Raw genomic sequence first — 57,671 nt, forward strand, 5'->3', positions numbered from 1 at the left:
CCTTTAAGCTGCTTTACCAACCTGTGAATGCCATATTGGGGATCAACTTCTATCAGCAGATGCACATGATCCGGCATAATTTCCAGTTCAATGACCTCAGATTGACGCTCAGAAGCAACTTGATGTATAAGATCTTTGAGCCGTTCAGCAACGGCTCCTGTCAATACTTGTCTTCTATATTTTGGACACCATATTACATGGTATTTACAGGAGTATACGACATTATTATTGTTTTTATATTTCATACCTGATTTATATATCAAGAAGCTGTATATTTCAATACAAATCAATTCAAAACCGTCGCCTTATATCCCCATGGCTAAAGCCAGGGGCTTTACGGCGACTTTTGGTAATCATATTCAGAAAATTTTGGTGGATTCATAATCTTTAAAACCTAAATGGAACCGGTAAAAACATCAACTGCGTAACTCCTACAATTAAAAAAAATTAATATAAAATTCAAAAAATGACCAAATGCCACACCGTTCAGAATATAAAAAACAGGATAACCTTCCCCCAAAAAAATTTCAGGTGACTTGATAATAACTTTTGATGCATAGTATTTTCAAAGTGATTCTGTTTTTAAACTCAAATGTTATATGGGGTGATCATGTCATGTCTTTCGGAATTTAAAGTTGTTGCTATTATAGATAAAACTGAAGATTTCATCACTGAAAATCTGTCAGAACAAAAACCTTCTTTTCTGAAAAATTTTTTTAATAAAATAAAAAGAAAAATTTATAATTATTTTCTTGGTGGTATTTTATGAGCAGAAAAATTCCCTATGCCGTGGCAAGCTATGAGAAAATCGTTCAGGAAAATTACCATTTTGTGGACAAGACCCGCTTTATCCACGAGCTGGAAAGATACGAGGTTCCGGTTTTTCTCAGGCCCCGGCGTTTCGGTAAAAGCCTCTGGTGTTCCATTCTGGAATGCTATTACGATATCAACGCCAAAGATCAGTTCGAAACCCTTTTCGGGCATACGGACATTGGCCGCACCCCTTCTCCCCTTAAAAACAGCCACCTTGTTCTGCGCTTTGATTTTTCAAAGATCAAGGTCAGTAACCGTCTGGAAGAAATCGAAATTTCCTTTAAGGAAGAATGCCTGAACAGTTTCGGGCTTTTTCTGAATCAATACAAGATTTTTTTACCGGATTTTATCCAGCCGGAAAGCCGTGACGCCAGCACCATGCTGGCCCGAATTCTGCAAACTGTCCGCATGAATAATGCCCCACCGGTTCACATCATCATTGATGAATACGACAACTTCACCAACCAGCTCCTTACCACCCGTCAGGACAGGCTGTACAATGCCCTGACCACGGGGGATTCCTTCCTGCGCTCCTTTTATAAGGTGATCAAGGCCGGTGTGGGAGAAGGCTCTGTGGCGCGGGTTTTCATCACAGGTGTATTGCCCGTGACCATGGATGATCTCACCAGCGATTTTAATATCGGGCAGGTTATTACCCTCAAAGAGCATGTTCTGGAGATGCTTGGTTTCACGCAGGATGAGGTGGAAAGCTATGTGGATGCCATTTTTCAAGAGCAGGCTTTTCCCGAAAGCCTGAAAGCCCGTGTGCTGGAAGATCTGAAAACCCACTACAACGGCTACCGCCTCCTGCCCGATGCGGAAAATCCCCTTTACAACTCCACCATCTGCAATTTTTACCTCAATGATCTTGTGCTGGGGAAGGGGAAAATCCCCGTTGAAACCATGGACGATAACCTTCGGGTCAGCGTGGACTGGCTGCGACGACTGGCAGGGGGCGATCATCCGGCAAGGGAGCTTCTGGAGCATCTCATGCTGGAAGGCACCATGAGGGCAGACCTTTCCATGCTGAGGAGCCGGTTCAGCATGAACCGTTTCTTTTCTCCGGAGTTTCTGCCCATCAGCCTCTATTATCTGGGCATGGTGACCTTTAAGGCGGAATTTCGGATGGGATTCCCCAACCTAAGCACCAAGCGGATTTTTGCGGAATACTTCAACGAGCTTGAAAAAATTGATGTATCCAGCGGATACGCCGAAATCTTCGAGGCCTTTCTGGAGAATGGGGATATGGCCGAACTCTTTGCCGGATACTGGAAAACCTATGTAGGCCAGATACCTGCCCAGGCCTTTGACAAGGCCAATGAGAATTTTTTCCGCACCACCTTTTTTGAGCTTTGCGCCCGTTTTCTGACTCGTCATCTTTTCATTGCCATAGAAGTGAAACGACCTTCGGGCCGCAGTGATTTTGAGGCCATAGGCAGACCCGGAAGCCGCTTTGACGGAAAAGCCCATGTGCTGGAATTCAAGCACCTTTCCCGCCAGAAAGCAGCGGAACTGAACTTTGAAAAGATGGAAGGCCCAAGGCCGGATGAAATGGAACAGGTGGGCCGCTATGCCCGTGATCTCAAAGCCCAGTGGCCGGAACTCACGGTATTCTCCCATGTGGTGTATACTGTGGCAGGATCGGGGTTCAGGTTTTTCAGTCTGTAAATGCCACAATGGGGATTCCCTGCATCACACCGGGCAGTTTGAAAGGCAACACAAAATGCACAAGAATGCCTTGAATCCCCTGTCTTTTTTTGCCCCTCCCCCCCATATCCTCATCTGTCACATTTTCTGCGTATCCTGACTTAGCGAAGCTTTCCGGCCATAGAAAACACATTATTGCAGATCAGGGCAAGGCATAGGAAAAAGCAAAAAAAAAATTATAACATCCGCGCTGTCTTATGCAAAAGGCTCTGCCACATATCTTTGATATTTGCAAAAACGCAATTTTTTCTGTATTCTCATTGGCATCCAACAATTTTTAACTTAACATACCGTCAAGATTTTTCTTTAAAGCTCCATATGTTTCCCATTCAAAACAAGCCAGATTCCATCCAGATCAACGGGGTACCGCCATGACGAAAATACCCGAAGAACCAGAAAATGAGGACCGCCATCCCCCACCTGAAACGCAAACATCGAAAGCCCATCCCTTGATGGACATTGATGAGGGCCATATGGATCAGCGCTATAAAAATGCTGCCCGCCGTATCCCAAAGGTAAATCCTGAAGATGTGAAAAACCTCTCCCAGGAAGAAGTGCTGCGACTGCTTCAGGAAGTGCTAATATATCAGACAGAACTTGAGATGCAGAACGAAGAACTCCTTGCCGCTCAGGAAGAAATAGAAAAAAACCGACAACGCTACTTCAGCCTTTACGATCTTGCCCCGGTAGGCTACTGCACCCTCACTGGCAAGGGCCTCATTTCCGAAGCCAACATCACCCTCTGCCAGATGCTGGGTGTCAGCAGGACTGCGCTGCTGCAAAAACCACTGATCCGTTTTCTTCCGGAAAAAGACTATCCCGTCTTTTATCATATGCTGAAAAAAATGCAGGGGGGACAGAGTCATCAGGAATGCGAGCTTCGCATGGCAAGGCCTGATGGCTCATGGTTTCAGGCAAGGATGGAAAGCAGCCATGCACCTGAAAATAAGGAAAAAGACAGTCTCCGCATTACCATCAGTGATATTTCCGAATCCAGGGAGCTTGAATTCAGAATCCGGGAAAGGGAGGAAATTTTCCGCAGCAGCTTTGAAGAGAGCTCTGCCATCAAGCTGCACATAGACCCGAAAACAGGCAGTATCATCAATGCCAACAGAGCAGCCGCCGACTTTTACGGCTGGTCCCGAAGCACCCTGCAGACAATGCGTATTCAGGATATCACCTTACTGGATCAACCCTTTGCCCGTGATGGCCTGAACCAGGCAAAGAATCAGCCAAAGGCAAGGCTTTTTTTTCGTCACCGCCTCAACGACGGCTCCATCCGGGACATGGAGATTTTCAGCAGCCCCATTACCGTCAATGGTAAAGAAATCATCCACACCATTCTCCATGACATCACGGATCAGAAAGAGGCGGAAGAGAAACTCCGCCGGAGCGAGGAACTCTACAGAAATCTTTTTGAAACCATGGGTCAGGGTGTTGTATATCAGGATGCCTCCGGCTACATCACCAGTTGCAATCCTGCTGCCATGGATATCCTGGGTCTCAGCCTCGAACAGATGCAGGGCCGCAGCTCCCTTGACCCCCGCTGGTGCGCCACAAAGGAAGACGGATCGGATTTTCCCGGAGAAGAACATCCCGCCATGATTGCCCTGAAAACGGGAAAGCCGATACGCAGTGTGCTCATGGGTGTCTTTCATCCGAAAAAAAATGAGAAAAGATGGATTCTCATTGATGCAATTCCCAAATTTCATGAAAACAATACTAAGCCCTATGGTGCCTTCACAACTTTCACGGACATAACGGAAAATATCCGGTCAAAGGAAAAAATCGAAGAATATGCGAAACAGATGGCTGAAAAAAACAGAGAGCTGGACGAAGCCCTGAACAGGGCGGAACAGGCCACCCGTGCAAAGGGGGAATTTCTGGCAAACATGAGCCATGAAATCCGAACCCCCATAAACGGAGTCATGGGAATGACAGATCTGCTTCTGGATACGGAACTCAGCCCTGAACAGCGGCGTTTTGCCGACACCATTAAGAGCAGCAGCCGGATCCTCCTCTACCTGATCAATGATATTCTGGATTTTTCCAAAATCGAAGCCGGAGAACTCCGCATACATCCCCTTGCCTTTAACTTCCACCAGCAGATGAGAGATTTTGCAGCAACCATGGAAATACAGGCCCGTCAGAAAGGCCTTGAATTCAGCTGTCACATGGATGAAAACATTCCCGAAAAACTCCATGGTGATCCTGACAGACTGCGCCAGATCCTCAACAACCTTACGGGCAATGCCCTCAAGTTCACAGAGGAGGGTTCCGTTGACATCAGGGTAAGTCTTCTTAATAATTCAGCTTGCAGTAATTTCTGCAAAAAAAACGATCCATGCTGTGAAGGGAACACGGAGGTCTGCCTGCTTTTTTCAATCTCTGATACTGGTATCGGTATCCCCGAAGACAGAGCCCATCTTCTTTTTAAAAGATTCTCCCAGATGGACACAGCCACCAACCGGCGCTTCGGCGGCACCGGCCTCGGCCTTGCCATCTCAAGCCAGCTCGTTGGTCTTCTTGGCGGGAAAATCGATGTCAATACCAAAAGGCAAAAAGGCACGGAATTCTGGTTTACCATCAATTTTTCAAAGCTGGTTCCGGATGCTGCAACAGGCATGGTTCAACAGGAAAATGATAATCAGATACTGGCAGGGCTTCCCCGTTTTTCAGGCCATATTCTCCTTGCGGAAGACAATCTCACCAATCAGGCCGTGGCTGTGGGGATTCTTAAAAAAATGGGCCTTTATGTTGATGTAGCAAACAACGGGCTTGAAACTCTGCATCTTTTGCAGCACACAGCCTATGACCTGATCATCATGGATGTAAACATGCCGGATATGGATGGCATAGAAGCCACCATTAAAATACGCCAGATGGAAACGGGAGGCTCACTGGGAAGAGCCGGAAAAAGCCATACCCGGATTCCCATTATAGCCATGACCGCAGCCGCCATGGAAAAGGACAGAAAACGCTGCTTGGAAGCAGGTATGAACGATTACCTCAGCAAACCCTTCAATCCTTATGAACTGGCCGTCATCCTAGAGAAATGGCTGGACCTTCAGGCTTCTTCCCGACAAGGGGCAGTGCGAATACTGAGGGATGAACAAACAATCCTTCCGGCCTTTAACAGGGAAGAGCTCCTTGGCAGGGCAATGGACGATGAAGAACTGGTAAAAAAGATACTGAAGGCGGTGCAGGAAAATCTTCCCATAAGAATAAAGCGCATCAGAGAAGCCCTTATGGCTGGAGATTATCCGGCCATCCTTACGGAAGCCCATGCCCTCCATGGCATGGCCCTGAATGCCTCCTGTCCGGGTATTGCAAAGATTGCCAGCAGAATGGAAAACGGTGCTGACAATCATCTTAACCTTAAAGAACTGAAAAAAATGATGACCCGTCTGGATGATGAAGTCAGACGCTTTAAGGAGACAATCCATGCGCCCTGAAAATACTATGGAAAAACCAGATATGGATGAAGCTCTTGCCCCGAAAATTCTCATTGTGGATGATGAGGAAGTAAACCGGGTGATCCTTGAAATTCTTTTGAGCAAAAAGAATTTCATCACCCTTTCCGCCGCATCCGGTGAAGAGTGCATACAGAAGGCTGAAAGAGAAGCTCCCGACCTCATTCTTCTGGATATCATGATGCCTTTTATGGACGGCTTTAAAACCTGCGAAAAACTTAAAGCCAATCCCAGCACAAGGGATATCCCCGTTATTTTCCTTTCCACACTTACGGACAGCAAAAATAAAGCCATGGGTATTGAAATCGGCGGGGTGGATTATCTGAACAAACCCTTTGACGGAGCTGAGCTTATGGCAAGGCTCCGCCTTCACCTGACCCTGCGCAGCCAGAAAAAACAGCTCCGGCGCCATGCAGAAATTCTGGAAGAAACCGTAACAAAAAGGACCCTTGAACTGAGCCGGGCGGAAAGGGCTTTACACCATAGCTACGAGCAACAGAACATTCTTAATCATCTGCTCCAGCTTTCCCTTAAAGAGCAATCCCTTGAAGAAATTCTACAGCAATGCCTTGAAAGTATACTTAAGATATCCTGGCTGAGGCTCCAGCAGCGGGGCTGTATTTTTATGTCTGATTTGAAAAATGGCACCCTCCAGCGGGTGGCCCACAACCCCTGTTCCGATGCCATCCGGGCGACCTTTTCCGAAAAAAGGGGCGTGGGAATCTCCCTCTGCCCCCAGAAGGCATGCATTGCAGATATCCACACAGCCAACCCCTTCCCACAAAACCTGATGCAGCACAGCATGCATATTTTTGCTCCCATCTGGTCAAGATCCCAGCCCCTGGCCCTGCTCTGTCTGCACCTTGAAAATTCTGAACCCCTTTCCAAAAACAAAAAAATCTTTCTTGCATCCATTGCCAGCACCCTTATGCAGATTATTCTGCACAGACAGGCAGAACAGCAGGCCCGCCACAATCTGATGCACGACCCCCTCACGGGACTACCCAACCGAACCTTTCTCATCCAAAGGCTCAAAACAGAAAGCCTTGCAGCAAAGGACACTCCGGATTCATGCTTTGCCCTTGCCCTGCTGAGCCTGGACCACTTCAGAAACTTCAACGAAAGCTTTGGTTTCGGGCTGGGTGACAGCCTTATCCACGCCACGGCGGAAAGACTTCTGGAGGAAAAAGGGACGGAAGAAAATGGGCTGGGATATGAAGTATGGCACCTTGGAGCAGACACCTTCGCCCTTTTGTTCACAAGGCTTAAAAACCGGGAAAGCGTAATCCGAAGCACAGAAAAAATACTGGACAGGATACGACAGCCTGTTTCCATCAAAGGCCACCTCCTCCATGTGACAGCCAGTGCTGGCATTGCCTTTTCAGATTTTTCCTATAAAAAAAGCTCCGAAATTCTGCGGGATGCGGATACAGCCATTCATCAGGCAAGGATTCTGGGCAGGGACAGACTGTTGGTCTTTACGCCAAAAATGCATGAAAAAGCCAGAGGTGCCATGGAAACCCTGATGGATCTGCGTCAGGCCATGGAAAAGGATGAGCTAATACTTTTCTATCAGCCCATCATCCAGATTCCCGACGAAAAAATTACAGGCGTTGAAGCCCTGATCCGCTGGAAACATCCCCACAGGGGTATGGTAAGCCCTGCTGAATTCATCCCCATTGCCGAAGAAACAGGACTGATTCTGTCCATGGGAAAATGGATACTGAAAAAAGCCTGTACGGATATAAAGGCATTGAATGACCTTCATCCGAAAAAACCCATTACCTTAAGTGTCAATCTCTCTTCAAAAGAATTTGCCAATACAGAACTTTTTGAACAGATCCGCCAGACCCTGGCAGAAACCGGTTTTCAGCCCGAACTTCTGAAGCTTGAAATAACGGAAAGTGTGGTCATGGGCAATGCCGAAGCAGCTGTCATAACCCTTAATAAACTAAAGGAAATTAAAGTCCGTATCTCCATTGACGACTTTGGCACGGGCTATTCCTCCCTTTCCTACCTGCACCGTTTCCCGGCAGACAGTCTCAAAATCGACCGTTCCTTTATCCGGCGCATGCATCTGGGGGGAGAAAATCTGGAAATTGTCCGCACCATTGTAACCTTAGGCAAAGCACTGAAAATGGAAATCACCGCCGAAGGCGTGGAAACCGCCGAAGAGCTTGCCATGGTGCAGGAACTGGACTGCCCCTGCGTGCAGGGATATTATTTTGCCAGACCCATGCCCCTGAAAGAGCTGAATACTTCACACTTTTTTCATCCCTTGATATCAGGATAGTTATTGAAAGAAGCACTCGGGAATGATGATTTTACTAAAAAAAGTTTTTCCGGGTACAAATCCATGAAAAAACTTATCCGTCCTTCACCGGGAGAAGTCTAATGAATTTTAAAAATAAAAATCCCGAAAAAAACCATATCGAGCCGCAGATTACAGAACTGAAAAAGGAAATAGACCTTCTCAGGGAAGAGCTGGAATACCGGAAAAGGAAAATGGAAGACATGTGTCAGGACAAAGCCCACCTCATTGCCCTGATCGAACATGCACCGGATATAATCATGCGCTTTGATGAAAACTGCCGGCATCTGTTTGTCAACCGGGCCATTGAAAAGGTGGTTCCCATGGCTGCAGCGGATTACATCGGCAAAAGCCACAGGGAACTTGGCTTTCCCGAAAAAACCTGTTCTTTCTGGGAATACAACTTAAAAAAAATCTTTCTTACGGGTGAGCTGCAGGAAAGGGAAACCCCCTATGCGGGTATCCACGGCACAAGGATTTTCAACTGGCGTCTCATTCCAGAATATGAACATTCCGGCAAAATCAGCAGTATTCTCTGCATGGCAAGGGATGTTACGGAGCAACGCCTTGCAGAACAAAGCTATGCAAGGCTTTTTGACACCATGCCCTATGGCTTTGCCCTCCATGAAATGGTTTATGATGAGAAAGGAAAGGCCCTTGATTATCGTTTTTTAAGCGTCAATCCGGCCTTTGAAAACCTGACTGGCCTGAAAGCTGATGATATTCTTGGCAGGCGCGTGCTGGATGTACTACCCGATACCGAAAAAGAATGGATAGACCGCTACGCTAAAGTTGCTGCCGGAGCACCGCCCATATACTTTGAATCCTTTTCAAAGGCCTTAAATAAATATTTTGAGGTCACAGCATACGGCTCCGGAAAAAAACGCTTTGCCACCCTTTTCCATGATGTTACAGAGCGAAAGAATACTGAAAAGGAGCGGGAAAAACTTAAAAGCCTGCTGGCCCAGTCCGATAAGCTCAATGCCGTGGGCCGCCTTGCAGGAGGTGTGGCCCATGACTTCAATAACAAGCTCAGTGTAATAACAGGATACACGGAATTTGCCCTGGACAGAACAGATCCTTCCGATGAAATCTATGCTGATCTGGAAGAAATCATCAAAGCTACCCGAAGTGCCACGGAACTGACCCGACAGCTCCTTACCTTTGCACGCAGGGAAAAGGCCAACCCGCCTAAAATCATTGATGTCAACGATGTCATCACATCCATGCTGAACATGCTCAGGAGGCTTATAGGTGAAAACATTGAGCTTCTATGGCAACCGGAAAAAGATATATGGGCTTTACACATGGACCCTTCCCAGCTGGATCAGATTCTGATTAACCTCTGCGTCAATGCAAGGGACGCCATAGGAAAAAAGAATGGCCGCATAACCATTGAAACCAGTAATACAAACCTGCAATATCCCTCAGAAGCAGCAGAATCCGATATCTTCCCCGGAGACTATGTCAGTATAAACATAACGGACAACGGCTGCGGTATGGGCAAAGAAACCATGGAACAGATCTTTGAACCCTTTTTCACCACAAAAAAAGATGGGGAAGGAACTGGTCTGGGCCTTGCTACGGTTTATGGTATTGTGCGACAGAATCAGGGCATCATAAGGGTTTACAGTGAAGTAGACATGGGAACAGCTTTCGGTATTTTTCTTCCAAGTTACAAAAACCATGAACCAGAACCGGAATTAATACCCACTGCCCAAACCGAAGAAAGGGGAATGGAAACCCTGCTTCTGGTGGAAGACGATCCGGGTCTTCTGGCCCTGAATCAGACCATGCTGGAACGCCTTGGATATCAGGTACTGCCTGCCGCACTACCCGAAGAAGCCCTGAACATTGCCGATTCCTTTGAAGGAGAAATAGCCATGATGCTCACGGATGTGGTCATGCCGGGAATGAACGGTCCTGAACTCTCAAAAATACTTACGGAACGCTTCCCAAAAATAAAAAGCCTTTTCATGTCCGGTTATTCCCAGAACATGATCCTTCAGCAGGGCTTTGCCAACGGGAATATCGGTCATTTTATCCAGAAGCCCTTTTCTTTTAAGGATCTAAGCCTTAAAGTCAGACAGATTCTGGATACAGAAAGGTCTTTGGATGAATAAAAAAATAATTAACACGGATTTCCATCCTGTTTTTGCCAAGGAAGCCATGCTGAACCGCTTTATGAATGATGCGGAGATAGCCTGCAGCGTAGCAGTAGTTTTTCTTACGGATATGCCAAGGCAGATTTCCCTGCTTCAAAGGGCAGTGGAAACCAAAGACCTTGAAACGGCCACAAGACTTGCCCACAGCATGAAGGGGGCTGCCATGAATGTGGGCGGATTGGGTTTCGCAAAACTTGCAGCGACAATGGAAAAAGATGGCCGGGAAAAAAGAATCACTGCCATGGAAGAAAGGCTGACGCAGATGAAAAATGATTTCCATGACCTCAAAAAAAACCTGATAGAAACCTTTAATATTAAGGATATTCCATGAAGATACAGGACCGCTGCATCCTTGTGGCTGAAGATGACCTTACCTCCCGCACGGCTCTGCAGCTCACCCTTCAGAAATGGGGATATGTCCCCCTTATTGCCGAAGACGGAGAAGCCGCCTGGGAGATTCTACAGGGCAAAGAAGCTCCCCGTCTGCTTATTCTGGACTGGATGATGCCAAAGCTCCATGGTATTGATCTTCTGCGCCGCATACGTTCCATGAAACAGGAATCCTCTTTTTACATTATCATGCTGACCACAAGGGACAGCACCGAAGATATAATAGAGGGTCTGGATGCAGGAGCCGATGATTACCTCACCAAGCCCTTCAACCCCGGAGAACTACGGGCACGGGTCAATGTGGGCTTCAGGGTACTGGATCTCCAGGAAAGTCTGGAAAAAAGAATTCTGGAATTACAAAAGGCCGTTGAACACATTCAGACCCTGCAGGATATTCTTCCCATCTGCTCCTTTTGCAAAAAAATACGCAACGACACAGGCTACTGGGATCAGGTGGAATCCTATATCGCAAAACACTCAAAAACCCGGTTCAGCCACGGCATATGCCCGGACTGCCTTCAGCAGCATTACCCTGAGTTTTCCGATGAGGTGCTGAAAAAATAAAAAAGGCCTGTTCATGAAAAAAATTCGCATCCTGGATATCAATCTTGGCAACCTTAAATTTAAGGAAACAGAACTCTCTTTCGAGGAAAGCCTTATGGCTCTGGGCGGCATGGGCCTGAACGCCCGTATCCTAACCAGAGAACTTTCCCCGGAAACAGACCCCCTTGGTCCGGACAATATCCTGATCTTTTCTCCGGGACTTCTTGCGGGTTCCGGCTTTCCAACGGCCTCCCGCACGGAAGCCTCCGCCCTTTCCCCGGCCACCTCAGGCTTTGGCACCTCCAATTCAGGGCTTTTTTTCGGTGGGGATCTGAAAAGAACAGGCTATGACAGTCTTATCTTCCGGAGCCGGGCCGAAAGCCCCGTCTACCTCAGCCTGATGGATGGCAAAGTTCTTCTACTGCCAGCCTCTGAAATATGGGGAAAAGATGCCTGGGAAAGCATTGACTGGCTGGATGCCCGTTACCCTGAATCTTCCATCGCCCTCATCGGCCCTGCCGGAGAAAAGGGTGTCCGTTTTGCATCCATACAGAACCGCCGCCACGATGCCTGGGGCCGAACCGGGCTTGGTGCTGTCATGGGTTCCAAAAACCTCAAAGCCATTGTCATCCAAAGCCGGGAGAAAATCAGGGCTGCCGAGACGGAAAATTTCAGAGAAATCCGCAGAAAAGCCACCCGGATCATCAAGGCTTCCCGCTATTATGAACCCTTTAAAAAATCCGGAACCCTGGGGGCTTCCCCTGTGTACGGAAAATTTGACGCCCTGCCCACAAAGAATTTTTCAGGAGAAGGCATAGCCAGCTGGCCTTCAGACTATGGACACAAACTGCACCAAAAGCATGTCACAGGACGCATGGCCTGTGAAAGCTGCTGGATTGCCTGCGGCCACATGGTTTCCATAGCCGGAGGAAACTATGCAGGCCAGAAGCTTAAAGCCCTTGAGATCAGCCCCACCATCACCTTCTGTGCCCAGGCCGGCCTTTCTGTCGAAGACAGTTTCAGGGCCACGGAAATCTGTCAGCGATACGGCATGGACATGCTAAGCGCAGGTGCCACAGCGGCCATGGCTTTTCAGCTCTTTGAAGAAGGAAAAATCCATACCAGTGATACGGGTTTTCCCCTGATTTGGGGGGACGGGGATGCCTTCTGCCGCCTCCTTGAAGACATGGCCCTGAAACGGGGACTGGGCAGTCTGCTGGCAGAGGGTACGGCAAGGGCTGCGGAAAAACTGGGGCATCCCGAAGCAGCCGTACACATAAGGGGCCTTGAAATGCCCATGATAGACCCCAGGGGCCGCTGGTCCAGCTACAGCTTCGGTATGCTGACCAATATCCGCGGCGGCGATCACCTGCGCTGCCGAAATCCCTTTGAAAATTTGCGGGAAAACCTGAAAAGCGAAGATCTCTTCTGGGAAGCTTTCAGGCTGCCCGAAGAAGAATACCTCAAAGCGGACATTTTCCCTGAATCATTGAAAAAAAAGATTTTTGACTTAGAAAAAAGCAGGGTCTTCCTTCCACTTATGGCCCTATGGTCCGAAGACCTCATAACCCTTTTCAATACCTTTGGTATCTGTATCCGGCCTCCCATCCTCAATACCATAGGTCCCACCCTTTTATCCGAAACATGCAGATCTTTTACAGGAACTAAAATTTCTCCCGAGGAACTCATGGAATCGGCCGCCACAAGCTGGAACCTGATCCGGTCCTTCAACCTTGCCTGCGGTGAAAAACCCGGTGCCGCCAACTTTCCAAAACGGTTTTTTTTGCCAGCCCATGGAAAAAAAGAACTTAGCGAAGAAAAGCTTAAAGAGGTCCTGAAGGCCTATTATACCGCAAGAGGCTGGGATGATGAGGGCAGACCTGAGGTGAAATGATAAAACACTTTCAGCTTGTTTGTCCAAGGCCAGATATGGTATAGGTAAAAAATATACATAAAGACCTAAAGACCACAATATAAAATGACCGCACACAAAAAACTTTCTGCATCCTTTTCTTCTTATTGATTCTCATAAACCCTGTTTCTTACTGAACGTCCCGTTAGCTGGCTTACAGGGTGGCCCATATACCACATGCAGATTCCATTCCGGAGAATTACAATGTCCATATTTTCAGCCCATCCAAAGATTATGATAGTGGATGATACCCCAGCCAACCTCAATCTTCTTCAGGAGATCCTTCAGGAAGAAGACTATCATATCATGGCCTTTCCAAGGGGCTCCATGGCACTGGCCGCTGCTGCTAAAAACCCTCCGGACATGATACTTCTGGACATCCGCATGCCGGAAATGGACGGCTTTGAAGTCTGTCGCCGCCTTAAGGAAATACCCTCACTGAAGGATGTTCCCGTTATTTTCATCAGTGCCCTCAGTGACACCCAAGACAAGCTGAAAGCCTTTTCCACAGGGGGAGTGGATTATGTCACCAAACCCTTTCAGCCCGAAGAAATCCATGCCCGCATCAAAACCCACCTGCACCTTCAGAAACTTTTACGCGAAAGTGAGAAGAGACAGGAGGTGCTCATAGGAGAACTGCCAGATATTGTCATACGCTTTGACGAAAACGCCCGCCATCTTTTCACCTCGAAAAACATCCATGAACTCTACGGACGGAGTGCGAAAGAATACAGGGGCAAATCCCACAGGGAACTGCTTTTTCCGGAAGACATCTGCGATTTCTGGGAGGACGCCGTAAAAACAGTATTTAATACAACTAAAACACTGGAAATGGAAAAAACCTTTACGGGTAAAGGAAAGCCTGCCATCCACAACCTGAGGCTGATTCCCGAATATAACATTTACGGCAAAACACAGTCAGTCCTTGCCATAAGCAGGGACATAACTCTCTGGAAAATAGCGGAAAAAACTCTGCTTCAGGCCAAAGAGGCCGCAGAAGCGGCAAACCTTGTCAAGTCTGAATTTCTGGCCAATATGAGCCATGAACTAAGAACACCCTTAAACGGCATTCTCGGAGTCATGAACCTGCTACAGGGCACAAACCTTGAACAGGACGATGCGGAAATTCTAAAGCTTGGCATAAATTCAGCACAGAGGCTGACCAATCTCCTCACTGATATCATGGACTTTTCAACCTTGGATGCAAAGAGAGTAAGGCCCTCAAAGGAAAGTTTTGATCCGTTACAGGTTTTCAAAACCCTCGAAGGACTTTTCAGCCTTACGGCCATGGAGAAAAAAATCCAACTGGAAATACAAACAGATCCAGCCACACCTTCCTTTCTGGTGGGAGACGGTCCCCGCCTCCGCCAGATTCTCTTCCATCTTATGGGCAATGCCTTTAAGTTCACAAAATCCGGAACCATCCGGCTGGAAGTGCTTCACCTGTCTCCTTTAAAAAATGAGAAAATCCATCTTCTGTTTATCCTTTCCGATACAGGCATAGGCATCAACCAGGATCTTCTGGAACAGATCTGGGAACCTTTCAGACAGGCGGATGGTTCTTCCACACGGAGCTATGAAGGGGCAGGACTGGGCCTTGCCCTTATCCGAAGGCTTGTTCTGATGCTGAACGGCACCCTGTGTATGGACAGTATTCCCGGAAAGGGTACGGAAATTTTTATGCTTCTGCCCTTTGACCGCAGTCACTAAAAAAGCCTGAAATCACGACACGGGCACAAAGAGCATTTGCGGAGGGATGTATGAAAAAAATCCCATGGTTTGCATTTATTCTGGCATTCTGCTTTTTTACCGGCAGCCTTAAAGCACAAACCCCTTCCCTCATAATTGGTATAGATGCGGATATGAGTGCAGCATCGTCCATGGCGGGACAAAGCATTTACAGGGGTGCCATGCTGGCCGTATCGGAAATCAATGAGGAGGGCGGGTTGCTGGGAAAGCCCCTTCGCCTTGATGTTCTGGACCACAGGGGAAATCCGGCCCGCAGCATCAACAATATAACTAAATTCTCCGAAACTTCAGGTCTGCTGGCAGTGATCGGTGGTAAACACACCCCTGTAATTCAGGAAGTTTTGCCCCTTATCCACAGGGAAAAAATTATTTTTCTCATTCCATGGGCAGCAGGTACCCATCTGGTGGATAACGGATATGAACCCAATTATGTATTCCGTGTTTCTGTCCGTGATGAATACGCAGCCAAATTTCTTGTCAGCAACCTGCTTCAGGCCGGGTACAAAAAACCGGGAATTCTGTTGGAAAGAACAGCCTGGGGAAAATCCAACGAAGCCTCCATCCTGAAAACCCTGTCTGGAAAAGACATCCATCCGGCAGGTATATACTGGTTTCACTGGGGCGTTTCCGACTTGGAAAACCAGCTGCGTCACCTGCAAAAAAAGGGGGCAGACAGCCTGATTCTCGTATCCCAGCCCAGAGAAGGAAAAACCCTTCTTCTATCTATGGCAGAGCTGCCTGAAAACCAGCGTCCCCCCATCCTTTCCCACTGGGGAATTGCAAGTGCGGATTTTCCCGGCATGACCGGTGATCTGATTTTGGAATCTGAACTTTTTTTTCTCCAGACCTTCTCCTTTCTAGACCCGCCTTTCCCTGACCGGGCTGACCACCTTTTCCGTTCATACAAAAAAGCATTCCCGGAAATTCAAAAACCCGAAGATATACCCGCACCCGCAGGCCTTGCCCATAGCTATGACCTTGTGCATCTACTGGCAAAGGCCGTGACAAAAGCAGGAACTGACGAAAGGGAAAAGATCCGGGATGCGCTGGAAAACCTCGAATTCCATGAAGGCATCATGAAAAATTACAGTCCTCCATTTACTCCAAAACGCCACGATGCCCTTGGACCGGAAGATTTCCGCATTGCCTGCTTTACCGAAAAAGGCAGCATCATTCCCTGCACCATGACCAAAAAGCCCTGATCTTTATCCGGCGTATTTTATAACCATCCTTTGCCAATTTAACAGGAGGACAGCCTTGAAAACCTGCCAAAAACTCGGGCCCAGTCCCGGCTTTGCTTATTATATCCTCTGGCGGGTCATTCCCCCTACCCTCATCATCATGATCCTTGTCAGCCTGACAGGGCTCTGGATGGCAAGATCTGCCATCCTTTCTTCGGTGCATACCCGCCTTGAGGCAACGGCAGATACCCAGCAGATGCAGATAGAAGACAGAATCCACTCCCTGAAAAACCAGCTCATCCATCTGGCAGCCAATGACCTCATCATCAACGGCCTGATCCACAACATAGACAGGGAAATCTATCTGCCCCTCTTCTTTCAGTCCCTGAGCCTTACCGGTTCTTCATCGGAACGCATCGCACTGCTGGATTTCATGGGAGAAGAAATCATAGCCAGCCAGCCCCGGACCTCTGTCCTGCCTGCCCCATCCATGATTCAGGAACTTGAAGGCAAAAAACCCCTTCTCCAACTCTCTTCCGAAGGCCTGTATATGGCCGCTCCCATACTGGTGCATGGGTTTCAGGAAGGGACCCTTACCCTCTTCCTGCCCCTTGATGACATCCCAAGACTCAAGGAAATGGACAGATCCGATATGGATATGGCCTTTTTAAACGGAGACAGTGAAGTCATCATAGCCAATGCCAGCTATCGCCAGCGTTTTGGCCTTCATATACCCCAGGATACCGGAGACTGGATTTCCATGAGGCGTGAGATTGAAGGCCTTCCCGGAGTCACCCTTGTTCTGGGAATGGATTCCGCCATTGTTCTCAGTCCCGTTAAAAAAATGGCCTTTTATATGATGCTCACCACAGGAGTAGCCATTCTCGCCCTGATTATCTCCGTGATCACAGGGGCCCGTGTTGCCGTCCAAAGTGTAAAAATGCTGAGCAGAGCAATAAGAAGTGTTGTCAGCCACAAGGATCTGAACCACCGCATCCGTCTGGATCTCCCGCTGGAACTGCAGGAGCTTGCCCATGCCTTCAATCAGACCCTGGAAACCCTGCAGCAAACCACCGCATCCAAGGAAGCTCTGGAGCAGAGCAGGGAACGCTTTTATCTTGCCGTCAAAGGCTCCAATGACGGAATCTGGGACTGGGACTTAAAAAAAGACACCCTGTTTCTTTCCCAGAGATGGAAAGAACAACTGGGATACAAAGACGAAGAACTGAATAATCATATTCAGACCTTCAGAGACCTTCTCCACCCCGAAGACAGTGAATGGGTCCTTGAACGTACGGAACTGTTCATAACAGGCGTTATTTTGCACCATGAACTGGAATTCCGCATGCTGCATAAAAACGGCTCCCACCGCTGGATTCTTGCCAGAGGCGCGGCCCTGCGGGATGAGTCGGGTATACCATACAGACTGGCCGGCTCCCATACGGATGTCACCCTGCGCAAAGAAACGGAAATCAGCCTCACCGAATCCAGAGATTCCCTGAAAGAAAGCAACCAGTCCCAGGAAGAAGCCCTTGCCATTGCCGAAGAAATGGCCCAGAAAGCCCGGCAGGCCAACATTGCCAAAAGCCGTTTCCTTGCCAACATGAGTCATGAAATCCGCACACCCATGAATGCCATTCTGGGATTTTCCCATGTTCTGGCACGGGATGCCATGCTCTCCCCACGCCAGATGGAACATGTTAATACCATCATCAGGAGCGGCAGGCACCTGCTCCAGCTCATCAACGATATTCTTGACATGTCCAAAATCGAAGCAGGTCAAAGCTCACTGACACCATCGGACTTTTCTCCTGATGATCTCATCAGTGATCTCGAAATTATTTTCCGAAATCGTGCCGTGGAAAAGGGGCTGCAGTTTCTCCTTGAAAAAAGCACAGACCTTCCCGCCTACCTCCATGGTGATGAAACCAAACTGCGTCAGATTCTTGTTAATCTTCTGGGCAACGCAGTAAAATTTACACAAACAGGCGGGGTGACCCTTAGGGTTCGTGCGGACCAAAGTCCTGAAAAATCAGAAGAAGAACTCTTTCTTCTGATTTTTGAAGTGGCAGATTCAGGTCCGGGGATTCCTGAAAATGAAAAAGACCATATTTTTGAAGCATTTCAGCAGGCAGGGGAAGGTATCAGGTTCGGTGGTACAGGGCTTGGCCTTGCCATCAGCCGTAATTTTGCTGAAATAATGGGCGGCAGACTTACCTTCACCAGCCAGCATTGCCATGGCAGCTGCTTTCGTCTTGAGATTCCCATGCCTGCCAAAGAACACCCTGCCCCTGTAAAAAGCCCTGCCCTGTCGCCGGTAATGCGCCTTTCACCGGGCAGTAACCCCGTGCGCATTCTTGTGGCAGATGATGCAAAGGACAACCGAACCCTGATCAATGCCCTGCTCCAGCCCATGGGCTTTGATATCCGTGAAGCTAAAAACGGTATGCAGGCCATTGATATTTTTGAATCATGGTCACCCCATGCCATACTCATGGACATGCGCATGCCCGTCATGGACGGCTATGAAGCCACACGCCGTATAAAAACATCGGGAAAACCCTCTTTTATAATAGCCCTGACAGCCACAGCCTTTGAAGATGAACGAAAAACCGTTATGGATTCTGGGGTGGATGCCTACCTCAGAAAACCATTCCAACCCCATGAACTTTTTAATATACTGGCCATTAATCTCGAGCTTGAGTATACTTTTCAAAAAGAACATCCGATAGAATCCGAAGAATCTCTGCCCATTTCAAAGGGTCTGCCGCCCTGCCACAGCGTCCTTTCTCAGGATGAACAGAAACATATGCATGAGGCCGTCACAGAGGGAGACATAAAAAACATTTATGAAATAATTGAAAAAATCAAACAGAAAAATTCTGCTGCCGCAGAAAAACTACACAAAATGGCCAATAATTATGATTATGAAAAAATACTGGCATGGCTGATGGAACAATAAGGAGAAAAACCCAATGATCGTTAAACTCTGCAGGGAAGGAAAATCCCTTACAGCTGAAAAAACAGCCAAAACCATGGCTTCCGATCCAAGGGTAAAGGCCCTTCTCATACTTGCCTGCGATGCCAACGGATGGAAAAAGGAAGAGGTAGACCCCTGGCTAAAGGATCTTGGAAAACCTGTTTTCGGCGGAATTTTTCCCCAGATCATTGCAGAGGGCAAAAACCTTGAAACAGGAACCCTTGTCATTGGGCTTTCCCACCCGGTACAGCCCTTTGTACTAAAGGGCATCAGCCGGCCCGGAACAGAGCTTGAAAGGGAACTGGAAGCCCTCCTGAAAGGAAGAGACTTTTCAGACAGCACCATCTTTGTCTTTGTGGACGGCATGGCCCGCCGCATTGGTGAACTCATTGAAGGGCTGTTCAACACCCTGGGCCTGACACCCAGCTACATTGGCGGCGGTGCAGGCTCCCTGAATTTCACCCGTAAACCCTGTATCATAAGCCCGGAAGGCCTGCTCACGGATGCCGTGATTCTGGCCCATTCAAAGGTTGCAAGCGGTATAGGCGTGGCCCACGGGTGGCATGCCATATCCGAAGCCATCAAGGTGACAGAGGCCTCCCAGAACCGAATTCTCTCATTGAACTGGCAGCCCGCCCTTCAGGTATACCGGAGTATCATTGAAAAATATGAAGATGTATCCTTTGATAAGAGGGATTTTTTTGATATTGCAAAGGCCTATCCTCTGGGCATTGCCCGCATGGATGCGGAAATGGTGGTACGGGACCCCATACTAACGGAATATGATGCCCTCATATGCGTGGGGGAAGTTCCGGAGGGCAGCTACATTCATATCCTGAACGGTAACATGGATTCCCTCATTAGTGGTGCCCTTGAAGCAAGAAAGACAGCCATGGAAAATTACAGGGGCCGGGAGAAAAATCCCGTCCTTTTTTTCATGGACTGCATCTCACGGGTTCTTTTCATGGGTTCTGATTTTAAAAATGAAATTGCAGCCGTAGAGCAGAACTCCTTTACCTTCGGAGCCTTAAGTCTTGGAGAAATTGCCAACACTGGGGAGGCTTTTCTGGAGTTCTACAACAAAACCGCAGTGGCAGGTTTTCTCGGAGACGCCTATGAACCTTGACATGTACAAGGACGCCTTGCTGGAAATTGCCTTTTCCATCAGTGGTGAATTCAATTTAAAAAAAATGCTGCAAAACACCCTGCCCATTTTTCTGCGTAAACTCAACTGCACACTGGCTGCGGTAATACAAAAAAACAACGGCAATCTTCATACCGAATATATTCTTCCCAAAACCATGGCAGAGCATACTGATTACCTTGGCCCCATGGAAGAACTCAGCCTTGCTCTGGAGACGGATGCCGGACTTTCATGGTATCCCATGGATCATGGCAGCTATCATTATTATGCCTTTCCTCTGGAAGACTTCGGTTTTCTTCTTCTGGCCAGAGCCAGACCCTTTAACATCTATTTTCTAAAAGAAATGTCCCCCCTGACCCGTATGCTGACCAGAACCTGCCTTGCCTGCACAGCCCTTGAAAAAAGAAAAGTGAGTGAAGCCCAGCTTCTGGCACAAAAGGCCCACTTTGAATCTATTTTCACCAACACCAACGATGCCATGGTCTACTTTGACACAGAGCACAGACTCTTCAATGTAAATGAGCGTTTCACGCAGATGTTCGGCTATACCCTTGATGAAGTTTGGGGCAGAAACGTCAATACCATTGTAGACCCCCTGAAAAGAGAAAAAGAATATGGTTCTCCAAGAATCCTTGCCGGAGAAACCATAGAAATGGAAGCCATACGATATGCAAAAAACGGCAATGGCATTGAGGTTCTCCTCAAGGGTGGCCCTGTTCTTATCAATGGTGTCATTGCCGGGGGATATGCAATTTACTCAGATATCTCCGAAAGAAAAAAAAATGAGCGAAAGCTTCTGGAATCCAATCTGCTGTTGGAAAAATCCATTGACAGAGCTAATAAGCTTGCCAGACAGGCGGAAATGGCCAACATTGCCAAAAGTGCCTTTCTTGCCAACATGAGCCACGAAATCAGGACTCCCATGAACGCCATCATGGGTCTTACGGAACTCTGCATGGCAGAGCCACTGACGGAAAAACAGCAGGACTATCTTTTAAAAGTCTCCCAGGCCAGCCGCTCCCTGCTGGGCATCATCAATGACATACTGGATTTTTCAAAAATTGAGGCCGGCAAACTCAGTATGGAAAAGATCCCCTTTATTGTCGATGATGTGCTGCATCAGAGCTGGAATATGGTGGCACACAGGGCAAGGCAGAAAAAACTGGAACTTATCTGTTACAGAGATCCTGCCATACCGGAACAGCTTCTGGGAGACCCCTTACGGCTGGGGCAGGTACTGACCAACCTTGTGGGCAATGCCATCAAGTTCACCGAATCCGGCAGTGTGATGGTGACCGTGACCCTGATCCGTCAGGAAAAAAAATCCTTTATCCTTGAATTCTGCGTCAAAGATACGGGAATGGGCATCAGTGATGATGAGAAAAAACAACTTTTCCAGCCCTTCTCCCAGGCAGACAACTCCACCACCCGAAAATTTGGCGGCACGGGTCTTGGGCTGACCATTTCAAGGCAACTGGTGGAACTCATGGGCGGAGAAATCCGCCTGGAAAGCACACCCCAAAAAGGTTCTTCCTTTATTTTCACATGCAGCCTGCAGGCAGATCATCACATAAGGGAAACCGGCCATAAGCTACCGGAAGAAATAATGGGCATGCGTGTGCTGGTGCTGGGAGGTCACAGGGATACAGGAAAAATTCTTAAAAGCTACCTTCAGGCCTTTTTCCTTGAAACCCGATATACTGAGAATACAGAAGAGGCAAAAAAACTGCTGGAGGATGCCATACCCTCCTATGATATCGTGTTCTGGGATAACAATACATTCGTTCCTTCAGAGACTGAAACCATAAAACAGATACTTAAAAAATCAGAAAACCGGAAAAAGCCTGCCATAATAATTGTTTCCGATGAAGATGATGACCATGCTGCCAGCCCAAAGGACAGGGAATACGCCGCAGCATGGCTTGCCAAACCCTTCACTCCTTCCCTTGTAATGAAGGCCCTTTTGAAAAGTCTCAAAAAACCTAAAATCAGATCCCCCGTAAAACAGAGGCAGCAGCTCAGCAACGGAAGATCCCTTAAACCCCTGCATGGCAAACGCATTCTTCTGGTGGAAGACCATGAAATCAACCGGCTTGTGGCAACAGAACTGATGAAGCAGGTGGGTATAGAAACGGAGACGGCCTTTAACGGAAAGGAGGCCATTCGTATACTTGATCTGAATCCTTATGATTACTACGACTGTGTTCTCATGGATATTCAGATGCCTGTAATGGACGGTTACAAAACAGCCCGTGAGATCCGTAAAAATCCCATTTTCAAGGATTTACCGATACTGGCCATGACGGCCAATGCCATGGACGAAGACAGGAAAAAAGCCATCGAAAACGGTATGCAGGGCCATGTTGCCAAACCCATCATACCTGAAGAGCTTTTTGCAAAGCTTTTGGAATTCTGCCGGAACAAAGCAGTTTCAGGGATTGAATCTGCCCGTAAATGGAGCCATGAACCCGGCCTTACCCCGGAAGAAGAAGCAGACAAAAACTATTTCAATTTCATAAAATCATCTGAGTATACTGAAGATCAGAAAATAAAGGAGCAGAACCAGGAAAAAATCTGCCCGGAACCGCCCCCCATGGAAATGGAATCAAATCCTGAATTTATTCAACAGATCAAAAATCTCAATGACCTGCTTCTCCAGTATGACGGCAGGGCAGAAGAACATATAAACTCTCTTCTTGCCACCCGGCTGCATCCTTCAAGTACGGAGCTTTTGAATCTCATAAAGAAAAGAATCTGGACCTACGATTTCGAAGGGGCCGTCTGCCTGATGAAACCTTATATACATAACCTTGAAGAAGAATAAATCAGTCAGCCTGTCTTGAAAAAACTGCCAGATAAAGCAGCTCACCCACAGACCGGGTCTCCTGAAGTGTAAAACCAAAGGGCCTGACCATTTCCGTCAGCTCTTCGGGGGAAAGACGTATTTCCTCGGGAGGGCCGGGCGGGCCTGATACCTTCTCAAATTCCACAACGGCCAGCCTGCCACCGGGTTTAAGGGTGCGGGCAAGGGCCTCCAGCATACCTTCTGCATTGCCCTCCACGGCGAGATCATGCAGTACAGTTGCGGCCAGACAGAGGTCCACACTTTCAGGAGCCAGAGTCGTTCCCTGGGAAAGATCCGCCACAAGGGCCTGAATATTGGTCAAACCGGCATCCTCAATCCGTTTTCTTAAATCAAAAACACCCTTTTCCCACAAATCAACGGCATAAATGCGACTGTGAAGGCCTGTCCAGCGGGCCAGAGCAAGGGTATAATTACCTGAACCACATGCCGCATCCAGAATTACAAGCCCCTCAAGGGGTCCAAGGGCATCCTTCAAACGCTGCCTGTCCAGCAGTGAAAAGCTGGATTTACCCGCAGCGATGGGTTCTTCATTCATGGTCATCTCCTTTGATCCCTAATCCCAGGGGCCTCTTCTCTGTGTATTCACCACAATGATGCGACCGTCTTCAAAACGAAAACCCGTCAGTGCCACATTTATAAGAGAAATCACAAGGGAGGCAAAAAAGGCGGTCCAGAAGCCGGACACATCAAAGCCCCGCACCAGAGCCGCCGTGATCTGTAAAAGAAAGGCATTGATGACAAAGGCAAAAAAACCAAGAGACAAAAGGGTGACCGGCAGGGTGAGCAGCAGCAACAGGGGCCGGATAAAAGCATTGAGAATCCCAAGTATGGCTGCTGCGGCAATGGCAGTACCCACACTGGCCACTTCAATTCCCTGAAAGAGCATCCCCGCCACCAGTATGGAAACCGTCAGAATCAGCCAGCGTACTGCAATGTGTTCCATGATTTATGCCTTTATCTTAATTACTTATAATTCATATGAGTCAAATCTGCATTGATGATCTTCAGCAGTGCCTTGTCGTGGGTCAGTACCTGAGAACCTGACACCAATGAACTGGCAGCTATAATTGCATCCGGCAGCTTTATTCGATAACTGGAGCGTAGACGGATAGTCTCATCTTCGATCAGGGGTGTCAGCGGAATATACACAAGGCAGGAAAGTTTCTGGCTGATCAATCTCCGTTCTGACACGGATATACCTGGAAAGCCAAGTAATTCCATACGGGTAATTGCGCTGTAACCACAGCGCTGTGATTCAATCCTGCATAAATCTGCCAGGGCCATTGTATCAGGGTTTGCCTTGAGCAATCCAAGTATAAAATTCGTATCCAGCAACCAGTCAATTCCATTCAAGACGCAAACCCTCCTGAATCGCAAGCGGATCTCCTGCAAAACAGGAAGAACCTTCCAACCCTCCGGCAAGATCGACCAGCCGGACATTGGCAGCGGATATTTCAAGTGAGTTTTTTTGCTGTAAAAATTCTGCAAAATCAAGCAGCTCTGCCAGTGCTGATGGCGGTAAAGTGCGTCCAAATTCATAAAGGCGTTCAACCATTGACATAGCCTTATTCCTCCGCTGAGTGTATATAAAATTCTTTAAAACGACCGCTGCCATAGAAATAAATAGTTGTTCTGTACTTATTCTGGTTAAAACTCAGATATTTTTCTCTGGCCCAGACTATCTGGATCTTGTTTTTCAAGGTGGTATCCGTGACGGCATCTTTATATTCAAGCCTTCGTTTTTGAGATGCCAGAGGCACATGCTAATGATCTGATTCAGATTGTAAGCAGTAATCTTTGGAAATTCAAGAAATGAAGGTTAAGGAATCTGAAAAACACCAGGATACCATTTGTGAAGTTCAAAAAAATATATTGACAACTTCCATACCCCTAACCACAAACTCCTTAGATATCGAACTTTTTTTTACGCAACTCCATAATTTTCAGCTTCCTTCTGCGGCGGAACTCATGGCGCTGGGCCGCCAGTACAAAACGGTGGAGGGCTTCTTCCTCCTTTTCCATTATATCGGGAAAGGAACAATGGCACTGCCCACTTGCGGTTCGCCCCAGCACCTCCGCCATGGGCATCAGATCCAGAGGTATTTCAGGTGCATGGCTCATCAGATGGATAATAAACCGGTCCCCCGGCCTTAAGTCAGGATGGTTAAAGCTGCACCCGCCTGCACTGATATCCTCTGCCAGACGATTCTCAGCCTCTCCTCCCACCCGGACATAAACCCTGACATTCTCTTTGGCCGTATAGCGGAAGCTTCGCCTTCTGTCCTTCAGGGTTTTCTCCAGCCAGACAAAAAAACTATCCTTTTTTTTCGAGAACAAACTCCACCCTCCTGTTAATAGCACGGTTCTCCGGAGAATTATTCGGCCTTAAGGGTAAAAGGGAACCATATCCCGTTGCGGTTAGCCGGAAGGGAGAAACTCCCTTGTCTATAAGATATTTCAACACCGTTGTAGCCCTGAATGCGGACAGCTCCCAGTTGGATGGAAAACGTAAGGTGGAAATGGGCACATCATCGGTATGCCCTCTGATATTGATATTATATTCGGGATAGGCTTTAAAGATATGCACAATCTGTTCAAGAATGGGATCTGCCTGAGCTGTCAGCTGTTCACTGCCGGACTCAAAAAGAATGGTTCCCCGGATACGCACGATAATTTTATTATTGAGGATCTGTACAGTTATGTGATCCCCCACATTCCGTTCAGCAATGAAGGCGTTGATATCCTCCACCATGGCTTCTTCTCTGGAGCGATGACCGAAAATCTCCTCCACGGTCAGCTCCTTCCGGCTCAGCTCCGGTACTTCCATAACTTCAATGACACCAAGGGTGGTCATATCCTGCCCAAGGCTTATACGTATGGACTCAAAGGCCTGCTTGAACCGTTCCATATTCAGGCTGGATATGGAGTAGAGAAGAACAAAAAAAACCAGAAGGAGGGTCACAAGATCGGCATAGGTAACAATCCAGCCCGGTCCGTCATCTTCATTGAGAAAGTCATCTTTTCCACGGCTGTCTCTCATGCTGCCCCCTGCCGCACATCCATTTTTTCCAGTGGGAGACGATCCCTTAAGGGGATAAAGGAAGAAAGCGCCTCATAAATCATCATGGGGTTACTGCCTTTCATGACGGCAATGGAACCTTCCAGCATGATTTCCAGCTGCATGACTTCGGAAATTGTCCTTGTTTTGAGCTTTCCTGCAATGGGCAGAAAAATCATGGTGGACAGAAGAGAACCATAGAAGGTGGTCAGAAGGGCCACAGCCATGGCCGGTCCTATGGAAGAAGGGTCCGCCAGTTGGGACAGCATCTGTACAAGACCTATGAGGGTACCCAGCATTCCGAAGGCAGGAGCATATGCCCCCATTTTTTTAAAGACATCCTGCACTGCAAAATGACGCATTTTCAATGAATCGATTTCCGTCCTCAAAGCTGCCCGTACTTCCTCTTCCAGAGAACCATCGGCAATGAGTCCGCAGGCTTTTTTTAAAAAATCCGAATCAGGTTCAAGATTGGCCAGCTCCAGCAGACCCTTTTTGCGCCCTACATTACATATACGGATCATGGTTTCAACGGCTGCGTTGGGATCTTCACGGTCCTTTGTAAAGGCAAAGGCAGCTGCACGGAAAGCGGCGGACACTTCACGGAAAGTAAAGGTCAGAAGGGTTGCGGCCATGGTCCCTCCCAGAACTATCATCATGCCGGGGACATTGACAAAGCTGCGGATGTCTCCAGCAAGAAAAATGGCACTGATAATCAGGGAAATACCAGAAACAATACCGATCAGGGATGCAAAGTCCATGGAGATTCCTTATGGGTGTCCGGGAAAATGTGGGAGGAAAAATTTCTGACCTTTAAACTCAAAAAAGGTCTTGAAAATAAAAAAAGATCATCTGGCTGTCTTTTATATTCTGGGTAGCACAGGCCCCTTATAAGGTCAATAAAGACCCGGAACTTCGACCACAACTCTGCCGGACACCCTATAAAAATGATCACTAATCTCCGGCCTTCAAATATTCATCAACTCACACCATAAGACACTTACTTTAAAGAAAGGCTTTCAATCATTATAAGAAGATACAAAAAATTGAAGCCTGCGGAAAAAATTTTCAACTTTTCCGGTGCCATGAAGATTGACTTGACCGGGTGGAGCTGCTAATTTTACCATTTATGGAACTAGGGAAAATTGTCGAATATATCGACCAACAAAAAATAATCACCGCCGTTGTCACAGAAAATAAAAAACAAAGACTCCGGCTTCTCACTGAAACCAACCGGGAAGTCAATTTATCGGCCAACCGCCTATCCCATATATCCGAAAGTCAACTGGACCTTGGCACCCCAAGGGATCATCAGGTCCGTACACTCAAGGAAACCGCAGAACGACGCAGACATATGTCCGCTTCCATGGATCTTCATGAGCTATGGGAAGTCATCCATGAGGAAGCTGACTGGCAGGATACCGAAACCATTGCCTCCCTATGCTTTTCCGATGGCAGTGATGCCGATGCCCAGTCCGCTGTCATCAGGACCATGTTTACGGACCGGCTGTATTTTAAATTCGGTACCAACCGTTTTTTCCCCCACAGCCCTGAACAGGTGGAGCAGCTCAAAAAGCAGCAGCAGGAAACGGAACGCCGCAGACGCATCATCGAAGACGGCATTTCATGGCTGAAAAAAAATCTGGACACCCCTGCACCAGAACTCCCCGATGAACTCCGCCCCGTTGCCGCACTTCTGCAGGACTACATTATCTTCGGAGATGAAGCACCGGGCATGGAAACCACCCGTCAGATCCTTTCAGGCATCGGTGGTGACCCCGGAGAAAAATTGTTCACACTTTTTGTACGCCTGGGACTCTGGGAGCAGAATGAAAACCTGCTTTTGAAAAAGTTCGATGTCCCAACGGAGTTCGATGCAAAAACCATGGATGCTGTTTCCCTTCTAAGGGAAAAACCCGTGGACTTTTCCAGTGATCCCAGACGCCGGGATCTCACAGGCCTGCGCCTGATGACCATAGACGGACCCTCCACCCTGGACTATGATGATGCCATCAGCATAGAAGCTTCCGGAGATTACCACATTGTGGGCGTTCATATCATTGATGTGGCCCACTTTGTAACACAGGGAAGCCCTCTGGATGCCTGTGCCCTGGAAAGGGGCAGCTCCATTTACCTCCCCGATGCACGCTTTTCCATGCTGCCCCCGGCCATGTCCGAAGATCTATGCAGCCTCAAAGGCGGAGAACTCAGACCTGCCATCAGTGTTCTCATGCGCATTGCAGACTATGCGCGGGTGGTGGACTATGAAGTTGTACCCAGCATTATCTGCGTTAAGGAACAGCTGACCTACAGCGACGCCAACCGCATGATAGAAGAAGATACGGACATTGCAAACCTTGACCGTATTGCCAGAAATTTCAGAACCCAGAGAATCATGGCCGGTGCCGTCCAGATTTCCCTGCCGGAAGTCAATATCCGTGTGGATGAAGAAAGCGGAGAAATTCTGATCTCCAAAATAGACAGGGAAAGCTCCAGCCGTATGCTGGTGGCGGAAATGATGATCATGGGCAACGCCATGATGGCGGATTTTCTGAAAAAAAATGAAATGCCTGCGGTCTTCCGCTCCCAGCCTGAGCCTAAAAACCGGCTCTACAAAGGAGATGAAGGAAGCCTTTTCCAAAACCTCATGCAACGCAGACACTTAAACCGGGTGGTCCTCACCCCCGTACCCGAACCCCATTCCGGTATCGGCTTTCCCTGTTATGTCACCGCAACTTCCCCCATACGTAAATACTGGGATCTTTCCACCCAACGCCAGTTGAAAGCGATTCTGGGCATGGAAAAAGCCGCTGGCAGGGATGAGATACAGAACATTTTTGCACGCCTTGAGCAACCCATGGCCGCCGTAGGACGGGTACAGTTTTTCAGAAAAAGATACTGGCTCTTCAAATACCTTGAAGGCCGCATCGGCCAGCGGGAAAAGGCCATGGTTCTGGAAGAACGCCGCAACCAGTATCAGGTACTGCTGATTGACTACATGCTGGAATGGATGCTGCCCGTATCACCAGGTATTCAGCTGAAACCGGAGAGCGAAATAGAGGTGGTGATTCAGCAGGCCAGCGCCAGACGGGATCAGCTTTCTCTGTATCTGGCCTGAAAATCTCTGTACACAAGGTAAAAACATGCTGAAAACGGAAAACTGGCGGCATCAGGCAACGGCCTTCCTTGCCCGGTGCCGGGCACAGATGTGGGGCAGACACAAGGAAAGACCCCTAGAATGGCTTTTCAGAGCAGGTTTTTCCGTCTCCTTTGCCCAGGATCATTTTTTGGGCTGGAATTTCCGGTCCATGTACCGCAACGCCGCCCTCTGGCTGGGTCCGGAGCGGGAGGATGAAAAATATTTTCTGCCCGAAGGCCTGCTGCTTCCATGGATTCAGAATGAAATCCTTCTCCGCCTCTCCATCCTTGATCCCGAAGGGCATATCCACATCCTTGAGGGCAGCAGTACGGAAGCCATCACCGCAGGCGAAGGCCTGCGTCTGATCATAACAATCAATGACGGGGATGCCTTCCGTCTGATGCAGGAAAATGAAAAGGGAACGGCCATCATGGCTGCTCCCTTTCTGTTTTCCACCAGACTCCCCGACCTTGATGCCTTTGGCAGGATTCGCCTTATTGCTCCGCCTGTCCCTGAAACCATGCAGCTTCTGGAAAATCTCAGGAAAGAGGGCCGCATGGCAGAGGTTTTCCATATTCCGGAAAAAGGCCTTGTGGCTGGCCTTCTCTGCAGCGACCTGAGTCCAGCAGATATCACTGCCATGGCCCGCTTTTAAAAAAAGGCAGCAGATCCTGAGGGAGGCAGAAATTCAATTTCCACCCTCCGGTTACTACGCCTGCCTTCAGGTGTTTCATTGGAGGCTACGGGCCGTGTATCCCCATACCCTGCAGCTTCCAGCCTGTAGGCTTCTATGCCCCCCTGCTGTACAAGATAGTTTCTGACACTTGCCGCCCTTTTTCTGCTTAAATTCATATTGTAGGCCGCCTGTCCAGTGGAATCCGTATGGCCTCCTATCCTGAACCGGGTACCGGCAAGGCGGGTATCCCTGAGGGCTGCGGCAAGACGATCCAGCTCCATCCTTGAAGCAGGAGTAAGTTTGTCGGAATTTATCGCAAAAAGAATTTCAAAACTTAAACGTCCTGCTTTGTTTCCTGCCTTAGTCATGGCCACCAGCAGACCCGTAAGGGCCTCCACGGAATGACCTGTACCAGTAAGGGGAGCACCCACCAGCACCCTTTCTTCCTCAAGGGATTCTTTCTTTTTTTCCCTCTGTACAAAGTGGATTTCCCGCACCTGATCCATGGGCAGATAATCCCTCTGCCACCGGCCTTCATAGGCCACATATTTTTCGATGCTCAGTTCACTGGAAGGAAACTCATCCCCCACATGACGTATCAAAGCTGCCCTTTCCACTTCAAAGGGCTCTCCCTTTCTGGGCGTGATCCGCATGGAGAGAACGCCATAGGGAGGACCGGGAATACTTACAAATTCCACCTCGGAAAAGATCCGTCTGGCCTCTTCCACAGGGACAAAAAAGCGTTCTCCGTTTCTGGTAAAACGAAAAGCTGCAATGTTCAGATCCCTGAGACGCCGGGAGGCATCATGGAAGACCATGCCCTCATCTGTATATTCCGTTACGGTATCAAAAACCAGAGACCGGATACGGTTGCCATCCCGAAGAACAACAATGGTGTTCAAAGCTTCTGCAAACACCATACTGCCCCAGAAAAAGGCCAGACACCCTGCTGCCAGTAACAGAAAATATTTTTTTCTCATCAGATTCCTCCGCTCGCAGACCATGAAGGCCTCTCTGTTAAAAGGCTTTTTACCCTTTATCGGCAAAGGAGGCTGAACATTTAATCAAAGGCCACCTTTTTTTATATTGTTTTTTAAGGATACTCTGCAAAATAATGATCCACCAGAGCAGCGGCCAGCCCTGTATAATCCGCCGGAGTGAGACTGCGCATCCCATCCTTTGCCTGCTGGGGCACCTTTTCCAAAGAATCAATCAGGCGGGTAAAATCTTCAAGACCCGTTTTTCTGCCCCTTGTCAGCTCTTTAAGCTTCTCATAGGGATTATCCTCACCATACACCCGCATCACAGTCTGAATCGGCTCCGCCAGCAGCTCAGGATTGGCAGCCAGATCCTCCGCCAGCCGCTTCTCATCCAGAGCCACCTTACCCAGACCTTTCAAGGTATTTCTGCAACCTATGGACATATAGCCGAAAAGCGCTCCCATATTTCTCAGTACCGTGGAATCAGTCAGATCCCGCTGGAAACGACTCTGGAGAAGCTTGAAGGCCATGTGTTCCATCAGGGCCACGGCCAGCCCAAGATTGCCTTCTCCGTTCTCAAAATCAATGGGATTTACCTTGTGGGGCATGGTGGATGAGCCCACTTCCCCTTCCTGCAGGCGCTGACGGAAATACCCAAGGCTGATATAGCCCCACATGTCACGGTCCAGATCCATAAGAACACCGGCCATGCGCACCATACCATGGAGAGTCTGGGCAATGCTGTGATTGGGATTTATCTGGGTGGAATACATGATGGGTGTTACCCCGAGATAATCGGACAGAAAGATTTTAGAGGCAGCAATCCAGTCCACTTCAGGAAAAGCCACCATATGGGCATTGAAGTTGCCCGTGGCCCCGTTCATCTTGGCTCCGATGGATACCAAGGCAAGGCTTTCCATTTCCTGACGGAGACGCCAGGCAAAATTCACCATCTCTTTTCCCATGGTGGTGGGTGTGGCGGGCTGACCATGGGTACGACTCATCATGGCAGCACTTCGTCCACTTCTGGCAAGGGATTCCAGGGATTCCAGCACTTCCTGTACCCTTGCCATGATAAAATCCCTGCCCTTCTGAAGCATCAGAGCATAGGCCGTGTTGTTAATGTCATCGGAAGTACAGGCAAAGTGGGTCCATTCCCGGACCTTCTCCAGACCCAGAGCATCCAGCTTTTCCTTGATGTAATATTCCACTGCCTTGACATCGTGATTGGTGGTCTTTTCTATGGCCTTCACCTTCAGGGCCTCTTCAGGCCCGAAGTCTGACGCTATGGCATCAATACGGTCAAGATCCTCAGCCGAAATATCCACCACCTTCAGATGCTCCACAAGAAAACGAAGCCAGCGCAGCTCCACAATCAGCCTGTGGCGGATCAAGCCGTATTCTGAAAAAATATCCCGAAGATCCTCAGTAAGTCTCCGATAGCGGCCATCCAGCACACTCAAAGCACAAATCTGTTCCATTTTCATTCCTTATCCGTTTTTTTTAAAAAAACCAGCATACATATCCGGCAGCCGGCACAGGTTTTCCACACTTAAAAAATATCCGACAGCAAAAGAACCTCTGCAATGGTCATCCGCTCAGGCACGCCTTCCATGCCACTTTCCTTGACAAACATACCCTGTACAGCCACAAGCATACGATTCAAAGGCTCCAGTGCTATGGACATGGGCAGGGCTTTTTCAAGGCCACCAGAGAAATTTAAGGGACAGCAATCAAGGAAAGCCTCCTCCTCTTCCTGAATCAGCAGAGGATAACCATGGGTCCGACAGATGATTGGCCTTGCTTCATACAGTCCGCAGAGGCCATCGTTCAAAAGGGGGCAAGGGTCTTCCGGACCTGCCTTTTCAGCCCGCATGCGGATTGAAGCCTTCTCATCCTCACCAAGGGCAGCCATTGCTTTTGCCATGGCAAAGGCCTCCACGGCAAAGACAGAAATATGCCTGCAGCAGGCATCACAGCCTTTGCTGCAGACCATATGAGACCCTGCCTGCATACGGATTTCTTCGAGTCTCTCATCCACACGCTTTACCAAGGCCCTGTAGTTCACAAACAGATCTTCCGGCAAAAGCTCCTCCCACCCAGTTAAATCAGGCCAAAATCTACGACACCACAGCAATTACACGCTGCATAAAAAGCAAAACAGGTTGACAATAGCACAGCAATGGGGCAGCGTGAACAGTATCCTTAATTTTGATTAAAAGTCCCGGCTTTCACTGGGAGAAGCCTTTTAAAAAAATCAGACATCGGTACATTTTCCCCCATTTCATGGAAAAACTTTTTTAAATACCGGTCAGATTCTTACCATATCCACCCGACTTCAACCACAACAAGCCATAAAACCTTACATTACCAAGGAATAGATTCATGTTTGCCCCTGCTCCCTGCTATCATTCAGACGTGCTCATAGTTGGCGGAGGCATCGCCGGACTGGTCACGGCACTTAAACTTCTGGACAGCAATCTTTCCCTGATCATTCTGGACAGGGACAGGAAAGATAAACTGGGAGGACTTGCAAAGGAATCCTTCGGCGGAATCTGTGCTGTGGGTACACCCCTTCAAAAACGCATGGGGATTCCCGACACACCGGAAATAGCATGGGAAGACTGGAAACGGGTGGCCCGTTTCCGCAGGGAAGACAAATGGCCCAAAGCCTGGGCCAAACGCTACGTAGAACATTCTGAAAAAGACATTTATACCTTCCTTACAGAGCTGGGTATACGCTTTCTACCCGTAGTCAACTGGCCGGAACGGGGCATGCTGCAAACGGCAAATTCCCTGCCCAGATGGCACATTGCCTGGGGAACAGGGCACCGCATCATTGAGTGTCTTCTCAAAGCCATACATGACCACCCCAATCGAAACAAACTGAGCTTCCGTTTTGGCCACTGCGTGAAAAATATCACCATACAACAGGGCAAAGTCTGCGGATGCACAGGTACCATGGAAGGCACAGGCCGCCCCTTTGAAGCCCATGCGGACAGGGTCGTACTCAGTGCCGGCGGCATCTGCGGAGGCAATCTTTCCCGTGTGCGCAGGCACTGGCCCGGCCATCTGGACAAAATCCCCTCCAGACTTCTCAACGGCAGCCACCGCTTTGCAGACGGCCTTATCCACGATGCAGCAGCAGCCATAGGCGGAAAAGTGGATCATCCGGATCGCCAGTGGCACTATGCCGCAGGCATCCCCTATCCTAAAAGTCTCATCGAAAATCAGGGGTTAAGCCTTGTTCCGCCAAGGTCTGCTCTATGGCTCAATGCAAAGGGCGAGCGCATCGGTCCCCTGCCCCTGATGGGATACACGGATACTGGCTACATCGTAGAGCGTCTTTGCCGGGAGGAAGAACCCTTTTCATGGCTGCTTTTGAACCGGAAAATTGCCCTGAGAGAAATGGCCGTATCCGGTTGTGACTACATGACAGCCTTCCGCCACAGAAAATTTTTAAAGATGATCCGGGAGCTTCTTTTCGGTAACAGGGAGCTTACCGACCGCCTGATCCGGGAATCCGATGATATTCTTACAGCAGCCACCCTCATGGAACTTGGCCGGAAAATGCAGGAAAAGACGCCGGAAGTACCCCTCAACATGAAAGCCATGGAAAAAGCGGTCAGGGCCTATGACCGTCAGATTGAATGGGGTCCCTCCTTTTTTACCGATGATCAGCTCAGGCGCATCGCCATCACCCGCAAATACCGGGGAGACCGGCTGCGCACCTGCAAATTTCAGCAGATTCTCGATCCTTCCGCAGGCCCCCTCATGGCCATCCGCACCTTTATCCTCACCAGAAAATCCCTTGGCGGCATACGGACAGACCTGAAAAGCCGGGTACTCAACGGACAGGACAGCCCCATCCCCGGCCTCTTTGCCGCAGGTGAAACCGCAGGCTTTGGCGGCGGCAACATGCACGGGAAAGGGGCACTGGAAGGCACCTTTCTGGGCGGTGCCATCCTGACGGCTCACCATGCGGCGGGAAGTATCTGCAAAGGCGAATAAACTGTAATTATTCAGCACAGTTTATTCTGAACTGCCAATACTGTAATAATTGCAGCAGCTTCGTACTGTTGCAAGGCTCCGTGGCTATTTGCAAGTGACATTGCAATCGTTTCGGATCAGAGCTTTGAAGGCCTGTGCGAAAGAAGCGGCAAACTGTCTGAGCCGCCACAAAGGCAGCGTGCTTAAGCCTGCCATGGTAATCAAAAAGCTTATCCTGCCTGTGGCGGGGAGTTTTTGCCGCTTCCGCACAGGCCAAGAAGCTCCCGAATAAGATTGCGTCACGGGCAAATAGCCTGGGGCCTGTGCAGCTGTCTTGCATGTATGGTACCTGGAAAACTGTGCTGAACAGTTACAATAAACGTTTTTAAAAAAAAATCCCTCTCAGATATCCAGCCTCCCCGCAAGATTCAGACGTTCATCCAAAACTGCCCTCAGGTCTGCCATACCCCCCAGCTGATTCTCCAGCTCACGGATCTTTTTATCTGTCATGGCATGGACTTCTTCATGGAGACGGGCACGCAGGGTTTCGGTTGCTTCTCTGGCGGCTCTGGTAACGGCTCCCCGCACCACCGCATCCAGACTGGATGAGAGTTTTATTTCAGGTTTTTCCAGTGTTCCGCCAAGGTCTCCCTGCACAGTAATGCGATTTATATCCCTAAGGCCCGATGCCACAGCAGCCCTTACCCTGTCTCCGGAATCCGGCATCTCAAAACTCACTCCGGTAAGATCAAGCGCCATCTTTCCCTTCAGAGCGCCGCGGCTGCTGATGAGATCCACAGAAAAATCACCCTTTTCAGCATTCAGGGCAAGATCACCACTGCCCATGGTTTCAGGGTGCCACCCGCTGACACCAGCCTTTAGATGATCGGTGGGCGCTTTGGGATTCACACGGTCAAAAACAAGCTGAAGGTCAAAGCTTTCAATATCTGAAAGACTGTCTCCTTTGAAACGGATTTCCATGGGACTTCCCACCAAAGGCTGCTGGGCCGTTGCATTGCGAAGAGTTCCCTTAAGATTTCCGACTGGAACTTCAAGGGAAAGACTGGCTCTTCGTATAAGAAAATCCGGCCGTACCGGGATTTCTGCAAACAGAATGTCCACGCCTTCACTGCGCAGAACTTTTTCAGGCTCTGGTTTCTTTTCCCTTTCACGAACCCTGTCCAGCAAAGGTTCCACCCTGCGGTAAAGCCCAAGCCCTTTACGTAGGCGATTTTCCCATTCAGGACCAAGGAGGATACCCGTAATATTGCTCAGTCCTTCATCGGAAATCCCATACCTCTCCATTAGATTATTAACATCCTCTGAGGCCATGCTGCCAAGGGAAGCCATACGTCTGCGAAGATCAGCAATGCTCTCTTCCATTTCCCGTCGCGTATTCCGCAGGGCAAGAATATCTTTGTCCACACTGGACTTGATCTCCCTAAGCTCCCTTGCCCCGGTAAGTACACCACTAAGTCCGCTACCCCTTTTCAGGTTTTCTATGCGCGTTCTGTAGGCTCTAAAATCATCGGCATCGGGGAGATTTTTAAGTCTTTCATCAAACCTTTCATATTCCTGCCTCAGGGCCTTTTCCAGATTTTCCGCCTCTTCCAGAGATCCCAGGGAAGCCCTCTCAAGAATGATTTGCACATCGGGAATTTCCATGGAGGGCATGGGGATACGCTCCCTCAAGGATGAAGCGGATTCCTCCCCCGTCTCTTTTCTTCCCTTATCTTTTTTATCCTTTTCAGGCAAAGCACCGGAAACCCTGCGGGGCGTTCCCAGACGGATACCCTCCACAGTCATTTCCGTCACATCTATCTTACGAAGCATCAGTGCCTTTGTATCCATCCTCATGCTGATATTTGCAATTTCCACGGCATTTGTCATGGGAGCATCCGGATCCGTAATCTCAATGCCGGAAAGCCTTAGCCCCAGCGGAAAAAGACCGGGTCTGGCACCGGCCACATCCACCTTTGCCCCCACCATCCCCGTACCTGCCACTTCAATGGCCTTGGCGATGAAGGGACCGGATAAAAACATGAAACCCGCCACAAGAAGAGCAGTTATCACAATAAAAGCCGCAAGACCCGGCCAGCGAATCCACTTTGTCATTATTTTTCCCCCTTTTTCAGCCAAGCGACTTATAGGCCATGAAGATTTTTGTTCCTTTAATAATCTGGGCAATACGGGTCTTCTGAATCCAGTCCATAAACTGGCTGCGGTATTTTTTGATAAGGAACTGGAGCATAAAAAACAGAGGAATGAAAAGAAGAAGGGAGATCACAAAGCTTCCCATGAAAACCGTATTGTTAAAACGGATCAGGCGCAGCACAGGCATGTTGTAAAGGCTGGTCCAGAACCCTTCGATGCCCGGATGGGAAAGCAGCCAGAAGCCTGCTCCATGGAAAAGGGGATCCAGAAGAAAGGCCAGCGCCGTAAAAAGCCCCCAGCCCAGAAAAAAAGCCGAGAGGTTCACCTTGAGCACCAGCACCAGAAACAGGAGGCAGAGGGTGAGGAGGCCAAAGAAGGGCGTAAACCCGGCCACCATGGAAAAACACAGGGCAAGACTGATCTGACCCGGTGACGCTTCCGAGTTCAGGATCTTTAAAAAAGAAGCAAGGGGTTTGATCATGGCATCCTTTCCTTTCAAACGGGTAAACAGAAGAGAATCAGACCGCACAGGGATTCTTCCATAAACATGAAAATCAGGACCGCATCCATACATCCCTCTGGGGAAAGGGAATTTCAATTTCATGACGGTTCAGGGACTTATAAATTTCCATATACAGCTCATGGGAGACAAGGCCCCTTTGTTCCGGCTTTTCTATCCAGCATAGCAGCTCAAAATCCAGACTGGAATCCCCAAAGCCCCGAAGACGCACACGGGGCTCAGGGTCTCTGCACACGGAAAGATTCCCCTTTGCCACCTCCCCCAGCACAGCAGTCACCTGATCCACATCGGAACCATAGGCAACACCTACCTTGATACGAATACGGTATTTAACCCATCTGCCGCCGGACTCGTTTACAATCTTTGAATTGGCCATGAGGGAGTTGGGAATAATAACTTCCACATCATCTCTGGTCAGAAGACGGGTGGACCGGATTCCCACCTTGGTGACCTCTCCCCTTTCCTTGCCGTCCAGAACCACATAATCACCCATCTTGTAAGGTGCATCGGCGATAATGAAAAAACCGGCAAAGAGGTTGGCAAGGGTATCTCTGGCGGCAAAACCCACGGCAATACCTATAACACCGGCAGAAGCCAGCCATGCCGTGGCATCAATATTCCAGACCTGAAGCAGGGCATAGGTGCCAATGGCTATGATGATGACCGTCATCACAAGATCAAAAAGTGGCAGAGTGCGCTCTTCCACAATGGCAAAGCGGTCCCGCACCCTGCCCAGCATTTCCAGAAAAATATGACTGGCCTTCAGTGCCGTACGGATCAGCTGCAGAATCAGAATACTTACAAGTATTCTGATGGTAAGAGAAGTGGCATAATCACCCAGAGGCAGGGTGTGCAGAGCTGTGACCAGACTGATGTAGGAAACAAGCAGTGCCGCAACCCCGGCCCCCATACGCACAAGCTGCCCCATGGATTCAGAATCCGCACGCTCCGTAATTTTAAGGCCCCAGAAAAGGATAAAGGTCCGCACAAGAAATGCCAGACTAAAACCAAGACTAAGGATAACAAGCCCCAGAAGAAAGGGATAGGTGGCCAGAAGATCCCAGCTGCCTTCCAGCCATGGGGGCAGCCATAAGGGTGTATCAATGGAAGCATCAGCTATGCCGTTCATCTATAGTATCCTTTCATTCCTGTAATTGCTCAGCACCATCTTCGCTGGCTAAGAATCATAACAGTCAGGCAGATGCACAGGCACCCAAGCTGTTTGCCAGTGACGCAATCTTATTCGGAAGCTTTTTGCCCTGTGCGGAACCGGCAAAAACTCGCCGCCACAGGCAGGATAAGCTTTTTTATTACCATAGCAGGCTTGGACACGCTGCCTTTGTGTCGGCTCAGACAGTTTGCCGCTTCTTATTAGCACTCCGGCACTCAAGCTTGAAAAAGTTTATTGTTTTTTCACAGCAGTCTCTGGGTTTTTGGCTTGAGTGCCGGACAAAACTTTGATCCGAAACGATTGCAACGTCACCTGCAAACAGCCAGGGTGCCTTGCAATAGAGCTGAGCCCATCAAACTACATCGTTGGAATTTCAGAATAAATTGTACTGCACAATTACTCTTTTTTTATCATTCAGGCTGTACACAGCCCGGTCCCTGAATCCTGCTCCTGCCGCCGGGACCGGGAATCACCTGTATGCGGCTGGCCATGCGTTCACGGATACTGGAAACATGGGAAATAATACCAATCAGCCGCCCCTCCTTATGAAGGGAAGAGAGGGTTTCCAGGGCCATATCCAGAGCTTCTTCGTCCAGGGTTCCGAAACCCTCATCCAGAAAAAGGGAATCCACCCGCATATTTCTGCTGGACATCCCGGACAGTCCCAGAGCAAGGGCCAGACTGACAATGAACCTTTCACCACCGGAGAGATTTTTTGTGGACCGGATCTCTCCTGCCTGATAGCTGTCCACCACACAAAGCTCCAGAGGTGCTTCCACCTTCCTTGTGAGAAGATAACGGTCCGTCATTTTTCCAAGCTGCCGGTTGGCATAGCCCAGCATGTATTCAAAGGTAAGGCCCTGGGCGAAGTTACGGAATTTTTTACCGTCTGCGGAACCGATGAGAAGATGCAGATCACTCCAGCGGCTGCAGATTTTCTTCTGTAGCTCTTCGGCATCCTTTTCCCTCTGGAAGACCTCCTTCTGTTTTGCATGGTCTGCCAGACGCTGACCTATGGCACCGATTTCCTGCTGGAGCCGGGTAAGGTCCTCTTCCATACTGGCGATAGCTTCCTGAAGTTCCGGAGCCGGGGTATCCGTAAGGGCTTTTTTGCGCTCCGTTTCCAGAAGTTCAGTTTTTTCCCTCCTGCGTAAAAGAAGCTCCGTTTCTTCCTTCTTAAGCTTTTCCAGCTCCTGCATCAGACTTTTGCGTTCTTTTTCATCAAGGGATGCTCCCTGATAATCCTTTTCATCCTGAAAACCCGCATCCGGAAGGCCTGCTGCAAAATTTTCTTCCGCCTCTGCAAGGGGAACGGCCCTTAGCCTGCGGGACTCCTCCAGATCCAAAAGCCTCTGCCGAAGCCGGTCCAGCTGCTGAAAAGCCTCCTGCAGGGCCTTATCCTTTTCAACTTTAAGCTTTTCTGCCTTATCAATATTTTTTAAAATCAAGGACTCTTCAAGATCCGGATTCCGGTCGCCAAATAGATCCGAGCGACTTTTGGAAAGGGTTTCCATCTCTTTCTGCAAAGAGGCAATATTTTTCGAAGCCTCCTGCTTTTCTCCATCAAGTCTTCCAAGCTCTGTAACATGGTGGGCAAGCTGAACTTCAAGGGTCTGTATCTCAGCCATGAGGGTCTGCCTGCTTTTTTCCTGAGCCATCCACTCCCTTTTACGGAAAGTAAGCTCCTGGCGCAGCCCTTCGAGGGATGCCACATCCAGAGAAGAAACTCCATAAACTGAGACTACCTTTAAAAGGGCATCAAAATTTTCACTGTACCGGGTCTTTATCTCCTGAAGCTCCGCCTGCAGACGTTTGGCTTCAGATAATGCGACTTCCTTAAGATACATGGCCTCACGCAGATTATCACGGCAATCTGCAAGGGTCTTTTGAAATTTTTCAACATCTTTTTTATCTTTAAAAATTTCTTTTTCAAGGGTCTCTGCAGCACCAACCCTTTCCTGAACGGCCTGCTGAAGCGCCCTGTTTTCTTCCCCAAGAAAGGGCAGAACATTTTCCAGTTTTTCAAAAGAATCCTTCCATGCAAGATCTTCCATGGCCCTTTGGATTTTTTGCTCCGTAAGCTCCTGATCCCCAAGGTTTTTTCTTTTTTTCAAAACAAGCTGTTCTTTATCCTTGCGAAGCTCAGCTTCCTTCACACCAAGAGCCATCAGATTTTTTTCTAAAGCCTTCAGATCTTTACGCAGTTTTTTCAGCTCCTCTTCCGCTGCATCGGGCAGGGGAATGTTTTCTTTGGCATAGGGATGCTCCACTGAACCGCAAAGGGGACAGGGCTTACCGTCCTCAAGCCTTGTACGGGCTTCCTCCAGATCCTGAATTCTTCGCAGAAGAAGTACTTGGGTTTCCAGCAGACCAGCTTCCCGCTCTAAAACGACTTTTTCAGCCTCTGCCTTTTCCATGGAAAGGACAAGTTCCTTTTCAGCCTTAAAAAGCCCTTCCTCCTGCTGATTTAAATTGAGAGATTCCTTTTTCAATCCGGCGACCTCAGCAAAAGACTGACCCAAGGCATCAAAAAACGACTGCTTTTCCTTAAGCTCCCAGATCTGATTCCGCCATTCCCCAAGCTCTTTTCCCTGAAGAAGCTTTTCAAGGCCTGCCTGTTTTTCGTCGAGAACTGCCTGCAATGCCAGCGCTTTCCCTTCGGCTTTTTCCAGATCCTTATTTTTTTTCACATGGTTTTTTTCCGCAAGATCAGCTTCTTTCTCCGCCTGATCCACAGCCTTCAAATTATAAAGGGACTTTCCATGTATATCCTGCAGGGCATCCATCCGGGCCTCAATACCCGTAAGGTCGGTGATAAGGGAAGCATCCGCTGCCTGCAACTTAAGATAAGTCTCTGCCTTATCCAAAAGCCCGGCTGCCTTGAGCCGCTTTTTTTCATCCTTTTCCTGCTCCCTGCGACAGCCTGCGATCTTTTTTTCCAGCTCTTCCAGAGCCCTAAGCGCTGTTTTGAAGGGGACTTTTTTTTCTTCAATCCGAAAGTCCAGCTCACGGACCCTGCGAAAAACAGGCTGCTGTTCAGTGAATACTGCCCGGATCGCTACAAGGGCCTGTTCCGCCTCTGCCAGCATCTTTTCCGCATCCTGGCAGGAAGTTTCAAGTAAAGGGAGTTCCTTTAGCCATTGCGCCTGACTCTCCACATCCCTTTGTTCCTGTTTTCTAAGGGATGTGAGAGCCGCATACATTCCGGAAAGCTCCAGTGCCAGCATAGCCCGCTTCAGCTTCTCCGCATCCGGCTGAAAAGCCTGCTGCCGGACTTCGAGGGCTTCTTTTTCCTTTGCGATGCTTATCAGCTCTTTCTCAAGATCAAAAAGGCCTTTCAGCCATGCAAAAGCTTCTGTTTTAAGCCTGAATGCCCCTTTCAGATCCTTTTCCAAAAGAAAGTTTTCTTTCAGCTTTTCCTCTTGTTCCTGCTCTTCTTCCCGGCTCATCAGCACCAGATTTTTTAAACCGGCGGAAAGTTCTTCAAGCTTTTTTTTCTCCAGAGACAGACGCTCATGCACACGCATGGAAATCTCACCGTAAATCCCGGTTCCAGTAATCTGCTCCAGAATTCTGGAACGATCATCGGAGTCGGCTTCCAGAAAGGCGGCAAAGGCACCCTGAGCCAACATCATGGATCGGGTAAAACGTTTAAAGTCCATGCCCGAGACCTCTTCCACCCGGAGAGGAACCTCACTCAGACCCGTAATCACAGAATCGGGCTGATTTTCATTCACAAACTCATGCCTTGCATTCTGAAGTGCTCCTTCATACTTTCTGCGGGCACGGTGCTGACTCCAGTGACAGCGAAAAGTCCCTGCTCCGGTTTCAAAACGAACTTCGGCAGAACAGGTGCCGGTCTGACGGCTCATGATCTCATTGGTGCTTTTATTCACTTTTTCAAGGCGGGGAGTACAGCCGTAAAGGGCCAGACAGATGGCATCCAGAATGGTACTTTTCCCGGCACCTGTCGGGCCGGTAATGGCAAAAATACCGTCTGCCACAAAGGATGGATGGCTAAAATCTATGGACCAGCGGCCCGTCAGGGAATTGAGATTTTCAAAGGAAACCGAAAGAATTTTCATTATACGGTTCTCCCCTCTTCCGTCAGATCAAAAACAATCTCTGCAAAACTCTGCTGCAGGTCCACCCGCTGATCCTCAGGAATCCCATGGGCCTCAAGGCAGCGGTCAAAAACCTCCTTCACATTGAGATCAAAAAGGGTTTCATCCACCTCTCCCTTCTCCAGAATACGATCTGCAATCTGCCTGTTTTTCACACATAAAATGGTCATGGCAGAACCCTTCACCGCTTCATCCAGAGCCTGTCTGAGATCTCCCATGACATCTTTACCCGTATATAAAATCTCAAGCCAGGCATCGGAAGCATCAAGGGAGAGTTCTGCAATGCGGCCTGAAATTTCATCCCAGTTACCCTGAATTCTTTCAAGCTTCTGAAAAACAGGCACAGGAATCAAAGACAGGGCGGGGCCAGAATCTCCAAAGGTGACAAGGCTTACACTTTTTTCCCTGCGGGTTTCCCCAAAACCCATGGCCAGAGGCGAGCCGCTGTAGCGCACAAAATCCGATCCTCCCACCTTCTGCGCCGAATGCAGATGCCCCAGAGCCACATAATCCGCAGATTCCGGGAAAATGTCTGCGGATACATGGGCAAGGCTTCCCACATAAAGATCCCGCACGCCATCCCCTTCAACGCTCTTTCCTCCGGCTGCAAAAAGATGACCCATCACAATAATGGGAAAATCAGTTTCAGGCCTATTCGTCTCTGCTGAAAGTAAGCTGCGCTTTTTTTCAGCCATGGCAGAAACGTCAGCATAGTGTTTCCGGATGCCTTCAATCAGGCTTGCCTGTTTATCATCGGCACTTTCTCCGGCTTCGGAAACCCTCACATCCCTGTCTTTAAGAAAGGGAACCGCACAGAGAATGGCCGTATCCGGAGAAGCTTTTTTCCCGTTCTCATCATCCTTTTTTTCCGTATTAAGGATAAGAATTTCATCCTCAGGGTCGCCCGTTATCTCACCCAGCACATGGACCTTCAGGCTACGGAGAATCTCACGGGGAGCATTCAGAAACGAAGGAGAATCATGGTTACCACCCGTCACCACCACATGGCGGCAGGCTCCTTCTGCCATCTGGCAGAGAAAGCGGTAGTACAGGGTCTGTGCCCGGTGGCTGGGGGTTCTGGTATCAAACACATCACCACTGACAAGGAGTATATCCACGGCTTCTGCGCGAATGAGATTGCCAAGCCACAAAAGAAAAGCCTCAAACTCTTCATATCGCTGCTGATTATAAAGGGTGCGGCCAAGGTGCCAGTCTGAAGTATGTAAAAATTTCACGTATTGTCCTTTTGTGCAAATGCAATTTCTCCAACCAGTGGTTGGAGTCTTTCACTGTCCTGATACTCCGAATAGAACTGTCGCATGTACCATAGGTTCTGAACCGAAAAACCTTTCACACCAGGGGATTCCTGCCGCAGGTCAGCAGACAACCGTTCCACCACCCCCTTGCCCCAGCCTTCGACATCCTGCCGCTCCACGATCATCCGGCCTATGTCCCAGTACAGACCGACCAGCTCCTTGTTGACCGCCTTAAGGCCTTGCTACTGAGCGGAGCGGATGCGCTCTTTTACCTCAATCACAAGGTCTCGATAGAAGTTTGAAGTCTGAGGGGTGAAGGGTGATTTTTTGTCAGCCATTCGGTTTCTCCTTCAAGCGCTTGGCGATGCTGGTCAAAATGGCCACCAGCTCATCACATTCCGTTGTGATTTCTGAGATGAACCGCCCATCTAAAAGCAGCTGCGTTCACAATAAGCTCAGCGGCGCGGATTTTTGCGTCCGCTGGATTTTTTTGTTATGTTTTTTTCTTATCTTTTAATAATTTTTTCATCTCACGGTCAAAATCAGAGATATATTTTTTATCTTCTTCTTTTCTATATTTTTCATATTCAATTTTTGCTTTTTCGACCGCTTTTTTATGGCTGACTTTTCCGGCATTGGTTAAAAGTTCTTTCTCGCTGATTCGCAGAAAATCATCAAGTTTTTGAATCCAGTCGTTCATTTTCATTAATCTGCCGTTTGTTGCCTGGAGTTCAGCAAAATCAAGATACATGGAGACGATGAGATTGAGCTGTTTGAGTTCATCTTCTGACAGATAATTTTTTGCGATTGAAATATCTCTTGTGGTTATATATTTGCCGTGAAAATTGGTCAGCCCTAGAAATGGTTTTTCTGCGTTAACTCTTTGGCTTATCATTTCTGCTGCTGTCTGGCCGTGGACGGCATAGTGCATTTTATTTTGAACGGTTGCAAAAAATTCCTTGGTCAGAGTAGCATCATTTTTGTAATCAATGCTGGTTGCATAGATATCAGTTACTTTCTGGTAAAAATTTCTTTCACTGCTTCTGATATCCCGAATTCTTTGGAGAAGTTCTTCAAAATATCTTGACCTTGCGCCTTCCTGTTTCAACCGGTCATCATCCATTGTAAAGCCTTTTACAATGTATTCATGAATCCGCTTTGTCGCCCACTGCCGAAACTTTGTCCCCTGTATTGATTTTACCCTGTAACCAACTGAAATTATGATATCGAGATTATAATGATTCGGAGTTTTCTGCTGAAATTCGGAAATTCCGAATTTCTTCAGGGTCTGGTTTTCTGCAAGCTCTCCTTCGGCATAAATGTTTTTAATATGTTCATTAATTGTTGACTTTGCTTTCCCGAAAAGCATTGCCATTTGGTCCTGTGTCAGCCAGACTGTTTCATTTTCCAATTGCACCTGGAGTTTTGTTGTACCGTCTGAAGCCGTATAAATGATAATTTCTGAATTCTGTTCCATGTATCATCCCTCCAGGATCGGCTTTAATATTTCAGGCGATTTTTCGGAAAACTGTTCATGCGTTTGACTATTTCACAATCTGGATCGCTCCAGCGGTTATGAAGCTTGGTTATTATCTGTTCTTTCTGGGTATCGGACAGAGTTTCAAACTCCTTGCCCTGCATAACGGTATAGCTCAGCGGCGCGCGCTCATCGCGCGTCCGCTGAAGCGATTTGTTGGGCTTCCATTGTTTATCCTCAATGGATGTCCGTACTGCCAGAAAGTAGTCTTTGAGTGACTACACCAATAAACTTCCCTAGCCAATAATAGAGAACAGAATTGGCGGCTAAAGTCGGCACGATAAAATACCAATTACGTAAGTGGAGACTTGGAGTATGTCCGGGAAACAGAAACCATGAATTGATCCAGTCTGTTAGCCATGCAATTGGGAACCCGAGGGGAAACGCCGCAGGCAGCGCTATAAGGTCGCAGACCCAGCCTGAACATGTGAACGCTTGGTAGAACAAAATGCTGGCCACTGCAAAATAGCAAATCGAGAACAGCCAGCCGCACTTCGATCTTCCAAGCATTCTCACACGTGTATTTCCCATTTCCCAGTCTACCCCGATTGAAGCTCACGGCTAGCAACATTCAATGCTTTGTTGCCCAACAAGTTATTGTACTGATCCGTATAATCCCAATATTTTTATAAAATATGACCATTGAACAAGCACAAGAGCATAAAAATCAATACGGATAACATGCTTTTTTGCCTGTTAACCAAAAAACCATACATCACCGAATAGAGTTTCCAATGAATCAGGTTCGATGGAAAAGAACGACCCCAAAACAAGCAAAGCCATGACTGACTTCAAAAATCTTAAAGTCGTCTATAAGCGAACAAACTCAACCCGCCTGTTCTTGGCTTTTCCTTCCTCGGTGGCATTGTCGGCAACAGGTTTGGAAGCACCCCACCCTTTTGCCGTCAGGCGATCCGGGCTGATCCCCATCCCGGTCAATGCACGGACGACACTTTCGGCTCGCTGCTGGGAAAGACGCTGGTTAAGCTCAAGGTCTCCATCGGAGTCCGTATGACCTTCCACCGAAAAGCGGAGATCCTTATGATCCCGCATAAGCTGAAATATCTGGTCAATGATCCCGGCTGATTCCGGCCTGATGTCGGCCCTGTTCACATCGAACTGGATTTCCGTGGTTGAAAAACTCCCTTCCGACATGACTTGCTCATAAAGTGGCATGCCACCTTCGGCCACGACTATGTTTCTGATGAAGGCATCCGAATTGGGTCTGGCATTATTGGGTCGTCCTCCTTGGATCTGAAAACTGCGCAGTTCCTCCTCGAAACGGGGCACGTTCAAAATACGAACACCGTTGCTGAAGGCTCGCAGTTCATGCTGATTGAACGAGAGAGACAGTCGTCTCCATCCCGGCATAAATTCAGTTCTGGTTTCAGAAGTGCTTCCTTCTGAGACGGCGCCGCCTCGGGATGAATTCAGTATGAATCGCTCCCCTGTAATACGCAGTGAGCCGGATCTTCGTCCACTTTCATTGAAGAAGGTGACTTCGTAGGCATGTTGCCTGAGATCGTTCATCAGATAATCGAATTCAATGGTAAAGGCCTGGGGCAGATAGCTTTTTTCCCGCATCAGCGGAGCGACTTCCGTCCGGGTCACCAGAAACGAAAGGACATTTTCCCCTTCGTGTCCGGCCACTTCAGCACTCCCCCTGAGCAGTCGCCAATGTGAGGGGAACTCTCCTGCCTTTTCGTGTTTAAGGTTATCCTGAAAAATAACCCTGGAGCCACGCACAAACTCAGACTGACCATAAAGAGATGAAGCCATCAGGGTAAGTGCTGCAAGGCTGATAAAGCATTTCAATAGAATATTCTGCATAGTGTTTTCTCCTTGATAAATGAATAAATACACATGCGAACGACACTGTATTCAGCTAAAGCAAGCCCGTTTTCAGGACATACCCCGGCTTTTTTTTATGGTTTCATAGGCTTCATGGATGGCCATGAACTTTTCTTCGGCAAGTTCCGTAAATTCTTCGGGAAGTCCCTTGGATGCTATGGCATCGGGATGGTATTCCCGCACCAGCCTGCGATACTGCTTTTTCACCTCTTCATCCGTGGCCGAAGGATCAATATCCAGAACATCATAGGCACCCTTACCCGTTTTCATGTACCGGGAACGGAGCTGTTCATAAAAAGATGCGGGCAGTCTGAATATCTGCACGGCACTGCGTATCATTCTCTCTTCCTCGGAAGAGAGCTTTCCGTCACTCACCGCCACCCGCATGAGAATATCCGCCATCAGCTCCAGAATCTGCCGCTGGTGCCTGAAGGCATCGGCAAACTGTGTGGCAAAGGACTCAAAACTTTCAGGAGACTGCACCGCTGTTCGAAAAATCTGTATGGCAATTTTTCTGGAATCCGCATTCAGACGCAGATCCCTTTCCATGATCTCTTCTATGGTACGGATTTCCACTTCGGAAACCCTGCCATCGGCCTTGGTCAGCTTGGCCAGCATGGAAAAAGCCGCCACAAAAAAGGTCATGTGCCGGGTGTCATCACTGGCTTCTATGCGCCTGTAACCATACCCCGGACGCCCTCCCCTTCCGGCAAGGTAGGCATCATCCCTTTTATCAAAACCGTGGCCAAAGGCCGCCCCGAGAATGGCCCCCAGGGGGCCGCCTATGGCAAATCCCAGAGTACCTCCCACCAGTTTTCCTATCCAGCCCATATATCCGTCCCCATTATTTCTTTTATACCCGCCACTGAAACAATTTATCCGTTCTGTACCAGAAAGGACTCATAAAAATCATTGCCTTTATCATCCACTATCACAAAGGCGGGGAAATCCCTCACCTCAATGCGGTACACTGCTTCCATACCCAGATCTTTAAAATCAATCATATCCACCTTTGTAATACAGTCCCTTCCAAGACGAGCCGCAGGACCGCCAATGGAACCCAGATAAAAACCTCCATGTTTTTTGCAGGATTCCCGGACCTGAGATGAGCGGTTGCCCTTGGCCAGCATCACAAGGGAGGCACCTTTCTCCTGAAAACATGGCACATAGGGATCCATGCGACCCGCAGTGGTTGGCCCGAAGGAGCCGGAAGCATGACCAGCAGGTGTTTTGGCAGGGCCAGCATAATATACCATGTGATCCCTGAAATAAGCGGGAAGATCTTCTCCCCTTTCCAGCATGGCCTTCAGCCTTACATGGGCAATGTCCCTTGCCACCACCAAAGGGCCATTCAGCATAACACGGGTGGCAACCTTCAGCTTTGAAAGGGAAGTACGTATGGCATCCATGGACTGGTTTAAGTCAATGGATACGGCCTCTTCAGGTTCAAACGCAGGCTCCGGAAAAAAACGGGCAGGATCCCTGTCCAGCTCCTCCAGAAAAATACCATCCCCGCATATCCTGCCCCGGATATTCCTGTGGGCCGAACAGCTCACACCCACTCCTATAAAACAGGAAGCACCATGTCGGGGAAGACGGATAACCCTTACATCATGGCAGAAATATTTTCCACCAAACTGGGCACCCAGCCCAAGACTACGGCTCATTTCAAGGATTTCAGCCTCAAGGCTTCTGTCCCTGAATCCCTGTCCGTTCATGTTTCCCCTGTCCGGCAGGGAATCCAGATATCCGGTCGAGGCCAGTTTCAGGGTTTTCAGGGTGTATTCGGCACTCATTCCCCCCACCACCACAGCCAGATGATAGGGCGGACAGGCGGATGTACCGATCTCGCCTAAGCTTTTGCTGAGAAAAGGAAGCAGCTCCTCAGGGGCAAGAATCTGTGCCGTTTTATTATAAAGAAAGGTTTTATTGGCAGAACCACCGCCTTTAGCCACAAAAAGAAAGTCGTAATGGTCTCCGGGCACAGAGGAAATATCAATCTGGGCTGGCAGGTTGTTCTCGGTATTCACTTCCCCATACATGGACAAAGGCGCCAGTTGAGAATATCGGAGATTTTCGCCTGTATATGCCTCAAATACTCCCTTGGAAATCCAGAAGGAATCATCCGTACCCGTAAGCACGCCTTCGCCCTTTTTTGCCATGATTTGAGCCGTACCCGTATCCTGACACATGGGAAAAACACCACCAGCACTGATGGCCGCATTTTTCAAAAGCTCCATGGCTACAAAGCGATCATTGGCCGAGGCTTCAGGATCACTTAAGATAAGCGCAAGCTGTTCCAGATGTCCGGTAGAGAGAAAAAAAGAGGCATCCCTGAAAGCCTCCTCTGCAAGCATGGCCAAGCCTTCTGGTTTTACCTCAAGGAAGTTCCTCGTTCCAAAGGATAAGGACCGGACAGATTCTTTTCCTAAAAAACGCCAGCGGATCTTTTCATCGGCAGGACAAAGCACGTTCTGATATTCAAAGGTTTTCATTTTTTCAAAACCACCAGTAAGCCCGAATGGACACAGATATAATTCATTTAATTATCCCTTACTTAAGAATCCGGCCTTCTAAAAAAACAAACTCCGGTCCGGATTTTACTTTTCTGATAAAATTCAGCACCTGCCAGTATAAAATGATTCTTATTGCTTCAGCTTTCCCCTTTTCCAAAAACCACCGGCACCATACCCGAAAGCCCGTGCGTTTCCCCGGCCTCATCCGGTCCGTACATGGAAGTCAGAAAAATTCTCAGAATATCCGCTTCTACCCTACCCCTTCTGCGGGCTGGCACAGGCACCCTGAGCTGAAAAGCAATTTTTTCATGGTCCGGCATCTGCAGGTTGATACGGGGTTCCACAGCAGGGGCATCCAGGGCATGTCGCCTTGAAATGTTATGCATGCGAACCCTGGCCTTTTCAAGGTAAGGAGTGCAGACCGAATTGGCCGCCTCCAGCAGCAGTGCTTCCGCATGCATCCAGTTTTCACCCGCTTTTACCGTTATGGTAATGATATGAAAAACATACTCCTCACCCCCATGGGTTTCATTGCGCACGGCTGCGGAAAGAAAAACCGCATTGGGAATAAAAACACTGACACCCGTATACTGATGGGTACGGATGCCGGACCCCACCTCCATGAGACGAATTCCCATAAGATTCTGATCCAGTACATCCCCATGGATACCATTGACTTCGATGCGGTCGCCAATGGTAAAAGCATGGCAGGCAGTCCTGTAAAAATATCCGATAATATTAAGAAGAAACTCCTTAGTGGCAACCACCACAGCCGCAGCCACAAGCACAAGGCCTGCGCCTATGGACTGAAGCTGCTCGATCCATATCACCACAATCAGAAAAATGACAAAGAAAATGGCTGCATTCCGGACCGTAACCACCCAGCGTCTCCGAACGGTACTGTCCAGATTTTCCTGGCCCAGAATGCTACGCACCGCCCCATGGCGCAGAAGCAGAATGGCACCAATCACCACAAAGCTTGTAATGGCTTTTGCAAGAAAGGTGTTATCAACAACAAAATTCCATTCCAAAAAAGTCAGCTCCCTGCAAAAAGATCAGTCCAGAACAACGGCCTTGTCAATGACCCGGTTCACTTCATCGATGGTGGTCATCCCCCGCAACACCTTTTTCAGCCCGTCATGGTAAATACCCCTGAAGCCCTCATTTTTAGCTGTGGCCTCTATTTCCACAAGGGAGGCATTTCTGGATACAAGATCCCTGATGTCATTGGTAATGAGAAAAACTTCATGCAGGGCCAGCCTGCCAAGATAACCTGTGAAATTACACCTCACACAACCCTTTCCCTTATAGAAAACAACCTTCTCTCCCTCCTCACGGATGAAATACCGGTCCGCTTCCGCATCGGACAGGGTGTAGGATTCTTTGCAGCCCTCACAGATCCTCCGGACAAGGCGCTGGGACATAACACCCAGAAGGGAAGGAGATACTATGTAGGAGGGCACACCGATATCCATCAGCCGGGTAGTGGCCTGAAGGGCAGTATTACTGTGCAGGGTGGAAAGCACCATATGCCCGGTGAGGGCCGCCTGACAGGCAATCCTTGCGGTTTCCAGATCCCTGATCTCACCCACCAGCATGACATCGGGGTCCTGACGCAGAAAGGAACGGAGCACAGCGGCAAAATCCAGCCCTATGGCCGAATTGGCCTGCACCTGATTAACACCTTCAAGCCGGTATTCTACGGGATCTTCCACCGTCATGATGTTTATTTCATCGGTGTTCAAGCGTTTAAGAACAGAAAAAAGGGTGGTGGTTTTACCGGAACCCGTAGGACCTGTAACAAGAAAGACCCCGTTAGGAGAACTGGTAACCGCCTCAATATGGCGAAAGGTTCTATTGGAAAAGTCCAGATCTTCAATGCTTGGAATCTCCCGGACAGCCAGCTGCCCGAGAAGTCTCATGACAACTTTTTCTCCTGCTATGGCAGGGGCAGATGAAAAGCGAATGTCTATGGAGCGGTTTTTCAGTTTCAGGGAAATGCGCCCGTCCTGGGGTCTTCTTCTTTCCGTAATGTCGAGACCTGCCATGACCTTCAGCCGGGACAATACAGGAGCCAGCAGGGAAAGATCCATTTTAAGGCGGGTCTGCAGCAGGCCATCTATGCGGAAACGTATCCGCACCAGCTCTTCCGCAGGATCAATATGTATATCCGTCGCCCTTTCCTTGATTCCTAAGAGAATCACACCGTTGGTAAAATCCACAACGGCCTTGTCACCGGCTATTTTTTTAAGCTGCTCGTCGGTAATTTTGCTTGTACCTTTAAAAAGCGAGTTCTCAGAAATTTTATTGATGAACTCTTCTACGCTTTCTTTGGACTGATACTGTATCTGGATGGCATCCTCAATGTCCTCAAGAAAGGCAAATACAGGACTGATGGGAAGACCCGCCACCTTGGACACCATCTCCAGAAGCCCGAGATCCTGAGGTTCAGCTGTCGCAACGGTGAGGGCAGAGCCCAGACGATACAGGGGAATAATTTTCTTCTGTATGGCCAGATCCCTTTTGATCATGGCAATGGCATCGGGCTGAAAAATACTTTTTACCAGATCCACATAGGCATAGCCAATGGCATCCCCCCAGAGCTTTCCAAGAAACCCCTTGGAAGACACCCCTCCCTTGTGAAGAAAACTCAGAATCTCCAGATCATTCCCCTGAAATTTTTCCCTGAGATTCTGTGCGTCGTCTTCCGTGAGGAAACCGAATTCCACCACTTTTTTGACAAAGGCAGGATTGTTCATGGCAAAATCCTTTTATATTTTAAAGGGTTTCCGGCATTCATGGTATATGTGAAATCCGGCTGCGGCTTTTCATTATTTTTTCTTCATTTCCTTAAGCATTTTCCTGATCTGATCCTGGGAGAGCTTTCTGTTCATATCCTGTTTCTTCACATCCTCATCCTTACGGATTTCATCCATCAGCTCGGAAAGACGATATTTTTCCTTCATGGCTCCACCTCCATATCCCCTGTGATCTCTTTGATAAGTACTGTCATCTCCTGATAGGGAGTATCTTTACGGATATAATCATCAGCTCCCGCTTCTATGCAGCGGGTAATGGTCTCCGCATCTGCAACGGAAGTGAGCATGATAATTTTTGAGCGGGGAGATTTCCCTTTCATAAGTCCTATAACCTCATCCCCTGTTTTTATGGGCATATTGATGTCCATCAGAACAAGATCCGGCTTCTCCTTTTCCACAAGGGAAAGTCCTTCATCCCCGTTGGCAGCCTCACCCACCACATCAAGACCAACCCTTTGCAATACGGCACGCATAAAAACACGAATATGCGACTCATCATCCACAACAATGCACCTGATTTTTCTCATCATTCCTCCATGGGCAGGCAAAAGCCAAAAACAGCCCCCCCCTTATCACAATTTTCAGCATAGATATGACCACCGTGGGCCAGAACAAGACGTTTGGACAGAAAAAGCCCGAGACCCGTATACCCCTTCACCAATGGGTTCATACTGAAGCATATTGTCGGTGTATTTTATTTCCACAAACTCTCTTTTGCATCCATGTCCAGGGTCACCGCACCCCTTTTTTACGTACCACGGCATCATAAAAATACCCCATGATGCGGTCATAAAGCGCTTCCTTTAAAACGGCATCCTCTATGCCAGCATCAATATTGGGGTTGTCATTGACCTCGATGACATAGGCTTTTTTTCCGATCAGTTTCAGATCAATTCCATAAAGACCGTTTCCCACTAATCTTGCAGCTTTCAGAGCTGTTTTCAAGACAATATCCGGCACAGCTTCCAGGGCCAGAGTTGAAGCATCTCCCATGCGGCTGTTGCCGGTCTTCTTCCAGTTCACAATCTGCCAGTGGCTTCGGGCCATGAAATACTTACAGGCAAATAAAGGCTCACCCGCCAACACACCAATGCGCCAGTCATATTCCGTGGGGGTGAAAGCCTGAGAGATAATCAGGTCAGAACCTTCCAGGAAACGCTCCGCCTCCCGGATAAAAGACTCTTTATCATCCACCTTGATAACACCTTGGGAAAAGGCGCTGTCCGGCTGTTTGAGTATACGGGGCCAGGATCCGCTAAGTGCCGCATCCCTCAAGGTCTGGCGTGAAAGAATGCTGGTTTCGGGTGTGGCAATACCATGATGGGTCAGAAGCTCCGCAAGGTACACCTTGTTGGTACATTTAATAATGGAAAGGGGGTCGTCCATAACCACAAGGCCTTCGGCTTCCGCCCTCTGGGCAAAACGGAAGGTGTGGTGATTCACCGCTGTGGTTTCCCGTATGAAAAGGGCGTCAAAAAATCCGATGCGATGATAATCATTGCGGGTAATAAGACTGACATTAAGGCCAACCCTCTGCCCGGCCCGGATGAAACGTTTCAGGGTTGCAGGGTTTGATGGAGGCATTTTTTCTGCCGGGTCCGTCAGGATGGCAAGATCATATCCTTTCTTTTCAGGCCTTCTGGTTTTTAATCCCCGGCCCGCAAGATAAGCTTCCGCAAAATCCACAAGATCCTTGAAATGAATATCAGGAATTTCACTGACTCCGATCATGCGCATGGTGCGGATCTGCCACCGACCATCCTTTTTCATGAAATTCACCCTCAGAAGAGGACATTGAAAAAGGTTGAAAATTTCCATGGCAAGCCTGTCATAAAGGGGATTCAGATTCCTGCCAAAATAAATACTCAGCTCAAATTCTTCCCTTTGCAGACTGGCGAGACTCTTCTGGATCATCCGGTCCAGATCTTCCGTTACAAGGCGCACCACGGGCATGGATTTGATATCCTGCACCGAAGCAATGGTGGGGAAAGCCTTATGGCCTCTGGCCGCAGCCAGCAGGGAAACATAATAACCCGTGGACTGGTACCGGTAAGAACGGCAGAGATTGAATACCCGTGCCCGTTTCATGGTAAGAAAACGGCCATCCATAAGGTACTCACGGGATCCCACAACTTCTGCGCCAGAGATGGAGACAGGCCATCTGGAAGGCATATCCACCACAATAATATCATTCATGAAATAATGGCCTCGATTTCCTTTCCCGGAATCAGGATAAAAAAGTTTTACATTGTGAGGCTTCAAGACTGCCACTGCGCCATTTCACCTTTAAAAGCCTAATACGCCAAAGCTTAACAAAAAAACAGCCTGAAAAACAAAGGCAGAATTTTTTATTTTTTTTCCTTCCCATTCAAGACTTTATGCCTTATTATAAAACAAAGTTCAGTAGTATGGCGGGTTTCACCCCCATGGCTGCAAAGGAGGTTATCATGATTCAGCCCATTTCAGGTACAAACAACCCTTATAACGTATCTCAAATCCATCAGGTGGCCCAAAGGCCCCCTCAAAGTCAGGAGCTGGAACAGGTCCAGCCCCGACCGCTGCAGGATGCAGCCATATTCCAACCTTCCGAAGCTGCGCAAACGGCCATGGCTTCCGGATACGGACCTGATGCCCTTGCAACCTCAGCACCGGTTGCTGAAACCCTTCAGGCTACAGCTCCTCAGCCTGCAGAAGCGCCAACAACACCTTCTGCTGCGGAAAGGGCACAGAATCTTTACCAGCAGCCGGAAAGTGTGATCCGTGAATTCACCCAGATGGCCAGCAATTCAATTCAGCAGGGTCAGCAAGTGGATATCATGGTATAAACTCCGCCAGAAACGCTGCGGGATCCTTTTTTTCAAGGATACCCGCACGGGTCAGGGCAAAGTCGTAGCGGACCGGATCTTCAGGCGTAAAACGGGCAAAAGCCCGGGTAATTTCCCTTGTGGTTCTTATATCCCCTGATGTCCGGTCCGTCATTTTTGCAAGCAGGGCCATTCTGTGCATATGTACATCCAGAGGCACAAGCAGTCTCTTGCTCCCCACATCCTCCCACAATCCCGTATCCACAGCATCCTTTCTTACCATCCAGCGTAAAAAAAGATGAAGCCGTTTACAGGCACTTCCCTTTTCAGGCCGAGGCAAAAGATGCCTCGGATTCAGAGGCGCATGTTTTAAAATTTCATCCACAAAGCCCTGCAGACCTTCTTCAATATCCCCCCCCCTGTCTTTCAGGGCAAAAACGGCCCTCAGACTTCCATGACCTTGCAGCACAGCCTGAACCCCACAGAGAAAACCCACCATATGAGAGCCACCGGCAAAACGATGCCTGAAATTCCGAAATGCTTTTTCCAGACTGCACCTGTCCATCTCCATCAGCCATGCCGCAGGATGGGGTCCTGCAAGGGTAAAAAAAACCTCCAGGGATTTCAGAATCTGCTCCACCCGGCCATAGGCCAGGGCTGCAGCCATGAGAGCCGCCACTTCAATGTCCTGGGGATTTTCAAAGGCGTAGATAGTTTCCAAAGGATCTGGATGCACAAAGGCTCTGTGGGTATAGCGATCATAAATGGCTTCCAGTATGTCACGGGTAAAAAGCACGAAACTTCCCTTCAAATAAAAATTACCTGTTACCACAACCTGTCCCAGCGCCCGATGGGGGTATGCCCTGCGCCAATGCCCTCTTCTCTAAAATCAAGGGTGACAGCCCCTCCCGTATCAGTCCGAAACACCTTTATACCGGAAGCTTCCAGCCTGCGGAGAACTTCAACTGAAGGATAACGATAACGGTTTCTTATCCCGCAGGAAATAAGGGCAAGGGAAGGATTCACCACTTGCAGAAAAGAAGCCTGCGTGGATGTCCGGCTGCCATGATGCCCCACAAGCAACACATCCGATGCCAGAGCATTCCCATGGGTTTTTGCATAATGATTTTCAGCCATTCTTTCCGCATCTCCCGTAAACAGCATGCTTCCATGGGGAGTCTGCATACGGAAAACAAGAGACTCATCATTAACTTTTGAAAAACGCAATTCTCCGGGACCAAAAAACTCAAACATCGTTCCCTTAATCTCTATGGGATCTTTTTCCATGGAAGGGTGCCGGATAAGGGTACCACGCTCTCTGAAGGCCGCCACAAGTTCCTGCCCCATGCTTTCTTCCAGAGCAGCTTCGGCTATCCAAAGCTCCTTTACCCTATATCGCTCCGCCAGATGGAAAAACCCTTTGATATGATCCGCATGGGGGTGGGATGCCACCAGCACATCAATGGTGCGGATCTTCTGAAAATCCAGCCATGGGGAAAGAATAATGCGCCCCGTGTCCATGGAGTCAGGCCAGGGAAAACCACCTCCGTCCACCAGCATAACCGCACCGCCGGGCAAGCGTATGCCTGCTGCCGAACCCTGCCCCACATCCAGCATGGTAACAACAGGACTGCCCGGCCCCATACGGGAGAAAGTCCAGCGCAGTATATCACCCGTCAGAAGCAGTACCAGAAAAAGGGCCAGAATTACCCTTGACCTGTGCCACCCTTTTTTACTGTCAAAACCCAGCCAGAGAAGAATAAAACCAAAAAAAATAAAAACTTCCAGAAGAGTCAGGGCACCGGGCTGCAATACGGCAAAGGGCAGGCTGCCCGTAAATTC

The 57,671-nt window shown here is 48.7% G+C and carries 45 protein-coding genes and 1 pseudogene (1 of these 46 running past the window's edge); 16 read left to right on the forward strand and 30 right to left on the reverse strand.

The window, feature by feature from the left end; all coding sequences use genetic code 11:
• On the reverse strand, positions 1-245 hold a 245-nt coding region (gene tnpA / locus FIM25_RS12865; RefSeq protein ID WP_246052192.1), incomplete at its 3' end, for an IS200/IS605 family transposase.
• A 520-nt stretch (positions 246-765) separates the two neighbouring features.
• On the opposite strand from tnpA, the gene FIM25_RS12870 reads away from it, so the two are divergent.
• Positions 766-2,481 (forward strand): AAA family ATPase, encoded by a 1,716-nt coding sequence (locus tag FIM25_RS12870; protein WP_139449987.1) that lies wholly within the window; start codon positions 766-768, stop codon positions 2,479-2,481.
• On the opposite strand, the gene FIM25_RS17720 is transcribed toward FIM25_RS12870, so the two are convergent.
• The gene (locus FIM25_RS17720) at positions 2,471-2,602 is read right to left on the reverse strand and encodes a hypothetical protein (protein ID WP_281279331.1); all 132 of its coding nucleotides are present in this window, start codon (positions 2,600-2,602) and stop codon (positions 2,471-2,473) included. The genes FIM25_RS12870 and FIM25_RS17720 overlap by 11 nt on opposite strands.
• Before the next feature lie 289 nt (positions 2,603-2,891).
• Here FIM25_RS17720 and FIM25_RS12875 point away from each other — a divergent pair, with 289 nt between their 5' ends.
• The 11 genes from FIM25_RS12875 (at position 2,892) to FIM25_RS12925 (ending at position 23,192) form a co-directional block, all read left to right on the forward strand.
• Positions 2,892-5,975 (forward strand): PAS domain-containing hybrid sensor histidine kinase/response regulator, encoded by a 3,084-nt coding sequence (locus FIM25_RS12875; protein ID WP_139449990.1) that lies wholly within the window; start codon positions 2,892-2,894, stop codon positions 5,973-5,975.
• Entirely contained in the window at positions 5,965-8,286 is a 2,322-nt protein-coding gene (locus FIM25_RS12880) for a two-component system response regulator (RefSeq protein WP_179953356.1), read from the forward strand. Before FIM25_RS12875 ends, FIM25_RS12880 begins: the two co-directional genes overlap by 11 nt.
• A gap of 101 nt (positions 8,287-8,387) precedes the next feature.
• Entirely contained in the window at positions 8,388-10,427 is a 2,040-nt protein-coding gene (locus FIM25_RS12885) for a hybrid sensor histidine kinase/response regulator (RefSeq protein ID WP_139449994.1), read from the forward strand.
• Positions 10,420-10,800: an Hpt domain-containing protein gene (locus tag FIM25_RS12890; protein WP_139449995.1), complete on the forward strand. Its 381-nt coding sequence runs from the start codon at positions 10,420-10,422 to the stop codon at positions 10,798-10,800. Before FIM25_RS12885 ends, FIM25_RS12890 begins: the two co-directional genes overlap by 8 nt.
• A complete protein-coding gene (locus FIM25_RS12895) occupies positions 10,797-11,423 on the forward strand; it encodes a response regulator transcription factor (protein WP_139449997.1) in 627 nt (208 codons plus the stop codon). Before FIM25_RS12890 ends, FIM25_RS12895 begins: the two co-directional genes overlap by 4 nt.
• A gap of 13 nt (positions 11,424-11,436) precedes the next feature.
• On the forward strand, positions 11,437-13,296 hold the full coding sequence (locus FIM25_RS12900) for an aldehyde ferredoxin oxidoreductase family protein (RefSeq protein ID WP_139449999.1): 1,860 nt from the start codon (positions 11,437-11,439) through the stop codon (positions 13,294-13,296).
• Between the two features lie 222 nt (positions 13,297-13,518).
• Positions 13,519-15,024, forward strand: coding sequence for a response regulator (locus FIM25_RS12905; RefSeq protein WP_179953357.1), 1,506 nt, complete (start codon positions 13,519-13,521; stop codon positions 15,022-15,024).
• A 50-nt stretch (positions 15,025-15,074) separates the two neighbouring features.
• Positions 15,075-16,265, forward strand: coding sequence for an ABC transporter substrate-binding protein (locus FIM25_RS12910; protein ID WP_139450003.1), 1,191 nt, complete (start codon positions 15,075-15,077; stop codon positions 16,263-16,265).
• A gap of 55 nt (positions 16,266-16,320) precedes the next feature.
• Complete coding sequence (locus FIM25_RS12915; RefSeq protein ID WP_139450005.1) at positions 16,321-19,206, forward strand: ATP-binding protein; 2,886 nt, start codon at positions 16,321-16,323, stop codon at positions 19,204-19,206.
• Positions 19,207-19,219: 13 nt separating this feature from the next.
• A complete protein-coding gene (locus tag FIM25_RS12920; protein ID WP_139450007.1) occupies positions 19,220-20,350 on the forward strand; it encodes an FIST signal transduction protein in 1,131 nt (376 codons plus the stop codon).
• Entirely contained in the window at positions 20,340-23,192 is a 2,853-nt protein-coding gene (locus FIM25_RS12925; protein WP_139450009.1) for a PAS domain-containing hybrid sensor histidine kinase/response regulator, read from the forward strand. Before FIM25_RS12920 ends, FIM25_RS12925 begins: the two co-directional genes overlap by 11 nt.
• A 1-nt stretch (position 23,193) precedes the next feature.
• On the opposite strand, the gene FIM25_RS12930 is transcribed toward FIM25_RS12925, so the two are convergent.
• From FIM25_RS12930 to FIM25_RS12960, 7 genes are all read right to left on the reverse strand, one after another.
• Positions 23,194-23,769 (reverse strand): class I SAM-dependent methyltransferase, encoded by a 576-nt coding sequence (locus tag FIM25_RS12930; protein WP_179953358.1) that lies wholly within the window; start codon positions 23,767-23,769, stop codon positions 23,194-23,196.
• A gap of 18 nt (positions 23,770-23,787) precedes the next feature.
• Positions 23,788-24,177 carry a phage holin family protein gene (locus tag FIM25_RS12935; RefSeq protein WP_139450013.1) on the reverse strand — a complete coding sequence of 130 codons (390 nt, stop codon included), beginning with the start codon at positions 24,175-24,177 and terminating at the stop codon, positions 23,788-23,790.
• A gap of 20 nt (positions 24,178-24,197) precedes the next feature.
• Positions 24,198-24,587, reverse strand: a complete 390-nt coding sequence (locus FIM25_RS12940; protein ID WP_139450015.1) for a type II toxin-antitoxin system VapC family toxin — start codon at positions 24,585-24,587, stop codon at positions 24,198-24,200.
• Positions 24,574-24,795: a DUF2281 domain-containing protein gene (locus tag FIM25_RS12945; RefSeq protein WP_139450105.1), complete on the reverse strand. Its 222-nt coding sequence runs from the start codon at positions 24,793-24,795 to the stop codon at positions 24,574-24,576. Before FIM25_RS12945 ends, FIM25_RS12940 begins: the two co-directional genes overlap by 14 nt.
• Before the next feature lie 344 nt (positions 24,796-25,139).
• On the reverse strand, positions 25,140-25,571 hold the full coding sequence (locus FIM25_RS12950) for a PilZ domain-containing protein (protein ID WP_179953359.1): 432 nt from the start codon (positions 25,569-25,571) through the stop codon (positions 25,140-25,142).
• A complete protein-coding gene (locus FIM25_RS12955; protein WP_139450019.1) occupies positions 25,549-26,274 on the reverse strand; it encodes an OmpA/MotB family protein in 726 nt (241 codons plus the stop codon). The genes FIM25_RS12950 and FIM25_RS12955 overlap by 23 nt, the downstream gene beginning before the upstream one ends.
• A complete protein-coding gene (locus tag FIM25_RS12960) occupies positions 26,271-27,053 on the reverse strand; it encodes a motility protein A (protein WP_139450022.1) in 783 nt (260 codons plus the stop codon). Before FIM25_RS12960 ends, FIM25_RS12955 begins: the two co-directional genes overlap by 4 nt.
• 368 nt (positions 27,054-27,421) lie before the next feature.
• Between FIM25_RS12960 and FIM25_RS12965 the strand changes: the two genes are divergently transcribed.
• Positions 27,422-29,410 carry a ribonuclease catalytic domain-containing protein gene (locus tag FIM25_RS12965; protein ID WP_139450024.1) on the forward strand — a complete coding sequence of 663 codons (1,989 nt, stop codon included), beginning with the start codon at positions 27,422-27,424 and terminating at the stop codon, positions 29,408-29,410.
• Between the two features lie 25 nt (positions 29,411-29,435).
• Positions 29,436-30,086: a hypothetical protein gene (locus FIM25_RS12970; protein WP_139450025.1), complete on the forward strand. Its 651-nt coding sequence runs from the start codon at positions 29,436-29,438 to the stop codon at positions 30,084-30,086.
• Here FIM25_RS12970 and FIM25_RS12975 read toward each other — a convergent pair.
• The 3 genes from FIM25_RS12975 to FIM25_RS12985 all read right to left on the reverse strand — a co-directional run bounded on the left by FIM25_RS12975 (position 30,083) and on the right by FIM25_RS12985 (position 33,173).
• Positions 30,083-31,087 (reverse strand): OmpA family protein, encoded by a 1,005-nt coding sequence (locus tag FIM25_RS12975; RefSeq protein ID WP_218961426.1) that lies wholly within the window; start codon positions 31,085-31,087, stop codon positions 30,083-30,085. The genes FIM25_RS12970 and FIM25_RS12975 overlap by 4 nt on opposite strands.
• Before the next feature lie 113 nt (positions 31,088-31,200).
• Positions 31,201-32,568 carry an adenylosuccinate lyase gene (gene purB / locus FIM25_RS12980; protein ID WP_139450027.1) on the reverse strand — a complete coding sequence of 456 codons (1,368 nt, stop codon included), beginning with the start codon at positions 32,566-32,568 and terminating at the stop codon, positions 31,201-31,203.
• A 71-nt stretch (positions 32,569-32,639) separates the two neighbouring features.
• On the reverse strand, positions 32,640-33,173 hold the full coding sequence (locus FIM25_RS12985; RefSeq protein ID WP_139450028.1) for a YkgJ family cysteine cluster protein: 534 nt from the start codon (positions 33,171-33,173) through the stop codon (positions 32,640-32,642).
• Between the two features lie 299 nt (positions 33,174-33,472).
• Between FIM25_RS12985 and FIM25_RS12990 the strand changes: the two genes are divergently transcribed.
• A complete protein-coding gene (locus tag FIM25_RS12990; RefSeq protein ID WP_139450029.1) occupies positions 33,473-35,098 on the forward strand; it encodes an FAD-dependent oxidoreductase in 1,626 nt (541 codons plus the stop codon).
• A gap of 381 nt (positions 35,099-35,479) precedes the next feature.
• Here the strand turns inward: FIM25_RS12990 and FIM25_RS12995 are convergent, their stop codons facing one another.
• From FIM25_RS12995 to FIM25_RS13070, 16 genes and pseudogenes are all read right to left on the reverse strand, one after another.
• A complete protein-coding gene (locus FIM25_RS12995) occupies positions 35,480-37,192 on the reverse strand; it encodes a TIGR03545 family protein (protein ID WP_139450031.1) in 1,713 nt (570 codons plus the stop codon).
• Positions 37,193-37,208: 16 nt separating this feature from the next.
• Entirely contained in the window at positions 37,209-37,760 is a 552-nt protein-coding gene (locus tag FIM25_RS13000; RefSeq protein ID WP_179953361.1) for a TIGR03546 family protein, read from the reverse strand.
• A gap of 25 nt (positions 37,761-37,785) precedes the next feature.
• The gene (locus FIM25_RS13005; RefSeq protein WP_139450035.1) at positions 37,786-38,880 is read right to left on the reverse strand and encodes a mechanosensitive ion channel family protein; all 1,095 of its coding nucleotides are present in this window, start codon (positions 38,878-38,880) and stop codon (positions 37,786-37,788) included.
• 452 nt (positions 38,881-39,332) lie between these two features.
• Positions 39,333-43,007 (reverse strand): AAA family ATPase, encoded by a 3,675-nt coding sequence (locus tag FIM25_RS13010; protein WP_139450037.1) that lies wholly within the window; start codon positions 43,005-43,007, stop codon positions 39,333-39,335.
• Positions 43,007-44,281, reverse strand: coding sequence for an exonuclease SbcCD subunit D C-terminal domain-containing protein (locus FIM25_RS13015; protein WP_139450039.1), 1,275 nt, complete (start codon positions 44,279-44,281; stop codon positions 43,007-43,009). The genes FIM25_RS13010 and FIM25_RS13015 overlap by 1 nt, the downstream gene beginning before the upstream one ends.
• A pseudogene (locus FIM25_RS17600) lies at positions 44,278-44,526 on the reverse strand (DUF1016 N-terminal domain-containing protein); the annotation flags it as partial. The pseudogene FIM25_RS17600 and the gene FIM25_RS13015, both read right to left, overlap by 4 nt.
• Positions 44,527-44,795: 269 nt before the next feature.
• Entirely contained in the window at positions 44,796-45,779 is a 984-nt protein-coding gene (rhuM, locus tag FIM25_RS13030) for a virulence RhuM family protein (RefSeq protein WP_139450042.1), read from the reverse strand.
• A gap of 870 nt (positions 45,780-46,649) precedes the next feature.
• Positions 46,650-47,669: an OmpA family protein gene (locus tag FIM25_RS13035; RefSeq protein ID WP_139450044.1), complete on the reverse strand. Its 1,020-nt coding sequence runs from the start codon at positions 47,667-47,669 to the stop codon at positions 46,650-46,652.
• Positions 47,670-47,741: 72 nt separating this feature from the next.
• Positions 47,742-48,521 carry a co-chaperone DjlA gene (djlA, locus tag FIM25_RS13040; RefSeq protein ID WP_139450047.1) on the reverse strand — a complete coding sequence of 260 codons (780 nt, stop codon included), beginning with the start codon at positions 48,519-48,521 and terminating at the stop codon, positions 47,742-47,744.
• A gap of 44 nt (positions 48,522-48,565) precedes the next feature.
• Positions 48,566-50,185, reverse strand: a complete 1,620-nt coding sequence (locus FIM25_RS13045; RefSeq protein WP_139450050.1) for a FumA C-terminus/TtdB family hydratase beta subunit — start codon at positions 50,183-50,185, stop codon at positions 48,566-48,568.
• Positions 50,186-50,343: 158 nt separating this feature from the next.
• Entirely contained in the window at positions 50,344-51,237 is an 894-nt protein-coding gene (locus tag FIM25_RS13050; RefSeq protein ID WP_179953362.1) for a mechanosensitive ion channel domain-containing protein, read from the reverse strand.
• A 24-nt stretch (positions 51,238-51,261) separates the two neighbouring features.
• Positions 51,262-52,965 carry a GspE/PulE family protein gene (locus FIM25_RS13055; RefSeq protein WP_139450055.1) on the reverse strand — a complete coding sequence of 568 codons (1,704 nt, stop codon included), beginning with the start codon at positions 52,963-52,965 and terminating at the stop codon, positions 51,262-51,264.
• 72 nt (positions 52,966-53,037) lie between these two features.
• Positions 53,038-53,172: a hypothetical protein gene (locus tag FIM25_RS17725; protein ID WP_281279332.1), complete on the reverse strand. Its 135-nt coding sequence runs from the start codon at positions 53,170-53,172 to the stop codon at positions 53,038-53,040.
• Positions 53,169-53,552 (reverse strand): response regulator transcription factor, encoded by a 384-nt coding sequence (locus tag FIM25_RS13060; protein WP_179953363.1) that lies wholly within the window; start codon positions 53,550-53,552, stop codon positions 53,169-53,171. The genes FIM25_RS17725 and FIM25_RS13060 overlap by 4 nt, the downstream gene beginning before the upstream one ends.
• A complete protein-coding gene (locus FIM25_RS13065) occupies positions 53,552-53,695 on the reverse strand; it encodes an ATP-binding protein (protein ID WP_139450061.1) in 144 nt (47 codons plus the stop codon). The genes FIM25_RS13060 and FIM25_RS13065 overlap by 1 nt, the downstream gene beginning before the upstream one ends.
• 62 nt (positions 53,696-53,757) lie before the next feature.
• Positions 53,758-55,221: a RimK family protein gene (locus tag FIM25_RS13070; protein ID WP_139450064.1), complete on the reverse strand. Its 1,464-nt coding sequence runs from the start codon at positions 55,219-55,221 to the stop codon at positions 53,758-53,760.
• 251 nt (positions 55,222-55,472) lie between these two features.
• Here FIM25_RS13070 and FIM25_RS13075 point away from each other — a divergent pair, with 251 nt between their 5' ends.
• Positions 55,473-55,850 carry a hypothetical protein gene (locus FIM25_RS13075; protein ID WP_139450066.1) on the forward strand — a complete coding sequence of 126 codons (378 nt, stop codon included), beginning with the start codon at positions 55,473-55,475 and terminating at the stop codon, positions 55,848-55,850.
• Here the strand turns inward: FIM25_RS13075 and FIM25_RS13080 are convergent.
• Positions 55,840-56,625 carry a TIGR02757 family protein gene (locus FIM25_RS13080; protein WP_179953364.1) on the reverse strand — a complete coding sequence of 262 codons (786 nt, stop codon included), beginning with the start codon at positions 56,623-56,625 and terminating at the stop codon, positions 55,840-55,842. The two genes, FIM25_RS13075 and FIM25_RS13080, sit on opposite strands and share 11 nt — an antisense overlap.
• A gap of 29 nt (positions 56,626-56,654) precedes the next feature.
• Positions 56,655-57,671 carry the end of a DNA internalization-related competence protein ComEC/Rec2 gene (locus tag FIM25_RS13085; RefSeq protein WP_179953365.1) on the reverse strand. The gene runs 1,464 nt beyond the window's last position, so the window shows 1,017 of its 2,481 coding nt (coding positions 1,465-2,481); the start codon falls outside the window, past its right edge; it ends in the stop codon at positions 56,655-56,657.

Origin of the sequence: Desulfobotulus mexicanus, assembly GCF_006175995.1 — a bacterium.
GTDB lineage: Bacteria > Desulfobacterota > Desulfobacteria > Desulfobacterales > ASO4-4 > Desulfobotulus > Desulfobotulus mexicanus.

Bases quoted from the DNA above. Each gene is read 5' to 3' on its own strand.
- FIM25_RS12870 (WP_139449987.1), top strand. From the start codon at position 766: ATGAGCAGAAAAATTCCCTATGCCGTGGCAAGCTATGAGAAAATCGTT.
- FIM25_RS12875 (WP_139449990.1), top strand. From the start codon at position 2,892: ATGACGAAAATACCCGAAGAACCAGAAAATGAGGACCGCCATCCCCCA.
- FIM25_RS12880 (WP_179953356.1), top strand. From the start codon at position 5,965: ATGCGCCCTGAAAATACTATGGAAAAACCAGATATGGATGAAGCTCTT.
- FIM25_RS12885 (WP_139449994.1), top strand. From the start codon at position 8,388: ATGAATTTTAAAAATAAAAATCCCGAAAAAAACCATATCGAGCCGCAG.
- FIM25_RS12890 (WP_139449995.1), top strand. From the start codon at position 10,420: ATGAATAAAAAAATAATTAACACGGATTTCCATCCTGTTTTTGCCAAG.
- FIM25_RS12895 (WP_139449997.1), top strand. From the start codon at position 10,797: ATGAAGATACAGGACCGCTGCATCCTTGTGGCTGAAGATGACCTTACC.
- FIM25_RS12900 (WP_139449999.1), top strand. From the start codon at position 11,437: ATGAAAAAAATTCGCATCCTGGATATCAATCTTGGCAACCTTAAATTT.
- FIM25_RS12905 (WP_179953357.1), top strand. From the start codon at position 13,519: ATGTCCATATTTTCAGCCCATCCAAAGATTATGATAGTGGATGATACC.
- FIM25_RS12910 (WP_139450003.1), top strand. From the start codon at position 15,075: ATGAAAAAAATCCCATGGTTTGCATTTATTCTGGCATTCTGCTTTTTT.
- FIM25_RS12920 (WP_139450007.1), top strand. From the start codon at position 19,220: ATGATCGTTAAACTCTGCAGGGAAGGAAAATCCCTTACAGCTGAAAAA.
- FIM25_RS12925 (WP_139450009.1), top strand. From the start codon at position 20,340: ATGAACCTTGACATGTACAAGGACGCCTTGCTGGAAATTGCCTTTTCC.
- FIM25_RS12930 (WP_179953358.1), bottom strand. From the start codon at position 23,769: ATGAATGAAGAACCCATCGCTGCGGGTAAATCCAGCTTTTCACTGCTG.
- FIM25_RS12935 (WP_139450013.1), bottom strand. From the start codon at position 24,177: ATGGAACACATTGCAGTACGCTGGCTGATTCTGACGGTTTCCATACTG.
- FIM25_RS12945 (WP_139450105.1), bottom strand. From the start codon at position 24,795: ATGTCAATGGTTGAACGCCTTTATGAATTTGGACGCACTTTACCGCCA.
- FIM25_RS12955 (WP_139450019.1), bottom strand. From the start codon at position 26,274: ATGAGAGACAGCCGTGGAAAAGATGACTTTCTCAATGAAGATGACGGA.
- FIM25_RS12960 (WP_139450022.1), bottom strand. From the start codon at position 27,053: ATGGACTTTGCATCCCTGATCGGTATTGTTTCTGGTATTTCCCTGATT.
- FIM25_RS12965 (WP_139450024.1), top strand. From the start codon at position 27,422: ATGGAACTAGGGAAAATTGTCGAATATATCGACCAACAAAAAATAATC.
- FIM25_RS12970 (WP_139450025.1), top strand. From the start codon at position 29,436: ATGCTGAAAACGGAAAACTGGCGGCATCAGGCAACGGCCTTCCTTGCC.
- FIM25_RS12975 (WP_218961426.1), bottom strand. From the start codon at position 31,087: ATGAGAAAAAAATATTTTCTGTTACTGGCAGCAGGGTGTCTGGCCTTT.
- purB (WP_139450027.1), bottom strand. From the start codon at position 32,568: ATGGAACAGATTTGTGCTTTGAGTGTGCTGGATGGCCGCTATCGGAGA.
- FIM25_RS12990 (WP_139450029.1), top strand. From the start codon at position 33,473: ATGTTTGCCCCTGCTCCCTGCTATCATTCAGACGTGCTCATAGTTGGC.
- FIM25_RS12995 (WP_139450031.1), bottom strand. From the start codon at position 37,192: ATGACAAAGTGGATTCGCTGGCCGGGTCTTGCGGCTTTTATTGTGATA.
- FIM25_RS13005 (WP_139450035.1), bottom strand. From the start codon at position 38,880: ATGAACGGCATAGCTGATGCTTCCATTGATACACCCTTATGGCTGCCC.
- FIM25_RS13010 (WP_139450037.1), bottom strand. From the start codon at position 43,007: ATGAAAATTCTTTCGGTTTCCTTTGAAAATCTCAATTCCCTGACGGGC.
- rhuM (WP_139450042.1), bottom strand. From the start codon at position 45,779: ATGGAACAGAATTCAGAAATTATCATTTATACGGCTTCAGACGGTACA.
- FIM25_RS13035 (WP_139450044.1), bottom strand. From the start codon at position 47,669: ATGCAGAATATTCTATTGAAATGCTTTATCAGCCTTGCAGCACTTACC.
- djlA (WP_139450047.1), bottom strand. From the start codon at position 48,521: ATGGGCTGGATAGGAAAACTGGTGGGAGGTACTCTGGGATTTGCCATA.
- FIM25_RS13045 (WP_139450050.1), bottom strand. From the start codon at position 50,185: ATGAAAACCTTTGAATATCAGAACGTGCTTTGTCCTGCCGATGAAAAG.
- FIM25_RS13055 (WP_139450055.1), bottom strand. From the start codon at position 52,965: ATGAACAATCCTGCCTTTGTCAAAAAAGTGGTGGAATTCGGTTTCCTC.
- FIM25_RS17725 (WP_281279332.1), bottom strand. From the start codon at position 53,172: ATGAAGGAAAAATATCGTCTTTCCGAGCTGATGGATGAAATCCGTAAG.
- FIM25_RS13060 (WP_179953363.1), bottom strand. From the start codon at position 53,552: ATGAGAAAAATCAGGTGCATTGTTGTGGATGATGAGTCGCATATTCGT.
- FIM25_RS13065 (WP_139450061.1), bottom strand. From the start codon at position 53,695: ATGAACCCATTGGTGAAGGGGTATACGGGTCTCGGGCTTTTTCTGTCC.
- FIM25_RS13070 (WP_139450064.1), bottom strand. From the start codon at position 55,221: ATGAATGATATTATTGTGGTGGATATGCCTTCCAGATGGCCTGTCTCC.
- FIM25_RS13075 (WP_139450066.1), top strand. From the start codon at position 55,473: ATGATTCAGCCCATTTCAGGTACAAACAACCCTTATAACGTATCTCAA.